Consider the following 57671-nt stretch of genomic DNA (forward strand, 5'->3'; position numbering starts at 1 on the left):
TCAAACAAATTGCCGAACATTCCAAAAATCGGAATGCAGATGGGTGTCAAAAGAAGTTTCGACCAGATTTCATGGTACGGAAAAGGCGAATTGGAAAATTACAGCGACAGAAGTTTTGGTTCGTTTGTTGGGAAATATTCGCTTCCAATAAATGATTTTATCGAACATTATCCAAAACCGCAAGAAAACGGAAACAGATGCGATGTAAGATGGATGGCATTAAGTACTCCACAAAAGAACAACGGATTTTTAGTAGTAAACGAAAATAAAGTTTTAAGTATGAGCGCATGGCCATATACGCAGGAAAACCTAAGTGCATCAGGACATACATACGATTTGAAAGATCCAGGATTTTTAACGCTGAATATCGATTTAATCCAAATGGGAGTAGGAGGAAACGACAGCTGGACCATTGTTGCACAGCCGTTAGAACAATATCAGATTAAATCTGGCAATTATGAATACAGTTTTTATTTGATGCCTTTCAGCGGTTCAAAGAATGAATTGGAAAATAGTTTGAAGAAGTTTAAATATTAGTTAATTGATAATTAAAAATTAATAATTAAAAATTAAAAGATACGGTTTGTCATTTCGAGGAACGAGAAATCACACGAGTATGTCGACAAAGATTGGAGAAATACATTGTAGAATTTCTAGTGTGATTTCTCCTTACGTCGAAATGACAAAAATGCATACAGATTAGCAAACATAGCCTGAGGTTTCAACCTCGGGAAACGCATAGAGAAATCACGTTGCGTCTCAATGGTTGAACCATTGGCTATGTTTTAATAGAAAAAAATATATTAAACCCGACAGGTTTCAAAAACCTGTCGGGTTTACGAACAGAAAATAATAACAATAATGTCTAACCGTAACCACATTTTTCTTTTCAAAAAAGACTTTCGACTTTGGACTTTCCAACTTTCGACTATTATCTTTTTTCTTCTCCTAGCAAGCATCGTCTCTGCACAGGAAGTTCATAAAAAAGAATCCTTTCAGCCAACATTAGAATCCTCAAGACCTTGGGTGTATTGGTATTGGATGAAATCGGCGTATTCTAAACCCGGAATTACGGCCGATTTAGAAGCTATGAAACAAGCTGGAATTGCAGGCGCTTATTTAATGACTATCAAAGGTCCGTCAAATCCGCCATTGATTGATCCACCAGTTTTACAGTTAAGTCCAGAGTTTTGGGATATGATTCATTGGGCTTTTAAAGAAGCAGATCGTTTAGGATTGAAACTGGCTTTTCACGGAGCTGACGGATTTGCCGTTGCTGGCGGGCCTTGGATTACACCAGAAATGTCAATGCAGAAAGTAGTCTGGTCAACAACTGAAATTTTAGGCGGTAAAAAAATCACTTCAAAACTGCCAGTTCCATCACATTACAAAGACTATTATAAAGACATTGCCACTTTTGCGATTCCGATAAAAGAATACGAAATCACTTCGCAGATGCAATTGCCAAAAGTGACGACATCCAACAATACAGATGCCTCGTTTTTGGCAGATCCTAAAAAAGACGAGAACTTTAAGTTTGCTGATGCAGGATGGATTCAGTACGAATTTGCACAGCCATTTACTTGTAAATCAATTGTCATTGAAACCAAAGGAAGAAACTTTCAGGCACAACGTCTGATTATAGAAGTGAGCGATGACGGAGCTAATTTTAGATTCCACGAAAGAATGATTGCGCCACGTCACGGCTGGCAGGACATGGATTTCCCGAATACACATACGATTACGCCCGTAACAGCAAAATATTTCCGATTCGTTTATGATCCAAAAGGAACAGAACCTGGAGCAGAAGATTTGGATTTTGCGAAGTGGAAACAGAATCTGAAAGTGAGTAAAATTACACTTTCGAACCAATCACTGATTAATAATTACGAAGGAAAATCGGGAGCAATCTGGCGTTTGACTCCACAGACTTCAGAAAAAGAAATATCAAATTCTGAAACATTCAAAAAATCTGAAATCATCAATATTTCGAATTTTGTTGATGCTGATGGAAACCTGAACTGGAAAGCGCCAAAAGGAAAATGGAAAATTATCCGAATGGGACACACTTCTACAGGACATGAAAATGCAACCGGAGGAGCAGGAAAAGGATTGGAAGTTGATAAATTTGATCCAGAATTAATTCGTTTTCAGTTGGATCATTGGTTTGGAGAAGCTGTTCGTTCGGCGGGCCCAGAACTGGCTTCAAAAGTGCTGGAAATCTTGCATTTTGACAGCTGGGAGTGCGGAAGCCAAAATTGGTCTTCGGTTTTTCAGGCTGAATTTAAAAAGAGACGTGGTTATGATATTGTAGAGTATCTGCCAGTTATGGCTGGAATTCCAGTAGAAAGTGCCGATTTCTCAGAGAAAGTTTTATACGATATTAGAAAAACAATTGCCGATTTAGTTGCCGATAGTTTTTACGGAACTGTCGCTCAGATTGCCAAAGAAAACAACATAAAATTAAGTGCCGAAAATGTGGCGCCAGTTGTAACCAGCGATGCATTGCTTCATTACAAATATGTCGATTATCCAAGTGGAGAATTTTGGCTGAAAAGCCCAACCCACGACAAACCTTTTGATATGGTCGATGCCATTTCGGGCGGACATATTTACGGAAAAGATATTATTCAGGCCGAATCTTTTACGGCTCTGCGTATGGATTGGGACGAACATCCCGGAAATCTAAAAACAACAGCTGACCGAAATTATGCTTTAGGGATTAATCGTTTATTCTATCACGTTTTTGTGCATAATCCGTGGACGGATAGAAAACCGGGAATGACTTTAGATGATATCGGGACTTTTTTCCAAAGAGACCAAACTTGGTGGAAACCCGGAAAAGCATGGTTTGATTATTGCCAAAGAGTGCAGTTTCAATTGCAAAAAGGAAAACCTGTGATTGATCTGGCGGTTTTTATTGGTGAAGATTTTCCTTCCCGTTCTTTTGTTCCAGATCGTTTGGTTCCTTTTATTCCGAATGTTTTCGGAAAAGAAAGATTGGAAAGCGAGAAAATCCGTTTAGAAAATGAAGGCCAACCAACGGCAAAAATGCCAAAAGAAGTGACCTATTCTAAAAATATCACTGATTTATCACAATGGATTAACCCGCTAAATGGTTACCAATATGATTCATTTAATGCCGATGTTTTAATTAATCGTGCGAAAGTGGTGAAGGGAAAAATTTCGTTTGATGGCGGAATTGAATATGGCGCTTTATTCTTTCCCGGAAGTCATAAAATGGCACCAAATAAGATGCTTTCTTTGGCTTCCGCCGAAAAAATCCTCCAATTACTAAAAGATGGAGCTACGATTTTTGTAGATGAAAAACCGAATCTTCAGCCAGGAATACATTCTGAAGCAGATCAAAAGAAGTGGCAGAATGTAATTGATCAAATCTGGAATAATGCCAATTCAGAAACATGGAAAATAGGAAAAGGAACGGTTGTCAAATTACCGTATTTAGGAAACGATTTTGCTTCAATCGGAATTACTCAGGATATTTATTTTCCAAACCTAAACCGTGCTGATGCCGAAACATTAGCTTGGGCGCATCGTAAATTGGATACCGAAGATATTTATTTCATTTCCAATCAAAAAGCAGAAAAACGTGTATTTGAGGCGTCTTTCAGAATTTCAGGAAAAGTACCGCAATGGTACAATCCCGTTACAAATCAAACTTCGGATTTAGCCAATTGGAAAATAGAAAACGGAAGAACAATTGTTTCGATAAGTTTGGATGCCAACGAATCTGGTTTTGTGATTTTTAAAGAAGAAACAAAAGAAATTTCTGTAAAAAGAAAATTAGCCGAATTTGAGAAAGTTCAGACTTTAGATGAAAATTGGGAATTGCAATTTGACCCCGCTTTTAAAGGGCCAAAAGAAGTGGTGAAAACAAAGAAACTTTTCGATTGGAGTACTTCTGAAAATGATCAAATTAAATATTATTCAGGAACTGTGATTTATAGAAAGGATTTTGTTTGGAAAGGAAAAAGCGCAGATAAAATCTGGCTAGATTTGGGTGAAATTGCCAATATCGGAGAAGTAGTTATTAATAATATTCACTGCGGAACACTTTGGACATTTCCTTATAAAGCGGATATTTCGAAAGTACTCAAAAAAGGTAAAAATGAAATTGTAATTATAATCACAAATACCTGGGCAAATAGATTAATTGGCGATCAAAAATTACCAAAAGAAGAAAGATTAACATGGACAACAGCGCCATTCCGATTAGAGGGAGAGCCGTTGTTGAAAGCGGGATTGTTAGGTCCAGTTACGATTTTACAAGAGAAATAAATGTTATCCACAGATTAAAAGGATTATTTGGATTGTCACCCTGAGCGAAGTCGAAGGGCGCTCCAATTGGAATCGGGCTTCGACTTCGCTCAGCCTGACATAACTAAAACTAATAAGCCTTTTTTAATCATTTAATCTGTGGCAAAAAATAAATAAAAAATGAAAAATTCAATTATTGCATTATTAACGATTTTAGCAAGCTTTCAAATCAATGCCAAAATCAAACTGCCGGCCTTGTTTACGGACAACATGATGTTGCAACAAAAATCAAGTGCACCAATTTGGGGCTGGGCAGAAAAGAATGCTAATGTCGTAATCAAAACTTCATGGGATTCTAAAACCTACAAGCTGAAAGCCGATGCGTCAGGAAAGTGGAAAACGGAATTACAAACTTCCACTTTCGGCGGACCATACACGATTGAAGTTTCAGAAGGAAATGAAAAAGTAACCATCAAAAATGTTTTGTTGGGCGAAGTATGGCTTTGTTCTGGACAGTCGAATATGGAAATGCCTTTGAAAGGATTTCAGGGACAGCCTGTTAAAAACGGAAACGAAATCATCGTAAGATCAACCAATAAGAATATCCGTTTGATTACAATTCCTCGTGCAACCGTTTTAGAACCATTGCAAGATTTCGAAGGGAAATGGGAAGAAGCTTCTCCAAAATCAACATCCAATTTTAGTGCTACGGCTTGGTATTTTGGGTCGCTTTTACAGGAAGTTTTAGATGTTCCTGTGGGATTGATTCATGTTGCATACGGAGGTTCAAGCATGGAAGCGTGGATGAATCAGGAAATGCTTAAAGATTTCACCAGCGCTAAGATTCCAACTACAAAAGAAGAATTAGCAAAAGATCCAAATCGTGTGCCGACGACTTTGTTTAACGGAATGCTTTCGCCTGTAATTGGTTACGGAATCAAAGGCTGTATCTGGTATCAAGGGGAATCGAATTACGAAAGAGCTTATGAATATACTGCTTTAATGAAGAAAATGGTCAGCAGTTGGAGAGCGTTATGGAAACAGGGAGATTTCCCGTTTTATTATGCGCAGATTGCACCGTTTAATTATGCTTCTTTTCATCCAAAAGATTATTTAGAAAAATACAATTCGGCTTATTTGAGAGAAGCGCAGTTTAAGGCTTCAAAGGAAATTCAGAATTCGGCAATGGCAGTTTTAATGGATGTTGGAGAAGAAAATAACATTCACCCAATGGACAAAGAAAAAGGCGGAAACCGATTGGCTTTTCAGGCTTTGGCCAGAACGTACGGAATTGAAGGTTTTGAATTCGAAAGTCCGAAATACAAATCGATGGAAATTAAAGATGGCACTGTAACCGTTTCTTTTGATGATGTTAATAACGGAATTACATCTTATGATAAAGAAGTTTTAGGTTTTGAAATCGCAGGAGAAGACAAAGTTTTTTATCCGGCAAAAACGGTAGTGAGAAGAAAATCAGTGGTTCTGACTTCTGATAAAGTAAAAAATCCAGTGGCAGTTCGTTATTTATGGAAAGATTTCGCTAAAGCGGAATTGTTTAGCGCGGGAGGTTTGCCGGTTTCTTCGTTTAGAACAGATGAGTGGTAATACGCACGCTCTAGTGTAAGGTTTTCAAAACCTTGTAGGTATGATTGAGTTATTAGTTTGAAGTCTGGTTTGTCATTTCGACTGAAAGGAGAAATCACACTCGTAAATAGACAAAGATTGAAGATGTTCTATGTGGAGTTTCTAGTGAAGATTTGCTTCGCCAGTTCGCTATCGCTCGGGTCTCCTTCGTCGAAATGACAAAAAATGAGAATAAATCTGCAGAATCTGCGAGAGAAAATTAAAAAAATAAATACCTACAAGGTTTTGAAAACCTTGCAGGAAAACGAAAAAATGAAATACATAAAATACATCCTTCTCTTCACAACGCTTTGCCTCAAAGCGCAAATTCCTACGCTTGAGAATTACAATCAGGTTTGGACAACGCAGAGTCAGAATTCATCAGAATCGATGCCTTTGGGAGGCGGGGATATTGGTATGAATGTCTGGGTTGAGAAAGGCGATTTGTATTTCTATTTTTCACGAAGCGGTACTTTCGACGAACATAATACTTTATTGAAATTAGGAAGAGTAAAAGTGACGTTAAGCCCGAATCCGTTTGAAGAGAAAGATGGTTTTCATCAGGAATTAAAACTGAAAGACGGTTATGTTTTGGTTGGACAAAACGATACTAAAATAAAACTTTGGGTAGATGTTTTTAAACCGATTATCCATGTTGATTTAGAAAGTAAAAATACGTTGAAAATGACAGCTTCTTATGAAAGTTGGCGTTATCAAAACCGTTATCCGAAAGGAAAAGAAAACAATGCCAATTCTTATAAATGGGCACCTCAAGGAGAACTTATTACGTATAAAGATTCTATTTTATTTGAAAATAACGGAATCAAATTTTACCACAGAAACAGAGAAAATACGGTTTTTGACGTTGCGGTAAAACAACAAAAAATGGAATCGGTTAAAGATCAAATGATGAATCCGATTTCGAATCTGACTTTCGGTGGATTCATGAAAGGTGATAACTTAAAACCAGACGGAACATATCTTGGAAAATACCAATCTACCGATTTTAAAGGATTTAATTTATCAAGTGTAAAACCTTCAAAAAAGCATTCACTAGAAATTTATTTGAATACGAATCAATCTGATTTTTCGACTTGGAATGCCGGATTAAAAAGCCTGATTTCGGCCAATAAAAATAATTTCAAACAAGCAGAAAAGAACACTCAAAAATGGTGGAATAATTTCTGGAATCGCAGTTTTATTTTCACTCAAAAAAATCAATCGATTGCCAAAGATTCAGTCTATCAAATTGGACAGAATTATCAATTGTTTCGATATATTCTCGGATGCAATGCGTACGGAAAATATCCAACGAAATTTAACGGCGGACTTTTTACGGTTGATCCCGTTTACACCAATAAAGACCTAGATTTTACACCCGATTTTAGAAATTGGGGAGGAGGAACAATGACAGCTCAAAATCAGCGATTGGTTTATTTCGGGATGGTAAAAAGCGGTGATTTTGATATGATGAAATCACAATTGGACTATTACCTGAGCCTTCAAAAAAATGCTGAATTAAGAAGCAAAGTTTACTGGAAACATAATGGTGCATCATTCACAGAGCAATTAGAAAACTTTGGACTTCCAAATCCAGCTGAATACGAATGGAAACGCCCAGCAGATTACGATCCGGGAATGGAATACAATGCGTGGTTAGAATATGAATGGGACACGGTTTTAGAGTTTTGCCAGATGATGTTACAGCAGAAAGAATATGCTGGAGAAGATATTCAGAAATACAATCAATTCATCATCAGCTGTCTTCGATTTTTTGATGAACATTATCAATATTTAGCCAAACAAAGAGGAAGAAAGGCTTTGGACGGAAATGGAAAATTGGTTTTATATCCTGGTTCAGGAGCAGAGACTTATAAAATGGCGAATAATGCTAATAGTACCATTTCGGCGTTGCAAGTTATTACAGAAAGTCTTTTAAACCTTTCAGGAAATCAATTGTCAAAAGAAGACTTGGAATATTTAAAAGGATTTCAAAACCGAATTCCGCCTTTAAATTTTGGACAGATTGAAAATCATAAAGTTTTACTTCCTGCTAAAACTTGGGAAAGAGTTAATAATTCGGAAGTTCCACAATTATATCCTGTTTATCCCTGGGGAATTTACGGTGTTGGAAAACAAGATTTGAAAACGGCATTAAATACTTGGAAATACGATCCTGATGCTTTAAAATTTAGAAGTCATGTAGGTTGGAAACAAGATAATATTTTTTCGGCTCGTTTGGGTTTAACCAAAGAGGCGATGAAATACAATACGCTTAAAATGGCTAATTCAGAAAGACGTTTTCCAGCATTTTGGGGACCTGGATTTGACTGGGTTCCAGATCATAATTGGGGCGGATCGGGAATGATTGGCATGCAGGAAATGCTTTTGCAGGAAGCAGACGGGAAAATTTACCTTTTTCCGGCATGGCCAAAAGAGTGGAACGTTCATTTTAAATTACATGCCAAACAAAATACTACAATTGAAGCCGAACTCCTAAATGGAGAATTGAAGGTTTTAAAAGTTATTCCAGAAGAACGAAAAAAAGACATTATAAATCTGCTCGGAAAATCTGAAGCAGAGAAAACGAAATTAAACTAACTATTACAATCAAAAATGATAAAGAAATTAATAAGTGGTGCTCTTTTGTCCATACTTTTAACCACAAACGGACAAGCACAATCAGCTCAAAATACTGATAAACAAATTGTAAAAGTTGACTTTGACTTTTTTCAAAGAAGACTAGAAGAAGTCCATGATCCTAGTTATGATTCTTGGGTGATTAATGAAGGAAAAGAAGCCGAAAAATCATTTAATAATGTGTCATTTAAGTTAAAAGGAAACTTTACTTCAAAGTGGTATAAAGTAGGAATGAGTGCTCCGTTTTACAACAAATTAGGAAGCGATGGTTTGGTTACTTCCGAAAATTTAGAATTGAAAATCAGCGGATTGAAAGCAGGAAAACATACGCTTTTGACGTTTCATAACGCTTTTGATGTCATTACAGGGAAAACTTTTTCTCCAATCAAAATCTATGTAAACGGAAAACTTCAGGAAACCGTAAATGCCAGCCAGAGAGCTAATGCTAAAATTGATGCTTCGATGGCATATATTGCTTTTAATGCTGAAAAAGGCAAAGATGTAATCGTTCGTTTTGAAATTGATCCGACTTCCAACCCTGATATTGTAAAACAAATTGTCATTAACGGTTTCGAAATTGATACGCCAAATTTGATGAATCAGGCACGTACTCCAGAACCAAAAAACAGAGAGGAACATGTTGAAGTAGGCAAAACTTTAACCCTAAAATGGGATGCTGTAAAAAACGTAGCATCGCATAAAATTTATTTTGGTGAAGATAAAAATGCTGTTGAAAATGCAACAGAAAGTTCAAAAGAATTTAAAGGAAAATTAACCGATAAATCTTTTACAGTTTCTGATTTATATAGTGGAACAACTTATTACTGGAGAGTCGATGAAGTAGATAATAATGGCGAAGTGACATTAGGAAATGTTTGGTCGTTTAAACCTGCTCAATTGGCGTTTCCTGGTGCAGAAGGATATGGAAGATATGCTGTTGGTGGACGTGGCGGAAAAGTAATTGAAGTAACGAATTTAAATGACGACGGACCCGGAAGTTTACGTGAAGCGATTAATCAGGAAATTGGGCCAAGAACCATTGTTTTCAATGTTTCGGGAAATATCAAGTTAGCTTCGAGATTAGTAGCAAATCAGCCATATATTACGATTGCAGGACAAACCGCTCCGGGAGAAGGAATTACAATTAGCAGAGCGCCAATTGGATTAACAGGAAATGATGGTGTAATCCGATTTTTAAAGGTAAGAATCGGTGGCGGAACGACTTTTGACGGAATGGGATTAACAGGTGCCGATTATAGTATTATTGATCATTGCTCAATTAGCTGGACGATCGATGAATCGTTTAGTTCGCGAGGAGCACATCATATTACATTACAAAGAACATTAATTTCAGAAGCTTTAAACGTGGCTGGCCATGATAAATACGAAGCAGGAAAAATGCATGGTTATGCTGCTACAATTGGCGGTGATATTGGTAGTTTTCATCATAATTTACTGGCTCATAATTATGGAAGAAACTGGAGTATTGGCGGCGGTTTAAGTGGTGACGGATTTTATACTGGTAGATTAGATATCACTAATAACGTAGTTTACAACTGGGGAAAAAGAACAACTGATGGTGGTGCAAACGAGGTAAATTTTGTCAATAATTACTATAAACCGGGTGCTTCAACTGGAATTTTTGTAGCGTTAAATGCACAGCATGAAGGCGTTGGAAAAGGAATGCAGCGTTATTATTTTGATGGGAATGTTATGCCGGGTTATTTTGACGAGAAATCTCAGGAGAAAGGAAGAAAATCTACTGTCACCAATAGAGAAAAAGTGGAATATGAGACTTTCGTAGACAAGCCATTTTTCCCTTCTTATGTAAATACACAATCTGCTAAAGGAGCTTATAAAAATGTACTTTCGGATGTAGGTGCCAATCAGCCGTTTTTTGATAAACACGATAACCGAATCATCGATGAAACTTTAAAAGGAACTTTCACTTATAAAGGCAGTAAAAGCGGTTTAGGCGGAATGATCGATAATGAACAAGATGCTGGAGGATGGCCAAATTTCGCTTCAGAAACTCGTCCAGCAGATTGGGATACCGATCATGATGGTTTGCCAAATTGGTGGGAAAAAGCTTTTGGTTTAAATGAAAATTCAGCTTCGGGAGATTTCTCAGATGCTAATCAAGATACCGATAAAGATGGATTTACGCAATTGGATAATTATTTAGATTGGTTGGCTCAGCCTCATTATTTTATCAGTTTAAAAGATAAAAAAGTGTTGAATGTAGCAGATTATTTTAAAGGATTCGAAAACAAACCAGTTTATACTTTTTCCGAAGTAAAAAATGGAAAAGCTGTTTTAAAAGGAAAAGAAATTCAGTTCACGGCTTCAGACAAAGGTTTCGCATCTTTCGTAGTAACGGTAAAAGATGCAGATGGAGATTCAATGAGTAGAACTATTAATTTCTTCGTAAAATAAAAAAAGTTTTCACGCAGATTTGGCTGATTTAGGCAGATCTGCGCAGATTTTAGTATTAAAAATAAAACATAAATATCTGCTAAAATCTGCAAAATCTGCGTGAAAAAAAATCAGATTAAGATATTATAATAGATTAAAAGAAAAAAAATAAATCAGCGCAATCTGCAAAATCTGCGAGAAAAACTTAAACTCTCGTAGATTTAGCAGATCTAGCAGATAAAATTAATATCAAAATGAAAAAGAATATCATTATCTCAAGTTTGTTTCTTTCAACCGTAATCTTTGCTCAAAACAAAGGTTTGGTTGCGAATTCAGAAAGTCCGTATTCGAAATTACAAAGCGTAGGTTTACAAGATGTAAGATGGACAAACGGTTTTTGGAAAGAACAATTTGATGTAGAAACCAAAAATACCTTGCCCTACATGTGGGATTTGTATCATAACGAAACTTCGCATGCGTATAAAAACTTCGAAATTGCAGCAGGTTTAAGTAAAGGAACTTTCAAAGGCCCTTCGTTTCATGATGGTGATTTTTATAAGATTTTTGAGGGAATGGCGGCAACATATGCTGTTACAAAAGATAAAAAGCTTGATGCCGAAATGGATAAAGCTATTGCGCTTTTCGCGAAAGTACAGCGCAAGGACGGTTATATCCATACTCCAGTTTTAATTGACGAACGCTGGGGAACTTTAGGACCAGAAGAAGTTAAAAAACAGTTAGGTTTCGAAAAATACAATATGGGACATTTAATGACTGCAGCTTGTATTCATTATCGTGCCACGGGAAAAACAAATTTCCTGAATATTGCAAAAGGAGTTGCTGATTTCTTGTATGATTTCTATAAAAAAGCATCACCAGAATTGGCTAGAAATGCGATTTGTCCGTCACATTATATGGGAATTGTCGAAATGTACAGAACCGTAAAAGACCCGAAATATTTAGAATTAGCTAATAATCTGATTGACATTCGTGGAACTACAAATGACGGAACTGATGATAATCAGGATAGAGTTCCGTTTAGACAGCAGACAACTGCAATGGGACATGCTGTAAGAGCGAATTATCTGTATGCAGGAGTTGCCGATTTGTACGCAGAAACGGGAGAAAAGAAATTACTAGATAATTTAGAATCGATTTGGGATGATGTAACGTATCGTAAAATGTACATTACAGGAGGTTGTGGTTCTTTATACGATGGAGTTTCTCCAGACGGAACTTCTTATGATCCATCTGTCGTTCAGAAAATTCACCAAGCTTACGGAAGACCTTTTCAATTACCAAATGCAACGGCTCATACCGAAACTTGCGCTAATATTGGAAACGTTTTATGGAACTGGAGAATGCTTCAAATTACTGGGGATGCCAAATATGCTGATATTGTAGAATTGGCACTTTACAACAGTGTACTTTCGGGAATGAATTTAGAAGGAGATAAATTCTTGTACAACAATCCGTTGAATGTTTCAAATGATTTGCCTTTTCATCAAAGATGGGGAAATGTGCGTGAAGGTTATATCGCTTTATCCAACTGTTGCGCGCCAAACGTAACCAGAACGGTTGCCGAGGTTGGAAATTACGCTTACAATCTTTCAAAAGAAGGCTTGTATGTAAATTTATACGGAAGCAATACTTTGAATACAAAAACATTAAACGGAGAATCTTTAGAAATTGAGCAGCAAACCAATTATCCGTGGAACGGAAAAATAACGTTGAAAATCATAAAAACTCCAAAAGATCTGCAGGCTTTCTTTTTGAGAATTCCAGGTTGGAGTCAAAATGCGGAAGTTTCGATAAATAATGTAAAGATTACCGATAAAATCGTTTCTGGAACTTATTTGCAATTAAATCAAAAATGGAAAAAGGGAGATGTAATTGAATTGAATCTTCCAATGCCAGTGGAATTAATGGAAGCCAATCCGTTGGTAGAAGAAGTTAAAAATCAGGTTGCTGTAAAAAGAGGACCTTTGGTGTATTGTTTAGAATCAGATCAGCTTCCTGCGAAAGTAAGTGTTAATGATGTGGCTTTAAATTTGAAATCGAATTTCGCAATAAACAATTTCATCTTAAATAATAGAAATTTAGTAAGTATTGATGCAGAAGCTGTTATAAATTCAAATAATTCATGGGAGAAGACATTGTACAAACCGCTTTCTGCTAAAAATGAAAATACCGTACAAGTAAAACTGATTCCGTATTTTGCTTGGGGAAATAAAGGAAAAGGAGAAATGACAGTTTGGATGTCGCATTAATTTGGAACGCTGATGAAACGGATTTACTTCGTAAAAACGCGGATTAAAAACGGATTTTTAATTTTTACTTAGATTTTATGGCTACAGTTTGTCATTTCGACCGAAGGGAGAAATCACACACGTGACTAGACAAAGATTGAAGATTTAGATTGCGGAGTTTCTAGTGTGATTTCTCCCTTCGGTCGAAATGACATAAAACAAAAAACATATGAAATATATTCTAACTCTATTTTTACTAACAACACTTTCATTATCTGCCCAAATGCTCGATAATAAATTCGCATTAACTGTTGCTCAAGACGGTTCGGGAGATTTCAAAACCATTCAAGAAGCGATAAATAATGTAAAAGATAATTCAGAGAAAAGAGTCGTAATTACAATAAAGTCAGGAAAGTATATCGAGAAATTGGAAATTCCTGCTTCAAAACCTTTCATTACTTTAAAAGGTATAGACAGAAATAAAACCATTATTTCATTTGATGATTATTCTGGGAAACCACTTCGTGAACCAGATCCGTCAGGAAAAAAGGAATTCGGAACATCAACTTCCTATTCTTTTTTAATAAAAGGAAATGATTGTACATTGGAAAATCTAACTGTCGAAAATACAGCAGGAAGAGTAGGACAGGCAGTAGCTCTTCATATTAAAAGTGATAAAGTTATTGTAAAGAACTGTAATCTTTTAGGGAATCAGGATACGCTTTATTTATCAGAAGGAAATACTCGCATCTATTTTGAAAACTGTTTTATCAACGGAACGACCGATTTCATTTTTGGCGCTGCTACGGCTTATTTTTATAAATGCACAATTGAAAGTTTAGTTAATTCTTATATTACTGCTGCTTCGACTCCGCAAGGGCAAGCTTATGGTTTTGTTTTTACAGATTGTAAACTTATAGCAAAAGAAAAATCGGTAGATAAAGTTTTCTTAGGAAGACCTTGGAGACCTTATGCGCAAACCGTTTTCATTAATACCGATATAGGTTCGCACATTATTCCCGAAGGTTGGAACGCGTGGATTGATACTCGATTTCCAGACAAAGATAAAACGGCTTATTACGCAGAATATGGGAGTAAAGGCGCAAGTGCAAAAAATATCTCACAAAGAGTATCATGGTCACATCAGTTAAAGAAAGAAGATATACTGAAATATAGTAGAGATTTAGTTTTAAACGGATGGAATCCTACTAAATAAGTCAGCAATTCCTAAAAAAATATATTTTATATACATTAAACCTGCTATATGAAGACAGATTGTCTTTGAATAGCAGTTTTTTTTTATCGTTTATTAAACATCAAACTACATAAAAAGTACGTTTAATTATCGTTAATCAGAAATTACGTTTAAAAATTTTTCTTTTTAATAAATTTATTTATAATTATTATGTAACTATCCTGATTCTGTTTTTGTAGGCTTTTTAGTGTAAAATGAATTTGTTTTGAGCAATTAACTCTATCGTTTTCGTAAAAAAGAGCCTTTTTGTAAGAACTTAGGAATCAGTTGTGATGTATTTAGTTTTGCAGAATAAATAGTAGATGTTTGTTTTTGATAAAAATCTTATTATTTTTTAGTCAAAATAGGATATTAAATTTTGTTTTAAGCAAACATTTGTTTCAAATATTCTATTCCGTTTATTTTTTCCACTCAATTTTTATTAATATTGTTTTTTTTGCGTCTTTTTTTTTGAGATTATATGATTAAAACAGGATAGAGCAGGACGGTTGTAATATAGTATCGTCATATTTTTGGAAGACAAAAAAATAAATGTGTTTTAAACATTTAATAAGGTTTTTAAGATTTCTTTAAGCTAAATTTTGTTAATGATTTCAAACATATTTAACATGACTAACTAACAATTAATAACCTAACCAAAAAAAACATTTATGAAACAAGCACTTATAAAAAGATGTAGTTTTCTTTTGTTTACACTGATAAGTGTGCTGAGTTATGCTCAAAACTCAAACGTAGTTACAGTAACAGGAACTATTACCGACAATTTAGGAGGACTGTTACCAGGAGTTAACGTAACTGAAAAATCTACTAAAAACTCAGTCACAACAGATTACAATGGAAAGTACCAGATTAAAGTAAAAAGTGGAGGAACTTTGGTTTTTTCTTTCATTGGAATGAAAAAACAAGAAATACCTCTTAACAATCGTTCTATCGTTAATGTAAAAATGGAAGACGATTTCAATCAATTAGAAAACATTGTTGTAGTTGGTTATGGTTCTCAGAAGAAAAAAGAGCTTACTGGAGCGATTGCTACTATCAAGGCAGACGATTTAATGGATTTGCCAGTAACTAACTTATCTGACGCCTTAAAAGGATTAGTTCCCAATCTTAATGTTAGTAGTGGATCTGGTCGTCCAGGAGAAGCGGGAAGTATTCAGATTCGTCAAACTTTTAGTTTGTCTAAAGATGGGGGGTTTGATATTCCATTGATTATTATTGATGATATGATTCAGATAGATCCATCTAATGGAAAGCCTACATTGGAACAGTTTAATAGATTAGATCCTTCAGAGATCGAAAGTATGACTGTTTTAAAAGATGGTTCTGCAGCAATTTATGGTTCTCGTGCTTCACAAGGAGCAATTGTGGTAAAAACTAAACGTGGTAAAGCAGGGAAAGCAAAATTCTCATACAATAGCCAGTTTGCAATTAATGACGCAGTTAGCCATAGTAAAGTATTGAACGCTTACGAGTTTGGTGTTTTTAGTAATAGATATTTTAAATCGAGGGTTGCAGCACCAGCAGTAATTGATCCAGCTACCATATATTCTGATGCCGAATTGGAACAAATGAAAGGTTTAAATTATAACTGGTTGGATGAAGCTTGGAAACCAGCGATTCAACAAAAACACTCTTTCAACGTGAGTGGTGGTAATGAAGATATTACTTATTTTGCCGGTGCAACTTATCTAACACAAGATGCTAATTTAGGATATCAAAAATATGAGAAGTGGAATTTCCGTACTGGTATTAATGCAAAAATTGCTAAAAATTTAGATTTTTCTGCTTCTGTTTCTGGAAATGTTGGATTTATCGATAAATCGTTTACTAAAGCATCATCAAATATTAGTGATGGTAGTTATGGTTCTGCAGCTGGCGGGGAACAAGCTGATTATGGATTCTTGTTACACATGCCGCAACATGTGCCTTGGCAGACAACTTTGAACGGAAAAAATTATTATGTATCTCCATTTCCTAATTCAAACAAAAACTTTGGTAGTGCAAATGCAAATAATAATATTGCAGGCTGGAACTATTTTGCAAATTTAAATAATGGTTCACATCAAACTACTGATGATAATACGTTTAATGTTAATGCTTCATTGAATTATAAGGTAGCAGCAGTAAAAGGATTGTCATTCAAAGTAACTTACTCAAGAAATCAAAGTTCAACTTATAATGAGCAAATTCAATTGCCATACGATTTAGTTAGAATTAGAGATTATCAGCTTCAGGATAAACACTTAGCAAGTGCAGCTAATCCTAGTTTTTATAATGCAACCACTAATCCGACAGGTAGCTATGTACTGGAGACTAACGTAAGAAACTCAAGAGTTTATTATAATAATACAGACGGAAAAAGTACTCAAGGAGATTTCTTGATTAACTATGACAGAACTTTTGGAGATCACCAGATTGGTGCTATGGTAGGTGGTGAAGCTTCAGAAGTCTATAATACATTTACACGTTTGGCATACGAACAAACTGGAAAAGACTATTTAGGAGATTATCGTACTGCTGGTACATTGAGTACTTCTAATAGTCAAGCTACAAAAGTAGAAGGAGGGACTCTGTCTTATTTTGGACGTTTGAATTATAGTTTCAAACAAAAGTATTTATTCCAGTTTATTCTTCGTAGTGATGCTTCGACAAAATTTGCTCCAGAACATTATTGGGGAACTTTCCCATCTGTTCAATTGGGTTGGGTAATGTCTAAAGAAAATTGGTTTGAAAAAAGTGTGCCATGGGTTGACTTCTTTAAAATTCGCTACTCAATCGGGAAAACGGGTAAAGATAATATTATGCCATGGAGATGGGAGCAGTATTATGATCTTATCGTAGATAAAGGTTTTCAATTCGGTCCTGGTACAGCAACTAGTGGTGGTGGATGGAACGGAAATGGTCTAACTCCTAGAGTAAATCCAAATAGAGATGTAACTTGGGATACTACTATCAAAAACAACGTAGGAGTTGATATTACTTTGTTGAAAAACAGATTAAGCTTAACTTATGATTTCTATTATGATAAAAATAAAGAAATGTTGACAGATATGAGTAGTGCTGTAGGTGTGCCAATTTCTGTAGGAGGCGCTTATGCTGAACAAAATTATGGTAGGATTGATGCATGGGGACATGAAATTAGCCTGAATTGGAGTGATAAGATAAAAAGTAATATGAGTTATAATGTTGGATTAAACTTTGCTTATAACAATAATGAAATCAAATTGTATCCTGATCAGGGAAATATGGTTCCATCTAATCAAACTAAAAGAGAGAGTTATTCAACATTTAATCCAGTATGGGGATTTGCAGTTTGGAAAGGAACATCTACAGGAGATGGTATTTTGCGTACAGATGAAGATATCGCAAATTACTGGGCATATTTAACAGAACGTGCTACTGCAGTTGGAGGAGTACCAAGATATTTTGACATCAATTCTGCTGCGGGAATGAGAAAAGGATCTTTGGCTTATCAGGATGTTGCAGGTCAACTTAATCCAGATGGATCAATGTCAGGGGCTGATGGGCAAATTATCAAAGAGAATGATTATGTAAAATTAGCAAACAGTAGTAGAACTTATAATGTTATAGCAAACTTAGGTTTCAAATATGACTCATTTTCTTTAAGAACTCAAATATCAACTTCTTGGGGAGGAGCAAATTTTGTTGACTTAGTAAATCAAGGTACGTCATCTGCACACAATATGTGGTCTCGTGAGAGTTTTTGGAGAGATATGTACAGTGAGGATAATCCAAATGGTAAATATCCTAACGTTGCACAGTGGACATACATGTCAAGTCCATCAGATTTTTGGCAGATAAGTACTTTCCGTTGCTTTGTTAGAAACTTAAGTCTTAATTATGATATTCCTAAGAAGGTTTTTGCAGACACAAAAATTGCTGCTATAACTCTAGGTATAACAGGTAATAATCTTTGGGATTTATATAATCCTTATCCAGATCATTATAGAAATATGTATGATAACTCTTCTGTGAATTATCCTACACTTAGAACTTGGTCGCTTAATTTTAACGTATCATTCTAATCAAATTAAAAAGAAATTATGAAAACACCATTTAAATATATAACACTATCAATATTACTTGCTGCAGGTGCTGCTTCTTGTAGTGATGATTTTCTAAAGGATAAGAAAGGTTATGGTTTTTACGATGATACATTCTACCAGACTCAGGAGCGTGCACAAGCGTATGTAGATAATCAATATTACGATTTTTATAATGCATACAAGTCACCAACTGCAACAATTATTGGTTCTTTTACAGATACGAATTCAAGATTGACAGAGGAATTAGGTGGAACACAGGATTTTATAAACCCTAATAAAACCATCATAAACTCGCAAGATGCAAGTGGTTATTATGGAGCAAAATTAGGAACAAGCATTAATAATCATCCTTACAATAGAATTAGAGAATGTAATGCTTTCTTGGAAGATATTGATGTAAAAGGTTCAAACCTTGATAAAACATTTCGTGATCAGGCGAAAGGACAAATGTATTACATGCGTGCCATGCAGTATTTTGATTTGATGCGAGTTTATGGAGGAGTTCCTATTGTTACAACTGTTCAGGCTGCGTCAGCTAATGATCCATCTATTCAGATTCCACGAGCTAAACCTTCTGAAGTTGTAGCGCAAATTGTAAAAGATTTGGACATGGCGGCAAGTTTATTGCCTGGAAATTGGGCTTCTGGTTCTTATGGTCGTTTTACAAGAGGTGCAGCTTTAGCACAAAAATCCAGAGTACTTCTAACATTTGCAAGTCCTTTGTTTAATAAAAACTGGGATGGTTCAAACGAGCGTTGGGAAGCGGCTTTAAAGGCTGGATTGGAAGCAGAAGCTCAATTGACTGCTGACGGATATGGATTATATGGAAGTACTGCAAAACAATGGGAACAAATGTTTTTAATTGATAATGCTTTTTGTTCAGAAGCTATTACAGTGCAACTTTGTGGAGTTGGTGTTACATCACAGGCTATAAATAATTCTTGGGAAAAAGGAATTCGTTTATTAAGCTTAGGTGGAACAGGAGGAGGAGTTGCTGCTCCTAAAGAAATGATTGATTTGTTCCCAATGGCGGATGGTAGCAGACCGACTGCAGCAAATGGTTACAACGATTTTACCTTCTTCCTTAACAGAGATCCTAGATTCTATAGAACTTTTGCTTTTTCTGGTGTTAAATGGGGAAGCAAAGAAACTCCTAATAGTGTCCTTTGGGCATACCGTTGGGTAGATGGTTCAAATAAAGCTGGTTTTTCAGATGGAAATACAGCAATATCTAGTCCAGCTTTCATTAGAAAAATGTCAAATACTGCTGCTAGTAAAGAAACTAATTTCCAATACTCAGGAACTGATATTTTTGAATATCGTTATGCTGAATTATTATTGAATATTGCTGAATGTTATGCAGCTTTAGGTCAAACGAGCAATACTTTAAATTATTTAGGAAGAATTAGAAATCGTGTTGGTATTCCTCAAGGTACTAATAATTATGGTATAGGTACATTATCAGATAAATACAAAGCTATAGAGGCTGTTTTATACGAACGTAGAGTAGAGTTGGCTTACGAAGGAAAACGTTTTTGGGATGTACAAAGATGGATGTTATATGATAATGAAGTTTTACCGGGAGTTGCTGGAGGTACTGTAAGTAAATTAGGTTTAACTCCAATTAATGGAACAAAACGTACTGGTAACTTCTTGCAATACAGAGTTGCAACAACATCTGCAACGACAGATCCTTTGGCAGCTGCACGTGCAAGTATAGTGGCAGATCCTGATGCAGCAAATTTCAATGCTCAGCTAGCAACTTTGGCAACGTTCTACAACACAAACTTTATTCGTACAAATTTAGTTACTCCTATGGATAATTTTAATGGAGCTGCTGTAAATATTAAGTTCAATCCAAACTATTACATTAATGGTTTGAATACTACTGCCTTGACATCAAATCCATGGTTGTTGCAGACAATAGGCTGGAATGATAATTTTGGCGGAGCTGGAACGTTCAATTACCAAGAATAAATTTAAATTTCAAAAAAAAGAATTATATAAAACTTTTCACCTGTACTTCTCAAAAGATACAGGTGATTTGTTTAAAAAGAATTACCGCAACTATAAATTAACATGAAAAATTCCGCATTATTTATCGCATCATCTCTGCTTTTTTTAGGAAGTGCAAAATGTTTTGCTCAATATCCGAAGATTAGTCCAGAAGTTCAGGCTCAGGAAAAAGCAATTAAAGAAGAAGCTCAAAGACTTTCTGATGAAGCTTGGGCAAAAGCTTTAGTAGTTATTGAAGAAGAAGCTAAACATGGAAAACCATACATTCCGTGGGCATCACGTCCAACTGATTTGCCTCAGGCTGAAATTCCAGCTTTCCCAGGTGCCGAAGGTGGCGGAATGTACACATTTGGTGGCCGTGGCGGAAAAGTATACACTGTTACAAGTTTAGAAGATCGTGGACCGGGAACTTTGCGTGAAGCCTGCGAACAAGGAGGAGCAAGAATAGTGGTATTTAATGTTGCTGGAATTATTAGACTTAAAAGTCCGTTGATTATTCGTGCGCCTTACATTACAATCGCAGGACAGACTGCTCCTGGTGATGGTGTTTGTATCGCGGGAGAATCAACTTGGATTGATACGCATGATGTAATTATCAGACACGTACGTTTCCGTCGTGGAGAAACTTTCGTAGGACGTCGTGACGATGCTATAGGAGGAAATCCTGTTGGAAATATCATGATTGATCACGTTTCTGCAACTTGGGGACTTGACGAAAATATGTCAATCTACAGACATATGTATAATCCAGGTCCAGGTTACCCAGACATTAAAGTGGGAACTGTAAATATTACTATCCAAAACAGTTTATTTGGAGAAGCTTTGGATACTTACAACCACGCTTTCGGAAGTACTTTGGGTGGTGAAAATTGCTCTTTTATGAGAAATATGTGGGCTAATAATGCTGGAAGAAATCCATCTATTGGATGGAATGGAATTTTCAATTTTGTGAATAACGTAGTTTTCAACTGGTACAACAGATCAACAGATGGAGGAGATTACACAGCAAACTACAATATAATCAACAACTTCTACAAACCAGGTCCTGTAACCGATTTAACACAGCCAATCAGCTACAGAATCTTAAAGCCAGAATCTGGAAGAAGTAAATTACCTTATATGGTTTTTGGTAGAGCTTATGTAAACGGAAATGTTATTAATGGAAATGAAAAAGTAACTAAAGACAACTGGGATGGCGGAATTCAGTTAGAGAATAAAAAAGGAGAATTAATGTCATATGATGAAGCAAAAGAATACTTCTCTAAAATGAAAGTAGATAAACCATTCCCAATGCCATGGTTCAACAAATTTATGACAGCTGAAGAATCTTATGAATTCGTTCTTAAAAATGTTGGGGCAACGCTTCCAATTAGAGATAAAGTAGATGAAAGAATCGTAAGAACGGTAAAAACTGGGGTTCCAGAATATGCAAAAGGTTTGGAGAAAAAGACTTTCTACCAATTTGAACACAGACGCTTGCCGATGGATTCTTATAAAAAAGGAATTATTACTGATATTTCTCAAGTTGGCGGATATCCTGAATACAAAGGAAAGCCTTATGTTGATACAGACAAAGACGGTATGCCGGATGCATGGGAGAAAAAATACGGTTTAAATCCGAATGATCCATCTGATGCACAAGGAGATTTAAATGGAGACGGATATACTAATATCGAAGATTATATCAACGGTGTAAATCCTGCGATAAAAGTAGATTGGAAAGATTTGGCTAATAACAAAGAAACTTTAGTTAGACCTTTATTAGATTTAAAATAAGGAACAGTTTTTGAAAGCATTCGTGTTTCTTAATAAACAGGAATGCTTTAAAAAAGAGCCTGAAAGGCTTAAAGCAACAACAAAGGACAACGTCCTCTTTATAATAGTGTGGAAGCGAAAAAGCCCTGAAAGGGCGAAAGCAATTAATGAAATATGGACAAAGGCTTGCGCCCTTTCAGGGCTTTGCTATATGATTTGTAATTCATAGGATTTTATACTATGGCGTTGCTTAAAGGCCGTTGGCCTTATGATTGAGTTAAAAAAAAACTAAAAAAGAAAGACAATGGCACTAAATAAATTAAAAGCTGGTTTATTATCGTTGGTTTTTGCATTTTCAACTTTAAATGCGCAACAGCATTTAGATCCTGAATATGTAAAAGTTACTAACGAAAGAGCCGCAAAAATCGTTACCAAATTAGATTTGAAAAACGAAGCAAAAGAAAAAGCAGTTTCAAATATCATCGCACAACAGTTCAGAGATCTAACTGAAATCCAAGACGGAAGAGATGCTGAAATCAAAAAAGTAAAAGAAGATAGTTCTTTGGCAAAAGAAAAGCAAAACGAGAAAATTGATAAACTGAAAGCAAAGGCAGACGAATCAATTGCAAAATTGCATAAATCTTACCTTAAAAAATTAGGTAAAGAATTATCAGAAGACAAAATCACTGAAGTTAAAGACGGAATGACGTATGGTGTGCTTCCTATCACAGTAGCTGGTTACAACGATATGCTTCCGAACTTAACCGCAGAACAGAAAGATTACATCTACAAAGCTTTGGTTGAAGCTAGAGAACATGCAATGGACGCTGGCTCATCTAAAGAAAAACATGGCTGGTTTGGTAAATACAAAGGAAGAATCAACAACTATTTATCAAAACAAGGTTACGATTTAAATAAAGAAAGTGCTGACTGGCACAAACGTATTGAAGAAAGAGAGAAAGCTAAAAAAGCAAATCAATAAATAGTCCTTAGTCCCTAGTGATCAGTCTTTAAAGATAAGTTATTTTAGACTTAAAGTGATTAAGTACTAATTACTAAGAACCAGGGACAAACACAAAAAAAAAGCTAAGGACTAGGCACTAACTACTAACGACTAAACTAATGCAAAATATTTTTCCCAACCGTACTTTTAAGAGAACATTAATGGCTTTCTCATTTTGTTCGCTTGTTTCGTCGGCGTATGCCCAATATCCTGTAATTCCAAAAGATGTTCAAGCAAAAGCTGATGCTATTTTAGCTGACGAAGAAAAAAGGCTGAGCGAAATTTGGAATGCTAATCTTCATATCATTAAAGAAGAAGCAAAACAAGGAAAACCTTATTTACCTTGGGCTTCGTATCCAAAAGATTTTGTTCAGGCAGATATTCCTGCTTTTCCGGGTGCTGAAGGTGGTGGAGCTTACACGCAAGGTGGGCGAGGCGGAAAAATATTTGTGGTAACAAGTTTAGAAGACAGCGGAAAAGGAACTTTCCGTGAAGCTTGTGAAGCTGTTGGAGCAAGAACGATTGTTTTTAATGTTTCGGGAATCATTCAGCTGAAAAAAAGAATCAGCATGCGTGCGCCTTACGTAACCATTGCTGGACAAACGGCTCCAGGTGATGGAATTTGCATTGCAGGAGAAACTTTAGAAATTGATACACATGACGTTATTATCAGACATATGCGTTTCCGTCGTGGCGCTACCGAAGTTACCAGAAGGGATGATGCACTTGGCGGAAATCCAATGGGAAATATTATCGTGGATCACTGTTCAGTTAGCTGGGGATTAGACGAAAATGTGTCTTTATACAGACATCAGTTTGCAGCTAATGCAAAATCAAAATTAGAAAAACTACCAGCTTGTAATATCACGATTCAAAACACTATTTCATCAGAAGGTTTAGATACATATAATCACGCCTTTGGAAGTACAATCGGCGGATTGAATAGTACTTTTATGCGCAACTTATGGGCAGACAATATTTCCAGAAACGCTTCTATCGGAATGTATGGTGACTTTAATTTTGTGAATAACGTAGTATTCAATTGGTGGAATCGTACCCTTGACGGAGGTGATTATCGTTCGATGTTGAACATCATCAACAATTATTTTAAACCTGGACCAATTACACCGCAAAATGAACCAATTGCTCATAGAATTGTAAAACCAGAATCGGGTTATATTGAACCAAAACAATACGGAAGAGCTTATGTTTCAGGAAACTTTATTGTAGGATCGCCGGAAGTTACAGCAGATAACTGGAATGGCGGAGTACAATTGGAAAATCTTCCAGAAGCTGAAACCAAAGAGTTTTTAGCAGCAATTAAACAGCCAAAACCTTTCTCAATGCCAGCGTTCAAAATTATGGGAGCTGAAGAAGCATACGAATTTGTTTTAGCGAATGTTGGAGCAACAATTCCGAAAAGAGACGCGGTTGATGAAAGAATCCTAAAACAAGTTCGTACAGGAAAAATCGAAGTAAAAGACGGTTTAGAAAATTCAATTGGAAAAGAATATATCAAAAGAAGATTACCAGCTGATTCTTATAAAAAAGGAATAATAACACATCCTGATCAGGTCGGAGGTTATCCAACTTACAAAGGAAAAGCGTATAAAGATTCAGATAATGACGGAATTCCAGATGCTTGGGAGAAAAAATACGGTTTAAATCCAAACGATGCTTCAGATGCCAATAAAGATTCAAACGGAGACGGATATACGAATATCGAAAAATATTTTAATGGAATCGATCCAAACAATAAAATTGATTGGACGAAAGCGGAAAACAATACAGATACATTGGCCAAGTTGAAATCATTATTGCAATAGTTAAGTATTCGCAACGCAAACCTGACAGGTTTTTAAAACCTGTCAGGTTTAAGTACACAAAGAATATCCATCTAGTTTGTCATTTCGACGAAGGAGAAATCACACGAGTAATTCGACAAAGATTGGCGATTTTCAGAGTGGAGTTTCTAGTGCGATTTCTCCTTCGTCGAAATGACAAGATTATGGAAAGAGACAAACCTAAAAATTATATGAGATTGTATTACTCATATGGTTTAATTTTAAAGTCTAAAAAAATAATAAGGTGAATTTTACCCATTTAAAAAATAGAATCTCCCCTCCAAAAGAGAAAATGATTTTGTCTGGTTTGATGTTGCTTTTAAGTTTAAACATCACAGCCCAAAACAGTTTCCCAGATATTGTTAAAACCAAAGAAGGCAAACTTTCTTTCACAACAGATGGTCAAGGAAATCAAATCCCTGATTTTTCTTTTGCAGGATACAGAAATTCTGAAGTCGCACTTCCGAATCTGGAGAATAAGATTTTTGTTTCGAAACAAGAAGAAGATGTTACTCAAAAAATTCAAAATGCGATTGATTATGTAAGCGCATTAAAACCAGATAAATCAGGATTTCGTGGAGCTGTTTTGTTGGACAAAGGAACTTTTAAAATCAGCGGAACATTATACATTAGAAAATCGGGAGTTGTTTTAAGAGGAAGCGGAAATTCTGAAAACGGAACCGTACTTTTAGGAACCGGATTAGAAAGAGAAGCTTTAATTAGAGTTTTAGGTGTAAACGATAAAGTTTATAAAGATTCATTTGAATTCGCAAACGCTTACACACCTCTTGGAACGCAGAAAATCCAATTAAATAACACTTCAAAATTAAAAGTTGGAGACGAAATCGAAATCAGCAAACCTTTAACGGATAATTTCATTAAAGAAGTAAACATGCAGGATTTCGGCGGAGAAACTTCTTGGATTGGATGGAAAAAAGGCGACTGGATTACCGCTTGGAATCGTGTCGTAACTAAAATCAACGGAAACGAAGTAACTGTAAACGCACCAATTACAATGTCTTTGGACGATGCTTTTGGAGCTTCAAAAGTAACTGTTTATTCATGGGCAGGAAGAATCGAACATATCGGAATTGAAAATATCTTAATAAAATCAACTTACAATCCATCAAATTTAAAAGACGAAGAACACCGTTGGCAGGCAATCAGTATTGAAAACACTAGAAATGCTTGGGTAAAACAGGTTAATTTCAAACACTTTGCTGGCGGAGCCGTTACGATTTTAAAAACAAGTCAGCAAGTTACGGTTGAAGATTGTATTGCAACTGAACCGATTTCAGAAATAGCATCCTTTAGAAGACATACTTTTTATACAGAAGGCCAGCAAACTCTTTTCCAACGCTGTTATTCAGAATTTGGATATCATGATTTCGCTGTAGGCGGATTTGGAACAACAGGTCCAAATGCTTTCGTACAATGCGAATCACATTTACCATTCGAAAACAGCGGAGCCATCGGAAGCTGGGCAACAGGTGTTTTATTTGACATTGCCAATATCGACGGAAAAGCATTAAGCTACAACAACAGAGAACAAGGTGGAAGAGGCGCTGGATGGACAGCAGCAAATTCTGTAATCTGGGAATCATCGGCATCAAAAGTAGAATGTTATAGTCCTCCAACAGCACAAAACTGGGCTTTTGGAGTTTGGGGACAATTTGGAGGAAACGGACATTGGAAAAACGTAAATGAACATATCAGTCCAAGAAGTTTATTCTACGCACAACTAGAAGCCAGGTTAGGAAAACTTCCAGTTCAGCCTTTTATTTATGACTTAGGTTCAGAAGCTTCTTCAAGTCCGAGTGTAGAAGTTGCTGCAGAATTGACTAAAAACTCTGCAACGACAGCAAAAAGTTTACAAGAATTGATTGTAGAAGCTTCAAAAGCAAATCCAATTAATACAGATAATAAAGGTTTAAAAAATGCAAACGATTTAAAAGTTGTTGCAAATAAAACTGAAAAATCAACTTCAAAAGTAACTACAAAAAATGGCTGGTTAACTTTTGAAGGAAAAGTAATTGCAGGAAAACAAACCAACGTAGCATGGTGGAGAGGTGATTTAAGTGATGATTTCGTAAACAAATCTACACCACATATTACTCGTTTTGTTCCTGGAAGAACAGGAAACGGATTGACAGACAAAGTACAGGAAACGGTAGATTATTTGACAAAAAACAATATCGTTGCCTTAGAACACAATTACGGTTTATGGTACGACAGAAGAATGGACGATCACGAACGTGTTCGTAGAGTTGATGACGACGTTTGGCCACCGTTTTACGAACAACCTTTTGCCAGAAGCGGAAAAGACTTCGCTTGGGATCATTTGAGTAAATATGATTTAACAAAATTCAATGATTGGTACTGGAGTCGTTTAGCACAGTTTGCAACATTGGCAGAACCAAACGGACAATTGTTAATCAATCAGCAATATTTTCAACACAATATTTTAGAAGCTGGAGCGCACTGGGCAAGTTCGCCTTGGCGTTCTGCAAACAATATCAACAGCACAGGATTTCCAGAACCACCGCCTTACGCAGGAGACAAACGTATTTTCATGGCAGAGCAGTTTTACGATATTACCAATGCTCAAAGAAGAAAATTGCACGAAGGTTTCATCCGAAAATCATTTGAGAACTTTCAGGAAAACAGCAATGTAATTCAGCTGACAAGTGCCGAATATACAGGGCCATTACACTTTATGGAATTTTGGTTGGACCAAGCCCAAAAATGGAAAGACGAAACAGGCAAAAAAGGCTTAATTGGTTTAAGCGCAACAAAAGACGTTCAGGATGCTATTTTAAATGATGCCAAAAGAGTAAAAACCGTTGATATAATTGACATTCGTTATTGGTATTACAAAGAAGACGGATCGGCTTATGCACCGCAAGGAGGCGTTAATTTAGCACCAAGACAACACGCCAGGAAACTGAAAACGGGAAAAGAAACCGACAATCAAGTATATCGTGCCGTTCGTGAATACAGAGAAAAGTATCCGGAAAAAGTGATTTTATATTCAACAGACGGTTCGTCAAGATTCGGATGGCCGGCTTTAATGGCGGGAGCTTCAATGCCAAATATTCCGAAAATCGAATTGCCTCAGTTTTATGCCGCTTTAAGCGAAATGAAATTAGTTGACGGAAATACGTTTTCAGACAATCTTTGGAAATTGGAAAACAAAGGAAAAATCTATCTTTTTTATTTGAAAAACGATCAGGATATCACAATAGATTTAGCAAACGAAAAAGGAACATTTGAAGTATTTGCAATTAATGCAACAACAGGAAATATAACGAAAAAAGCCAACATCAGCGGAGGAAAACAAGTGACAATTCCACAAGCTGAAATAAAAGAAAAAGTGCTTTTTGTAATAAGAAAGTAAAAGAAGGTTTGCCACGAATTACACGAATTTGCACGAATTTAATTTTAAATTAAATCTGCTCAATCTGCAAAATCTGCGTGAAACAATAAACACAAGCAGAATAAAATTCGAGCAAATTCGTGTAATTCGTGGCAAACAAACCCAAAAAACATAAATTCAAAAACAACCCAAAATGAATCTGAAAATTAAATCTTTATACGCTCTTTGTATAAGCTTTATGTTGACAGCACAAAGCGGATTTTCGCAATCTGCCAAAACAAAAGCATCTTTACCTGAAATCAAAGTATCTAAAAATCAGCATTATTTTGTTACCGAAAATGAAAAACCATTTTTCTGGCTAGGCGACACAGGCTGGCTGGCATTTGGAAAACTGGATAGAGCAGGAATTGAGAAATATTTCAAAGACAGAAAAGAAAAAGGATTCAATGTTGTTCAGGTGATGGTTTTGCATAACATAAATGCTGTAAACGTGTATGGCGCTTCGGCATTAATCAACGAAGATGTTTCGAAACCTTTGCTTACGGCAGGAAATGATTTCAAAGACGCAAAACAATACGATTATTGGGATCACATAGATTACACTTTAGATGTAGCTCAAAAAAACGGAATCTACGTAGCCATGGTCCCGATTTGGGGAACCAACGTATCAAAAGGAAATAAAGTAAGTAAAGAACAAGCAATAGTTTATGCTGATTTCTTGGCTAAAAGATATAAAAACAGAACCAACGTAATCTGGTTAAACGGTGGTGACACACACGGAAACGAATTTCAGGATATTTGGAATGCGATTGGAAATACTTTAAAAACGAACAATCCAAATCAGTTAGTGACTTTTCACCCGTTTGGAAGAACCGATTCTTCAGATGATTATCATAATGCAAAATGGTTGGATTTCAATATGTTCCAGTCAGGACACAGAAGATACGATCAGGATTCGGTAAAAACGAATTTCAAAGAAGATAATTACAAATTTGTTCTAAGAGATTTCGAATTAAAACCTACAAAACCTACACTTGACGGAGAGCCGTCTTATGAAGGAATTCCACACGGTTTACACGACACACTTCAGCCAAAGTGGACAGCAAATGATGTTCGCCGTTACGGATATTGGTCGGTTCTTTCAGGCGGAGCAGGTTATACGTACGGACACAATGCCGTAATGCAAATGTTCAGAAAAGGCGATAAACCGGCTTACGGAAACAAAGAATTATGGACATCAGCCATCAATTCACCAGGAGCAAAACAAATGATTTACATTAAGAAATTAATGGAAGAAGTACCATTTTTAGAAGGAGTCCCAGATGTTTCTTTAGTAGTAAACCAAGGCGAAAAATACGATTATATTCCAGCCATAAGAGGAGAAAAATATGCTTTGCTTTACACTTACAATGGAAGAATAATAGAAGTAAAACTAGGAAAAATTTCAGGAGATAAATTCGAAGCAACTTGGTACAATCCGAGAAATGGAAAGAAAACTAAAATCGGAGTATTTGATAACAAAGGAACTCAGAATTTTCAGCCAGAAGGCAAAAAAGAAGATGGTAATGACTGGGTTTTGATTTTGAGATCTATTTAAACGCAAAGTTTTGTCCTCCTGAGCGAAGTCGAAGGACCGCAAAGATTGGACATAAAGTTTGATATAGCATGCGCCCTTCGACTTCGCTCAGGGTGACAAAAAATGCGAATTATAAAACTCTCGCAGATTTTGCGGATAAAAAATCTTTTTAATCTGTAAAATCAGTGGCAAAAAAAATCTGCACAATCTGCCAAATCTGCGAAAGAAAAAACAACACAACTATGAAAAACATACTAATAATACTCTGCTTCATAACAGGATTAAACACCACTTTCGCAAACGACGGCTGGCTAAATATCCTAAAAGAAGGCGGAAACAACAAAGGAATAAAATGCACCCAAGCCATTCAGAATGCTATCGAAAAAGCATCTAAAAACGGCGGAGGAACCATCTTTTTTCCTGCTGGAGAATATTTGACAGGAGCCTTAACACTAAAAAGCAACATCACGATTCACTTAGATTCTGGAGCACTTTTAAAATTTTCAGAGAACTTCGATGATTTTCTTCCTTACGTTGAAATGCGTTACGAAGGAATTGTAATGAAAAGTTTCCAACCGTTATTTTATGCCAAAGACGTAGAAAACATCACCATTACAGGGAGAGGCGTAATCGACGGACAAGGAAAAGCGTGGTGGAATGAAGTGTACCGAATCGAAACGGCCAAAGAACCGCTTCCTCTAACCAAATACCAAACCATGTGGGAAGAGCAAAACAAAGGTCTTTACACTGAACCGTATTACAAAAGAACAGTCGACAAGAAATTCTTCAGACCTTCATTCTTTCAGGCTTACAACTGTAAAAACATTTTGATTGAAGGCGTTACGTTTCAAAATTCTCCTTTTTGGACCATCAACCCAGAATTTTGTGATAATGTGACGGTTACTGGAATTTCGATTTTCAATCCGCATTCGCCAAATACAGACGGAATCAATCCTTCTTCTTGTACCAATGTTCACATTTCAAATTGTCATATCAGCGTTGGAGATGATTGTATCACAATCAAATCAGGAAGAGACGGCGACGGACGTAAATACGGAAAAGCAACAGAAAATGTAACCATCACGAATTGCACGATGCTAAGCGGTCATGGCGGAGTAGTTATCGGTAGCGAAATGTCAGGTGGCATCAAAAAAATCACTATTTCAAATTGTGTTTTTGACGGAACCGATCGCGGAATCCGTATTAAATCGGCTCGCGGAAGAGGCGGTGTTGTAGAAGATATTCGTGTTGATAATATCGTCATGAAAAACATCAAAGAAGAAGCCATCGTTTTAAGCCTTTTCTACGATAAAGGAACTACAGTTGAACCTGTAACCGAGAAAACACCAATTTTCAGAAATATCCACATGAGCAACATCACGGCTTCAAACGTAAATAAAGCAGGGCAGATTTTAGGAATTACCGAAATGCCAATTCAAAACATCACTTTCTCTAACATCAATATGGATGGAAAAGAAGGATTTACGGTAAACACAGCGACAGATGTTGAATTTCACGATGTAAAAGTAAACGCAACAGTAGGTTCTTCATTCAAAATATCAGATTCAAAAAATGTTATTTTAGACAATGTTGGATCTTCAACACCAATAAAAGGAGTTCCGGTTATTAAATTAGATAATGTTTCAAATGTGTTAATCAACAATAATTTTCCATTCAATCCAACAGATATTTTTATCGAAGCTGATGGGAAAGACACTAAAAACATTTTCCTGAAAAACAATGTTTTAAATAACGTAACAAAGAAAATCAAAAAAGGAGCTTCTTTAGATAAAAAAGCAATTACAGAATAGATTATAATAACACAGATTTCACGAATTTATACCAATTTTTATTCGTGCTAATTAGTGAAATTGGTGTTCAATTTTAGATCATGAAAAAAATATTCATCATATTAACCCTTTCGCTTTTTGCTGTGAGTTATTCGCAGAAAAAGAAAGATTTATATCTTTTTACGTCATTTAGAGAACCCGCAACAGAAGGTTTATATTTGGCATACAGCGAAGACGGATACAACTGGAAAGGATTAGAAGGATCGTTTTTAAAGCCCGAAATCGGAGCCAGTAAAATCATGCGCGACCCTTCAATTACAAAAGGAGCAGACGGAACGTATCACATGGTTTGGACAACCGATTGGAAAGGTGGAAATGGTTTTGGTTACGCAAGTTCAAAAGACTTGATTCATTGGTCGGAGCAACAATATATTCCGGTCATGAAAAACGAACCCGAAGTCGTAAATGTTTGGGCACCAGAAATTTTTTATGATGATGTTAAAAAAGAATACATTATTATTTGGGCATCGACAATTCCGTTTAGATATCCAAAAGGAGTGGAAGAAGAGAAAAACAACCACAGAATGTATTATGTAACGACAAAGGATTTCAAAACGTTTTCGGATACAAAATTATATTACGATCCAGGTTTCAGCGTAATTGACTGTGTGATTGTCAAAAAAGGAAAGAAAGATTATGTTTTGGTTTTGAAAGACAACACAAGACCCATGCGAAACATAAAAGTAGCTTTCGGAAAATCGCCTTTAGGACCGTTTCAAAAACCTTCAAAGCCTTTAACCGAATATTTATCAGAAGGTCCAACAGTAGTAAAAGTAGGTAAGAACTGGTTGTTATATTATGATAATTACGGTTCAAAAAATTATAAAGCGTTAAGCACAACAGATTTTGTTCATTTTGAAGATGTATCCTCCAAAATAAGCCTTCCTGAAGGACACAAACATGGAACGATTACGACAATCTCTGCAGACGTTTTAAAAGGATTAATTGATAGAAAATAAATTATATATCCACAGAGTACATAGATTTCCAAAGATTAAATTTTGAATAATCTTTTTAATCCTTGTAATCTGTGGCAAAAGAAAAAAATAAGAATCAGCTAAATCTGCCAAATCTGCGAGAGTAAAATTTTTCCCGCAGATTTAGCAGATCAAGCAGATAAAAGAAATGGTTAGAAAAATTTCACGCAGATTTAAAATGATTTTAGCAGATCAAGCCGATTTTTTGATTTGTATAAAATCAAAAAGATTAAAATTAAATCTGCGCCAATCAGCCAAAATCTGCAAAATCTGCGTGAAATAAAAAAAATATAAAATGATTGCTTTCCAAAACATAAAAACCAACATCATCACAGCCACAATTATTTTGGCTTGCACCGCTGTAAATGCACAGAACGACACGGTCCGATATGTTGGCAAAACACTTTCAAACATCGATTACCATCATGGAATGTTAAGTCCGGCAGTTGGAGTTCACGCCACACAAATCATGCGTGCCAGCCGTGAGCACCCAGAAAAAGCAGATGGTTTTGGATGGACGTACAATCATCAGCCGATGATGGCGTATTGGAATAACACTTTTTATTTGCATTATTTAAGCGATCCTTCGGGCGAACATATTCCGCCAAGTCAGACATTATTAATGACTTCTAAAGACGGTGTAACGTGGACAAAACCCGAAGTGATTTTTCCTATTTATAGAATTCCAGACGGATGGAAAAAAGAAGGCGTAGAAGGCGTTGCCAAAAATCTCGATGCGATTATGCATCAAAGAATGGGCTTTTATACCTCAAAAGACAACCGACTTTTTGCTTTGGCGTATTACGGAATCGCAATGGATGAAAAAGACGATCCAAACGACGGAAAAGGAATTGGTCGTGTCATTCGTGAAATCAAAAAAGACGGAAGTTTTGGCGAAATTTATTTCATCAGATACAACAAAACCTGGGATAAATCGAAATCGAAATTCCCATTTTATACCGCATCAAAAGACAAAGGTTTGAAAAAAGCCTGCGAAGAAATTTTATCTGAACCATTAGTTTTACAACAATGGGTGGAAGAGGCCGATCGTGACGATGAATTGATTCCGTTACAGAAACCATATAAAGCGTTTAGTTATTACCATTTACCAAATGGAAATGTTGTTGGTTTATGGAAACATGCTTTAACATCTATCAGCAGAAATGGTGGAAAATCTTGGGATTATATGCCATTGCGTGCACCGGGATTTGTAAACAGCAATGCTAAGATTTGGGGACAAAAAACGTCAGACAACCGTTATGCAACGCTTTACAATCCTTCAGAATATCGTTGGCCTTTGGCAATTTCAACAAGCGATGATGGTTTAAATTACAAAGATTTATTACTGGTTCACGGAGAAATAAGTCCGATGCGTTATGGAGGAAACTATAAATCAGCAGGTCCGCAATACGTTCGCGGAATCACAGAAAAAAACGGAACTCCGCCAGATGGAAAAATCTGGGTGGGTTACAGCATGAACAAAGAAGATATTTGGGTGGCGTCGATTCCGGTTCCAGTAACTTCTGTTGTGACAGAAAATGTAAATGATGTTTTCAATAATCTTCCCGACGGACAGGAATTGAAATTATGGAATACCTACGATTTGTCATGGGCATCAACAAAAATTGAAAAGAAAGCCGATGGTAAAAAATGGCTGACGTTAAGAGATCAGGATTATTTTGATTATTCACGTGCTGAAAGAGTAATTCCTTTTGCATCAAAAATGGAAGCTGTTTTTACAGTAAAACCAGAACAAAATAATCATGGTTTATTGCAAGTTGAATTCCAAAATAAACAAGGTTTGCCATCGGTAAGATTGATTTTTGATTCGGATGGAGAATTAAAGGTAAAAAATGGTGCGCGTTTGAGTTCGGTTACAAAATACGAAGCAAACAAAGCATATACAATCACAGTTAAATTAGATGCTAAAAACCGTCAATACACTATAAAAGTAAACGATGGAAAAGAATCAACAAAGATATTTTATGCGCCAACAGACGGTTTTGAACGAATCATGTTCCGCACAGGAGAACAAAGATATACGCCAAATCCGGACACAGCGCCAGACACTGACGATTACGACGACCTGCCTCAAACGGGGAAATTAATTCCAGAAGCAGTTTTTAATATCGAATCGTTGATAACTAAGAAGTTGTAAAAATTATGGAACGCGGATGAAACGGATTTACTTCGTAAAAACGCGGATAAAAACGGATTTTTCTTTTTGTCATAAAGTAAAACAAATAAAAAAATCCGTGTAAATCAGCGTCTTCGCGATAGCGAATCCGTTTCATCAGCGTTCAAATTTAAAGTTAGAATGAAGAATTTCAAAAACATATTATTAGGACTTAGTTTTTTAATCACATTCATTTCAAATGGACAAGTCTTGCCTGTACGTTTAACAACAGAAATGGCAGAAAATCCATTGGCAGTGGTTGAGAATCAACCGAGATTGGGTTGGCAATTGATTTCAAAAGAACCTGATGCATCGCAATTAGCTTATCTTATTTTAGTTGCTTCATCAGAAGAAAAACTAAATAATGACGATGGAGATGTTTGGAATACAGGAAGAGTGAATTCAAATAAAAACCTGCATATTGTTTATGGCGGAAAACCATTAAAAAACGAAACTAAATATTTCTGGAAAGTTAAAGTTTGGAATCAATCAGGAAAAGTTTCAAAATGGAGTAAAAATGCTTCTTTTAGAACGGCGCCGTTAGAATCAGATCTAAATCCAATTTGGATTGGTGCAATTACCAAAGCCGACAGTCATTTGCCGGAAGGCAGAAACTACCACACAGCCACTTTCAACCGAGAAAAGAAGAATTCTTTTATCAATGCTTCCGATTCTTTAGCACGAAGAAGTATTATGTTGCGTAAGCCTTTCGAAGTAGAGAAAGTAGTCAAAGAAGCCGTTGTTTATATTTCAGGTTTAGGACATTATGAGTTAACCATCAACGGAAAAAAAGTGGGTAACAGCCAATTTGCGCCTTTGTGGACCGATTACGATAAAACGGTTAACTACAATGTGTATGAATTAGGCGCAAAAGATATTCAAAAAGGCGATAACGTAATTGGCGTTCTTCTAGGAAACGGAATGTACAATACGCTTGCTGAAAGATATACCAAATTCTTTGTGAGTTTTGGACCGCCGACTTTATTCTTTAAAATGAAAATCAAGTATAATGATGGTTCAGAAGAAATTATAAAGTCTGATAGAACTTGGAAATACAGTAAAAGTCCGATTACGTATAACAGTATTTTTGGAGGAGAAAATTACAATGCCAATTTAGAACAGAAAGACTGGAATCGTAAAGGTTTCAAAGATAGAGATTGGAAAAAAGTAGTTATTCAGGAAGCACCAAAAGGAGTATTAAAACCTCAGACAGCACCGCCAGTTACGATTCAGAAACAATATGAGGTGAAAACCGTAAAAGAGCTGAAACCGAATTTCTATGTTTTTGATATGGGACAGAATCTTTCGGGATTTCCAACCATAAAAGTAAAAGGAAAAAGAGGGCAAACGATTCGTGTTTGGGTTGCCGAAGGTTTAAATGAAGAAGGAACAATTGCGCAAGGAAGATCTGGAAAACCATATTATTACGATTATATTTTAAAAGGTGATGGAGTGGAAGAATGGACACCAAAATTCAGTTATTACGGTTATCAGTATGTTCAAATTGAAAACATTAATTATAAAGAAGATAAAAATAAAGAACTTCCCACTTTGGTCGATTTGAAGTCGAATTTCATTTACAATTCGGCTGGAGAAGCAGGAAGTTTTGCTTGTTCGAATGAGATTTTTAATAAAACACACGAACTGATCAATAATTCGATAAAAAGTAATTTCCAAAGCGTTTTTACCGATTGCCCGCAACGTGAAAAGTTAGGATGGCTCGAAGAAATTCAATTGAATGGCCCAGGTTTAATGTTCAATTATAATCTTCAGACTTTCCTTCCTGCAACGATGCAGAACATTTCTGATTCCCAACGTGATAGTGGTTTAATTCCGACAATTGTTCCAGAATATGTCATTTTTGGAGGCGATTTTACCGATTCTCCGGAATGGGGTGTAACAGGCGTAATCTTGCCTTGGATGTATTACGAATATTACGGTGACGCTTCATTATTAGAGAAATATTATCCTGTAATGAAAAAGTACGTCGATTATTTAGGAACCAAAGCCACAAACAACATAGTTTCTCACGGATTAGGCGATTGGTACGATTACGGAACACATCCTGCAGGATATTCTAAAAATAGTCCGATTGCGCTTTCTGCTACTTCGCACTATTATTATGGAGCTTATTTAGTAGCAAAAGCATCAAAATTATTAGGTAAAACTGAAGATTTTGAGAAGTATAATACGTTGGCTTCTGAGATTAAAACGGCTTTCAATGCGGCATTTTTTAATGAAGAAACCAAACAATACGGAACAAACAGTCAGTTTAGCAATGCCGTTCCGATTTTTATGGATATCGTAGAACCGCAATATAAAGAAGCAGTAATGCAGAATTTACTAGCTGATATCAAAGAAAAAGGAGATCGTTTGACAACGGGAGATGTTGGAAATCGTTATTTATTCCAAACTCTGGCACAAAACGGCGAAAACGAAACCATGTTTAGAATGCACAATCATTACGATGCACCGGGTTATGGTTTTCAGATTAAATTTGGCTTGACCACTTTAACAGAACAATGGGATCCGAGAAAAGGAAATTCATGGAATCACTTTATGTTAGGTCAGATTGAAGAATGGTTTTATCAAAGTTTGGCTGGAATTATGTCTGATCCTGACAAACCAGGTTTCAAACATTTCTTTATTCAGCCGGAAGTAGTTGGCGATATGACTTTCGTAAAAGCCGATTATCAGTCGGTTTATGGAAAAATCGCTTCTTCTTGGGAAAAGAAAGACGGCAAGTTTATTTTGACCGTTCAGATTCCAGTGAATACAACAGCCACAATAAAATTGCCGGTTGCTAAAAATTCAGAAATAAAAATCGATAATAAAAGAGTTAGAGCAGGTTTTGATGAAAAAGCACAAAAGCCTGTTTTAGAATTAGGATCAGGAATTTATACAATAGAATGCACAATATAATGGAACACAGATGAAACGGATTTACTTCGTAAAGACGCGGATAAAAACGGATTTTTCTTTTTTTTAAATAAATAAAAAATCCGTGTAAATCAGCGTTTTCGCGATAGCGAATCCGTGTCATCAGCGTGCCAATACACAACAATATCAAAATGAAAAAAATAAAATACATCTTCTTAGTTTCCATTTTTGCTTTGACATTTACCAATGCGCAAAGTACTTCTGATACGAATTTTAGAAAGCCAGTATCAGAAACACTGAAAAAAATAGAAACTATTTTTAACGTAACCATCAACGATGACAGAGGCTTATTAAAAGGAAAAGAACTGTACTATGCCGACTGGAGAATTGAACCCGGAAATCTGCCACTTTCGCTGACTAATATTTTAGCGCCGTTTGAATTGATGTATTTTAAACAACCCGATGGAACCTACATCATACGAAAGTATGAAAACCATAAAGTTTCGGTAGATAAAGGAAAAGAACGCTTGTTTTACTTAGAAAGCCTTTATTCGACCAAAGAAGAATGGGAGAAACGCAAAACGGAGTTAAAAGCTTGTATGATTGCATCATTTGGATTAGAAAAGGCACCCCCAATGCCCAAGTCTAAACCACTTTTAACTCCAAAGAGAATTTACAAAGACTACAGTGTAGAAAATATTGCTTTGGAAATTCTTCCGGGAGTTTATGCCACGGGATCGATTTACAAACCGTATCCGTTCAATAAAAAGTCGGCTGTAATTATTACGCCTGACGGGCATTTCGGCGACGGAAGATACAGAAAAGACGAGCAATACCGTTGTGCCATGATGGCGAAAATGGGTGCCATTGTAGTCGGTTACGATTTATTTGCTTGGGGAGAATCGTTATTGCAGTTTCCAGAAGAAACGCACAGAAACAGCATTGCATCGACAGTTCAGTTGTTAACAGGAATTCGTTTGTTGGATTATTTGTCAACCGTAAAAAATGCTGATATGTCGAGAGTTGGCGTTACGGGTGGTTCTGGTGGAGGATCGCATACGATGTTTTTATCGGCGATTGATGATCGTGTAAAAGTTTCGGCTCCGGTTGTAATGGTTTCATCGCATTTTTCAGGCGGTTGCCCATGCGAAAGCGGACGCGGAATTCACTTATGCGGAAACGGAACAAACAATGCCGAAATCTCAGCTATGATGGCGCCAAAACCACAATTGATTGTTTCTGACGGAAAAGACTGGACTTTAGCAGTTCCAGAATTGGAATTCCCTTTTATCCAAAGAACATACGAATTGTACGGAAAGAAAGATTTGGTCGAAAACGCTCATTTTGCCAAAGAAGGACATGATTTCGGAATCTCGAAACGTATGGCTTTGTATCCGTTTATGGCGAAATATTTAAGTTTAGATTTGAATAAAGTCAAAAACGATAAAGGCGAAATTGACGAATCGACGTGTGTGATTGAGCCAAAAGAAAAGTTGCTGGTTTTTGGAGATAAAGGCGAAAAACTACCAAAAAATGCCCTGAAAGACATCAACAAATTATATGAAATGTTCGGAGAAAAAAATCTGAAAGTTTACGAGGTTAAAAAATAGATTTATAGCCACGAATTTCACGAATTTATACGAATTATTTTTTTTGCCACAGATTAAAGGATTTCCACTGATTAGAAAATCCGCTAAATCTGCTAAATCTGCGGGAAAAATTACTATCGCAGATTTAACAGATTATGGAGACAAAATAATCCAAATAATCCATTTAATCTGAGGCAAAACAAATTAGAGAAATTGAAATAAAAATTAAAAAAGAAATTAGTGCAATTCGTGTAATTCGTGGCGAAAAAAAAATATAAGTATGAGATTGAAAATTAAAATAACGGCAATTTGTCTTGGGATTTTTTCCTTAACAGCGACAGCGCAAAGCGATCTAAAATTATGGTACGATAAACCTGCGTCTATTTGGAACGAAGCTTTGCCTTTGGGCAACGGACGTTTAGGCGCAATGGTTTTTGGCGATCCTTCAGTAGAACGTTTGCAGTTGAACGAAGAAACCATTTGGGCAGGATCTCCAAACAGCAATGCACATAATAAATCGATAAAAGCACTTCCAATTGTTCGTCAGTTAATTTTTGATGGAAAGTTTGATGAAGCGCAAGATTTAGCAACACAGGATATTATGTCGCAAACCAATGATGGAATGCCGTATCAAACTTTTGGAAGCGTTTATATTTCATTCAACGGACATCAAAAATATACCGATTATTACCGTGATTTAGACATCAGCAATGCTACGGCGAAAGTAAAATACAAAGTAAATGGTGTTGAATTTAGAAGAGAAATTCTAACTGCATTTTCAGATCAGGTTATTGTGGTAAAACTTTCTGCAAGTCAGCCTGGACAGATTACGTGTAATGTTTTTATGAACAGTCCGATTGATAAAACAGTCGCTTCGACAGAAGGAAATCAGATCATACTTTCTGGAGTTGGAACTAACTTTGAAGGCGTAAAAGGAAAAGTAATATTCCAAGGCCGATTAACAGCTAAAAACAAAGGTGGCCAAATCGATGCCAGCAACGGCGTTTTAAGCATCAATAAAGCTGACGAAGTGACTTTGTACATTTCGATTGCAACCAATTTCAAAAACTATCAAGATATTTCGGGAGATGAAATTGCAAAAAGCAAAGACTATTTAGCGAAAGCGGAAACAAAAGATTTTGAAACCATAAAGAAGGCTCACGTTGATTATTACCAAAAATTCTTCAACAGAGTTGCTTTAGATTTAGGTTCTAATGAATTGACAAAGAAACCAACAAACGAAAGAATCAGAGATTTTTCGAAACAATTCGATCCGCAGTTGGCTTCGCTCTATTTCCAATTCGGACGTTATCTTTTAATTTCGAGTTCACAGCCGGGAGGACAGCCAGCCAATTTACAAGGAATTTGGAACGATATGGTGACGCCGCCTTGGGACAGTAAATACACAACCAACATCAATGCCGAAATGAATTACTGGCCGGCACAAGTAACCAATCTGCAGGAAATGCACGAACCTTTTGTGCAAATGGCAAAAGAGTTGGCAGTAACTGGTGCAGAAACGGCGAAAACAATGTATAATGCCAGCGGTTGGGTTTTACACCACAATACTGATATTTGGCGTGTAACCGCTCCCGTAGATTCAGCTGCTTCGGGAATGTGGCCGACGGGTGGCGCTTGGGTTTGTCAGGATTTATGGGAAAGATATTTATATACAGGTGATAAAAAATATTTAGCAGAAATTTATCCAATCATGAAAGGTGCAGCCGATTTCTTTTTGGATTTTATGGTAATTGATCCTAATACAAAATATTTAGTTGTCGTTCCATCAAGTTCTCCAGAAAATACACATGCTGGCGGAACAGGAAAAGCAACCATTGCATCAGGAACGACAATGGACAACCAGCTGATTTTTGATTTGTTTACGCATGTAATTGAGGCTTCGGCTTTGGTTTCGCCAGATGCTATTTATGTGAAAAAAGTAAGCGAGGCTTTGGCAAAAATGCCTCCAATGAAAGTGGGAAAACATAATCAGCTGCAAGAATGGCAAGACGATTGGGACAATCCGAAAGATAATCACAGACACGTTTCGCATTTGTACGGATTGTATCCAAGTAATCAGATTTCGGCAATTAAAACGCCTGAATTATTTGAAGCAGCCAAACAATCTTTAATTTATAGAACAGACGAATCTACAGGCTGGTCAATGGGATGGAAAGTAAATTTATGGGCGAGATTATTAGACGGAAATCATGCTTATAAATTGATTCAGGATCAATTGCATTTGGTGACAGCAGACCAAAGAAAAGGTGGAGGAACGTACCCGAATATGTTAGATGCGCATCAGCCATTTCAGATTGATGGGAATTTTGGATGTACAGCCGGTTTTGCTGAAATGCTGATGCAGAGTCAGGAAGATGCGATTCAGTTATTGCCGGCTTTACCAACCGTTTGGAAAGACGGAAGCATAAAAGGTTTAGTAGCAAGAGGCGGTTTTGTAATTGATATGACTTGGAAAAATAATAAAGTTTCGACTTTAAAAATCTATTCGAAAATTGGAGGAAACTGCCGATTGAAAGTAGAAAATACGCTGAAAGGTTCTTCAATCAAAAAAGCAAAAGGGAAAAATTCAAATCCTTTGTTTTACGATGTTGAAGTAAAGAAACCGATTATTTCTAATGAAGCAAAATTGCCTAAAGTACAATTGCCGAATTACAATATTTACGATGTAAATATGAAAGCGGGACAGACTTATACTTTTACGGGGAATTAAAATATTTTGAAACCATATAAGTGATATAAGGAAATATAAAGCAAAACTTAATTGAACTTATATCACTTATATGGTTTAACTTTAAAAAGATTGAATTTTAAATGTTGACAAATTTCAAACATAAAATAATAACACTTTCAATAGTAATTGCATGTATAAATAGCAGTTGCAAATCTGGTGCGAATCATTCTCAAAAAGGAAAATCGGTTGTTTTAAAAGAAAAAAACTTCAAACATTATGTGGATTATTTCAATACGATGGAAGATGAAAATTTGAAGTTTGCGATTCCAAATGACAGTGCCTGGGCATGGATGGAAAAGAATATTCCGTTGTTTGAATGTCCACAGCAGAATTTTGAGGAGATTTATTATTTCAGATGGTGGAGCGTGCGTAAACATATAAAAAATACGCCACAGGGATTTGCGATCACAGAGTTTTTGGTAGACCGTTCGTATGCTGATAAATACAATATGATCAGTTGTGCTTTGGGACATCATATCAATGAATTCAGATGGGTTCATGATCCGAAATATATTGAGCAGGATGTGAAAATCTGGTATCGAGGAAATGATGGAAAACCAATGAATAAATTGTATAAATTCAGCAGTTGGACAGCCGATGCTTTATACAATCGTTATTTGGTGAATAAAGATGAAAAATTCTTATTGGATTTGTATCCAGACATGGTTACCGATTATGCTGTTTGGGAAAAAGACCGTCAGCGTAAAGATGGATTGTTTTGGCAACATGATGTAAAAGACGGGATGGAAGAATCCTTAAGTGGCGGGCGAAAAGTGCAAAATGCAAGACCAACGATTAATAGTTATATGTACGGAAATGCTGTGGCGATTTCTAAAATGGCAGAAATGAAAGGCGATAAAGATGTTGAAGCAAAATTCAAAGCTAAAGCTGATGTTCTGCAAAAATTAGTGGAAACGAAATTATGGAATCAGAAAAGCGAATTTTTTGAGACTTTAACAGAAAAAGATACTTTAGCACAGGTTCGCGAGGCGATCGGATTTATTCCGTGGTATTTTAATCTGCCGGAGCAAAATAAAGGTTTTGAAAAAGCGTGGGAACAAATTAAAGATGAAAAAGGATTCTCTGCTCCGTTTGGTTTAACAACAGCAGAAAGAAGAAGTCCGAGATTTAGAACCCACGGAACAGGAACCTGCGAATGGGACGGAGCTATCTGGCCATTTGCAAGTTCGCAAACGTTAACAGCTTTAGCCAATGTTTTGAATAATTACAATCAGAATTATGTGGGTAAACCTGATTACTTCAAACAAATGGAATTGTACGTTCAGTCGCAATATTACAGGGGTAAACCTTATCTTGGAGAATATTTAGATGAGACTACAGGGTATTGGTTAATGGGCGATAGAGAAAGAAGCCGTTATTATAATCATTCGACTTTTAATGATTTAATGATTACAGGATTGGTTGGCTTGCGTCCAAGAGCAGATGAAAAGATTGAAGTAAATCCGTTGATTCCGCAAGAAAAATGGGATTGGTTTTGTCTGGATAATGTTTTATATCACGGCAATATTATTACCATTCTTTGGGATAAGACAGGGGAAAAATACAATAAAGGAAAAGGGTTTAGAATCTTTAAAAATGGGAAGGAAATTGCGGTTTCTGAGAAATTGGAGAAGTTAGTTTCTGAATGATTTTAAACCAATAAAGTTGATTTAGTTAAGAATAAAATTTGGAAAAAACAGTATTAAATTATTCGATCAAAGGCGGTGTATTTCATATTGCATGGAATATGGTATTTGTGGTTTTAGGGATTTACTTTTTATCAATCATAAATATTGAAAAGATTAGATTTAAATTTGGTGATTTGGTTTTACCGATTGTGGCTGTGTTGTTTATTATCGTTTATGGAAAAAAAGCAGTGATGACTCTTTTTAATTTTCATAAAAAAATAATATTCTCGCAAGAGGGATTAGAACTTAATGAGGTTTTTTATGAATGGAAAGATATTGTATTTCCAAGAGTTATTGTCAAAACAGAACACACGGCAAAGTACAATTTGTCCTATAAGGAGTTTTACCTCACTTTTGTTTATAAGCAGAAAACGATCGAAATAAAAATAGATGATTATAATGTTTCTGAAAATGAAATTAAGGAGCTTCTCAAAAAATATACTCCAAAGTTTACACCAAGCACTATAAGCGAAGAGAAAACAATTTACGAACCAATACTTGATTTTGACCAGATTATCACCTTAGATCACTATTACGATCTTGAACATGAGGATTCAGAAGAAGCGATAAAAGATGTTCAAAAATTAGCTGTTAAAGATCTTGATGCAGTAAAGCGTTTTTGTGAAAATCAACTCTTTGTGCAACCTGATAAAGTCAGTTTTATTTATTATTCGCTGAGTGAAGATGAAGATATTGATAAATGGGCGGATTTTCTTTCTGATGAATTTAGCAGAGTTTTTCAGATTGCGTTAAATCAGAATAAAATGAAAGAACTAACTCCAGTTTTATATGAGATTTTAGTCGAAGATATAAGTTCATATAATGCGGGACGAGTTAGAGAAACATTACTAAAAGGATTAGATCATAAAGATTTAGAAACTCGTTTAAAGGCTTTAGAATTTCTTCAAGATTGGATTGATGAAGAAGTTTTAAAGAGTAATTCAATTGTAGTATCTAAGCTGAGACAAAAGCTGAAAGATCCAGAATGGAAAATGCGCTGGAAAGCAGGTAAATTGTTAGAACAATATAAAATTGCTTTTGAAAGCTTAAGTATGCTGGATAAATTACGAAGGTTTATTAATTCATAATTACTAAGTTTTAGTTTATCATAAACGACAAAAAGAAGCATAATTTCTTCTCGCAGATTTGGCAGATTTAGGAGATTTTAAATAGAGAAAAATAATCTGCTCAATCTGCCAAATCTGCGAGAAACAAAAAAATAAAGCCAAAAGCTTAAAATAAAATCATGAAAAAGTTTTTTTTACATCTTACCTTAATCATTTCACTTTTTACCATTTCGGCGAAAGCCCAAACCAAAATCAGTATAAGTGATTTAAAATGCGAAATGCTGACCAATCCGGAAGGAATTGATGTTTTACAGCCAAGACTGAGCTGGAAAATAAAAGCAACCATAAACGATGTAAAACAAACTTCATATCAGATTATTGCTTCTTCAAGTTTAGAGAAACTAAATGAAGGAAATGGAGATTTATGGGATAGCGGAAAAGTAGAAAGCGACGCTTCTGTCAATGTAATTTATAACGGAAAAAAACTAAAAGATCGACAAGATGTTTATTGGAATGTAACGGTTTTTACGAATAAAGGTGAAGCTCAATCAAAAGAAACAGCACATTTTAGCATCGGAATTTCAACATATGCCGACTGGAAATCGACTCGTTGGATTGGTTATGAAAAAATGTCGAAGGGAGATAGTATTTCACAATATTCCAGATTATCAGCGAGATATTTAAGAAAAGAAATCGACTTAAAAAAGAAAGTCAAAAGTGCCAAGGTTTATATCATGGGAATGGGCTTGTATGAGCTGTACATTAACGGAAATAAAATTGGCGATCAGGTTTTGGCACCAGTTCCTACGGATTATACCAAAAATATAAAATACAATGTTTTTGATGTGACTTCGCAATTAAAAGAAGGCAAAAATGCGTTGGGAACGATTCTAGGAAACGGACGTTTTTTTACGATGCGTCAAGATTATAAACCTTATAAAATCAAAACTTTTGGTTATCCGAAAATGGCTTTGCAGTTATTTGTAGAATATACAGACGGAAGTAAAGATGTTATTCGTACCGATGATACATGGAAAATTACAACTGATGGACCAATCCTATCCAACAACGAATACGACGGAGAAGAATATGACGCTCGTAAAGAAATGAAAGGCTGGAATACGATTAATTTTGATGATAAAAAATGGCTTTCGGCAGAATACGTTCAGGAACCAGGCGGATTCTATGAAGGACAGATGTCGGCAAATATGAAAATTAAAGGTGAAGTAAAACCTATTTCACTCACACAAACGCCAAAAGGAACTTGTATCCTGGATATGGGACAAAATATGGTGGGCTGGCTACAATTGAAAGTAAAAGGAAATGCGGGAGATAAAATCACCATGAAGTTTGCTGAGTCCTTACAGCCAGATGGTTCGTTGTATATTGCCAATCTGCGTGATGCTAAAACGACTGATATTTATACTTTAAAAGGAGAAGGTGAAGAAGTTTGGGAACCTCGTTTTATTTTTCACGGATTCAGATTTGTAGAGATTTCAGGATTTAAAAGCAAACCCGCTTTAGAAAATTTTGTTGGAAAAGTGGTTTATGATGATATTCAGACCACGGGAACTTTCGATTCTTCTAATCCGATAATGAACCAGATTTTTAAGAATGCATGGTGGGGAATCAGCGGGAATTATAAAGGAATGCCGATTGATTGTCCGCAAAGAAATGAGCGTCAGCCTTGGTTGGGAGACAGAACAACAGGAGCTTACGGAGAAAGTTTCTTATTTGATAATCAGACTTTATATGCAAAATGGTTAGACGATATTAAAAACTCGCAAACCATAGATGGCGGAATTCCAGATGTAGCTCCAGCTTTTTGGCGTTATTACGGCGACAATGTGACTTGGCCAGGAACTTACATAACGGTTGCAGATATGCTGTATCAGCAGTTTGGCGATGCAAAAGTGGTCGAAAAACAATATCCATACATGAAAAAATGGATGGATTATATGGAAGAAAATTATTTGGTCGATGATATTATGACCAAAGACAAATACGGAGATTGGTGCGTTCCGCCAGAATTGTTGGAATTAATCCGTTCGAAAGATCCTTCTCGTTTAACAGATGGCGAATTGATCTCGAGTGCTTTTTATTATCAGCTTCTAAATATCATGAAAAAGTTTGCTATCATTGCCAATACACAAAATGATATTAAACATTATGATGAATTAGCTTCAAGAATCAAAAAAGCATTCAACGCTAAATATTTCAACAAAGACAAAAACAATTACGCCAATAATACCGTAACAGCCAATTTACTGCCTTTGACTTTCGGAATGGTTCCAGAAGAATTAAAGCAAAAAGTTTTTGAAAGTCTAGTTCATGAAGTAGAAGTAACCAAAAACGGTCATGTCAGCACAGGCGTTATCGGAACACAGTTTTTAATGCGAACCTTAACCAATTTCGGTCGTGGGGATTTAGCTTTTAAATTAGCATCAAACAAAACGTATCCAAGTTGGGGTTATATGGTCGAAAACGGCGCTACGACAATCTGGGAACTTTGGAACGGAAACACGGCGGATCCTGCAATGAATTCGCAAAACCACGTCATGCTTTTAGGCGATTTATTGATTTGGTATTACGAAAATATGGCAGGTATCAAGAGCAATCCTGAAACTCCAGGCTTCAAACAAATCGTTATGAAACCAGATTTTAATGCTGGATTGACTTATGTAAATGCTTCTTACGAATCCATTTACGGAACAATCAAAAGCGATTGGAAAAAAGATAAAAAAGGTTTGGTTTGGAATATTACGATTCCGGCGAATACATCGGCTATAGTATATTTGCCAACAACGAATGTTTCATCAATAACAGTGAATAAGCAAAAGTTAACTCAGTTTTCTGCTTCTATTAAAACAGATAGTAATAATACTGCCGTTACATTACCGTCAGGATCCTATGTTTTGAATGTAAAATAAGAAAGTTTTTTCGTACTATTGTAGATTGTTGTAAAAAGTGATTTATGGATGCTATTAAAGTTTTTGAAGATAAAAAAGTACGAAGCCATTACGATAAGGATAATGAAATTTGGTATTTTTCGGTTATTGATATTGTTGAAATTCTTACAGGGAGCAGTGTTCCAAAAAGATATTGGAGTGATTTAAAAAACAAGTTAATCAAAGAAGGAAGTGAAACGTACGAGAAAATCGTACGGTTGAAAATGCTTGCGGAAGATGGTAAAAATAGATTGACGGATGTTGCAGATGCTGAAACTCTGTTGAGAATAATTCAGTCCATACCATCACCCAAAGCAGAACCTTTTAAATTATGGCTTGCAAAAGTTGGTTATGAACGTATTCAGGAAATTCAGGATCCGGTGCAAAGTATTGACCGAGCTAGAGAAAACTGGAAACAGCATGGAAGAAGCGAAAAGTGGATTCAGCAACGCATGATGGGACAGGAAACCCGAAATAAACTAACTGATTATTGGAAAGAAGCAGGTATTGAAGAGAAAAATGAATTTGCAATTCTAACTAATATTATTCATCAAGAATGGACCGGACTTTCAGTTAAAGAACATAAAGAAGCAAAAGGCTTAAAGACGCAAAATCTGAGAGACCACATGAGTGAGGCCGAGCTCATTTTTACAGCACTTGCCGAACTTTCTACAAGGCAAATAGCTGAAAACGATGAAGCAAAAGGATTAATCGAAAATGCAGTTGCAAGCAAAAAGGGTGGAACAGTGGCTAAAAATGCGCGAGTTGAACTGGAACAACAAACAGGTAAAAATGTAGTAACACACGAGAATTTTTTACCTCCTTCAGAAAGAAAAAAAACTTTCCCTAAGAAGAAATAATATTTTTTTCAAAAAGTTGAACTGTAAAAAAACTACTTTAGTATATAAAATGACTTAGCTATTACGTTTTCGTCAGGAAATTTTGCGATTAACGTTAAATAAGTTGCATTTTAAATAATTCGGGACAGTACAGGATGCATTGTTAATTTTTCGGTGTTATTTTTACACTTATTAAATATTTTTACCTAAAAAAATGCTAGGTATATATTTATAGTCAGAAAAAATAATTCATAATTTAAATTAAGAATGAAGATAACAAAATTAGTATTTGTCTTGTTTGGACTTTTCCTTTTAGGGAGTTGTAAATCGGCTTTAGAGAAAAAGACTTGGAAAGAAGGAATTTTAGTAGATCAGTTTATTTATGATAAAGCGCCTTATCCTTCTTGCCACGCTGTTACAATTGTCGAAGCTACAAATGGTGATTTAGTTGCCTCATGGTTTGGTGGAACTCACGAAAGGCATCCTGACGTTTGCATTTATGTAGCCATCAAACCCAAAGGGAGCGACACTTGGAATGAAGGCGTAAAAGTGGCTGACGGTGTTATGAAAGAAGGGCCACGATTACCAACTTGGAATCCAGTTTTATATCAAATTCCAGGTGGTGATTTAATGCTTTTCTACAAAATCGGACCAAAACCATCAGAATGGTGGGGTGTAATCAGAACTTCATCTGATGGCGGAAAAACTTGGTCTGAGGCTCAAAAAATGCCTGACGGTTTCTTAGGGCCAATCAAAAACAAACCTGTTTTATTAAGCAACGGAACTTTATTGTGTCCGTCAAGTATTGAAGGCGATGGCTGGAGATTACGTATGGAATCTACTCCAGATTTCGGAAAAACTTGGGTAATGGGCGATACACTTCCAAGAGGGAAACAAAAAATCAATGCCATTCAGCCAAGTATTTTATTTCATAAAGACGGAAGTATTCAAGCTATCGGAAGAACGAGAAACAGAGCGATTTTCAGTACATTCTCAAAAGATAACGGAAAAACTTGGTCGGATGTAGAGTTAATCGGATTGCCAAACAACAACTCTGGAACTGATGCTGTAACACTTAAAGACGGCAGACATTTATTGGTTTACAATCACGTTTTACCTCCTGGAACAGAAGCGAAAGGGCCAAGAACGCCTTTAAACGTTTCAGTTTCAAAAGACGGAATCAATTGGAATGCTGCTTTGGTGTTAGAAGATTCAAAAATCAGCCAATATTCTTACCCATCTATGATCCAAAGTTCAGACGGAATGGTGCATATCGTGTACACTTGGAGAAGAGAAAAACTGAAATACGTAAAAATCGATCCAAGTAAATTAGTGGCGCTTCCAATTAAAAAGGGAATCTGGCCGGGTGAAGAAGGAAAAGTAGTTACAGCAGTAAAAGCGGAAGAAGAGTAAAATAAAGTTCGCCACGAATTTCACTAATTTCCACAAATTTTTTAAAATAATAATTCGTGAAAATTTGTGCAATTAGTGGCAAAAAAATATAAAGCCACAGATTAAAAGGATTAAAATGATTTTTTATTCTAGTTAATCTCTAAAATCTGCTCAATTTGCGAGAGTAAAATTTTTCCCGCAGATTCAGCAGATCTGGCAGATTTATTTTAATCCTTTTAATCTTTACAATCTGTGGCAAAAAATATATAAGTATGAAATCTAAAAGAAATTTATTTATTGCAATGCTAGTAGTTATGTCAACGACATTCAATAGCTGTGCAACGGCTCAGTCTTCCAAAAAACAAAAATACAAAGTGGCAGTTTGCGATTGGATGATTTTGAAAAGACAAAAATTAGGTTCTTTTGGTTTAGCAGCTGAAATAAAAGCTGACGGAATCGAACTCGATATGGGAGGCTTAGGAAACCGCCCGACTTTTGACAGTAAACTGGGAGATCCTGTAGAAAGACAAAAATTCCTAGACAAATCAAAAGAAACAGGAGTTGGAATTAGTTCGATTGCCATGTCTGGTTTTTACGCACAGTCTTTTGCGACAAGAGAAATCACACCAATGATTACGGATTGTATTGAGGTGATGAAAAACATGAAAGTAAAAGTGGCGTATCTTCCGTTAGGAACGCAAACGGATTTAGTTAAAAATCCTGAATTACGTCCAGAAGTGATTAAAAGACTGCAATGGGCAGGAAAGGAAGTTGGTAAAATTGGTGGAGTTATCGCAATTGAAACTTCTTTGAGTGCCACAGAAGAGAAAAAACTTTTAGATGAAGTCGGTTCAAAATACATTAAAAGCTCTTTCAATTTTGCGAATGCTTTAGACAATAAAAGAGATATTTCTTCAGAATTAAAGATTTTAGGAAAGAAATATGTAGCTCAAATTCACGCTTCCAATACTGATCAGTTTTGGTTAGAAAATGACAAAGCGATTGATATGCCAAAAATTAAAGCAACACTAGATGAAATGAAATGGAGTGGATGGCTGATTGTAGAGCGTTCTCGCGACGTAACACAAGTGCATAATGTAAAAGCCAATTATGGAGCAAATGTGGCTTACTTAAAAAAGATTTTTCAGAATTAATTTATAGCCACAGATTAAGAGATTAGAATGATTTTTTTAATCTGTGATAATCCTTTTAATCTGTGGCAAAAGAATAAAATCTCATTTTTGTCATTTCGACGAAGGAGAAATCACACTAGAATTTCCGCTAAGTATATCGCCAATGTTTGTCGATTCCCGAGTGTGATTTCTCCTTCGTCGAAATGACAAACTAGATGGGAGTTTTAATGAATAAAACCAGCATACCATGAAATATTTACAATTACTTTTTTTATGTCTTTACATCTCTTTCGCGACAGCGCAGAACATTACAGTAGTTAGTGATCCGAGTTCGCCGAGAGCAAAATTTGGAGCAGAGAAATTATCTGAAACACTTACAGCAAAAGGTTTCAGCGTGACGTCTTCTGCTAAATTCAAAAAATCAAAAGATAAAGTAATTGTAATTGGAGAAAAAGGATCCGATTTTTGGAAACAGAATGCTAAAAGTGCTAAAATCGACGACAGCAAATTATCGAAAAAAGAAGGCTTCCAGATTCGTACTCAAAATAATGTCATTTACATTCAAGGGACAGATGCTTCAGGAACTTTATATGGAGCTTTGGAGTTGACAGATCGTATTAAAAGTTCAGGTCAGCTTCCTTCAGAAATTAATATTGAAGACAGTCCAGAAATGGTTTTACGTGGAGCCTGTATTGGAATGCAGAAACCAGTTTATCTTCCCGGACGTGACGTTTACGAATATCCGTACACGCCAGAAACTTTTCCATGGTTTTATGATAAAGCGCTTTGGATAAAATACTTGGATATGCTGGTAGAAAACCGTATGAATTCTTTGTATTTATGGAATGGACATCCTTTCGCATCTTTAGTAAAATTAAAAGACTATCCGTTTGCAGTTGAAGTGAGCGATGAGGATTTCAAAAAGAACGAAGAAATCTATAAATTCCTAACAGTTGAGGCAAACAAACGCGGAATCTGGGTAATTCAGATGTTCTATAATATTCTTGTTTCTAAGCCTTTTGCAGAGCATTATAACATTAAAACTCAGGATCGTTCAAGACCGATTACGCCATTATTGTCAGATTACACGAGAAAATCTATTGCCGCTTTTATCGAAAAATATCCAAATGTGGGTTTAATGGTTTGTTTGGGGGAAGCAATCAACACGGTTGATGACGACGTAGAATGGTTTACCAAAACTATTATTCCGGGTGTTCGCGATGGTTTACAAGCACTAGGAAAAACAGAAGAACCGCCAATTATCCTTCGTTCTCACGATACAGATGGACCTTTGGTTATGGAAAAATCACTTCCGTTATATAAAAATCTTTATACGGAAAGTAAATATACAGGAGAATCTTTAACGACTTACACTCCGGGCGGACCTTGGGGTGAAACGCACAAACAGCTAAGCGCTTTAAAATCTATTCATATTGAGAATGTTCACATTTTGGCCAATTTAGAACCTTTCAGATACGGTTCACCAGATTTCATTCAGAAAACTGTAAAAGCGATGCACAGCGTTCACGGAGCAAATGCTTTACACTTATATCCGCAGGCATCGTATTGGGATTGGCCGTATTCTGCAGATAAAACAAAATCAGGAGAACGTTTATTAGAAATGGATCGTGACTGGATTTGGTACAAAGCTTGGGCTAGATATGCTTGGGACTGCAAAAGAGACCGTAACGAAGAAGTGAAATTTTGGGATAAAGATTTGGCTTCGAAATTTGGAACAACTCAAGAAGCTGCAAATAACATTTTGAAAGCTTACGAAGAAACGGGAGAAATTGCTCCAAAAACTTTAAGACGTTTCGGAATTACCGAAGGAAACCGTCAGACTTTATTGTTGGGAATGTTCGAAAGTCAATTGGTAAATCCATCAAAATGGCGTGTTTACCCAGGTTTCCACGAATCTTGTGGGCCAGCGGGAGAATTGCTTTTGGAATATGCTAAAAAAGAATGGAACAAAGAACCGCATTCTGGTGAATTGCCAACTCAGATTATTGCTGAAATTACGGAACATGGTAGATTGGCTGTTGAAGCAATCGATAAAGCCGAAGCAAACGTAACCAAAGACAAAGAAGAATTTGCACGTCTTAAAAATGATATCCATGCTTATAAGGCTTTCGCCGATTTCTTCTCAGAAAAAGTAAAAGCCGCTTTATTGGTTTTAAGATACAGTTATTCCAATGACATTGCCGATTTAGACAAAGCAATGCCTCATTTGGAGAAAAGTATAGAGTATTACGAATTATTGGTAAACTTGACAAAAGATACGTATTACTATGCCAACAGTATGCAGACTGCTCAACGCCGAATCCCAATTGGTGGTGACGACGGAAACAACAAAACTTGGGCAGAATTGTTGCCACATTATGAGCGTGAATTGGCTAATTTCAAAAGAAATTTAGAAAAGCTAAAAGCATCAAAAGACGGTAAAATTGAAACCAAAGAAGGAAAACCTTGGAAAACTGCTGATGTAACTTTTATCGATGAAAAACCTGGGACTTATTTAGTTAAAACTGGAACAAAAGTGTACGGAACAGATATTTCTGAATTAACGAAAATTGCTCCAGAGCTTCAAAACTTAAGAGGATATTCGTTTATAGAAAATGAGCAAAACGAAAAAGGAACGCATTTGAAGTTTAGAAATACAAAAGCCGTTAAATTAGTGGTGGGCTATTTCAATTCAGATCAGAAGCGATTTTTATTACCTCCAAGTTTGGAAACAGATGCTGCAGGAAATGCACACGGTCAGGCCGAAGTGATTTTAGCAAGTGCCATGAATTTAAAAGATTTACCTCGTGTAAACATTCATACGTATACTTTCCAGCCGGGTGAGAATAAATTGGATTTAGGAAAAGGAAAGGTATTGATTTTAGGTTTTATCGACGCAGATCAAACCATAACACCGCGCGATGTAGGATATATCGATGCAGGAGAAAAAGCAGCTATCGACTGGTTGTTTTATTAATCTACGTTCCTGCAAGGTTTTCAAAACCTTGTAGGTATCTATAAGGATTAAAATTAAAAGAATAATTTGGGCGTGTCCCTCCGGGTCGGGCTTTCGGCTATATCTTTTATTCCGCTCCGCTTCATAAAAGGATACCGCCTCAATCCCTCACGCGAATATAAGCAATTAAACCTGACGGGTTTTCAAAACCCGTCAGGTTTGCTAAAAGTATAAACACAATCTTGTCATTTCGACCGAAGGGAGAAATCACACTAGAAATTCCGTTCAGAAATTCGCCAATCTTTGTCGAGTTCCGCGTGTGATTTCTCCCTTCGGTCGAAATGACAAAGCTTACGATTTTCTACAAGGTTTTCAAAACCTTGTAGGTATCTAAAATGAACGTTAAAAAGTTAAACCTACAAGGTTTTGGAAACCTTGCAGGAAATAGAAAATATGAATAAAATAGTTTTTTTTATTTTTTGTTTTTTTTCAAGTCTTTGCTTTGTTTGGAGTCAGAGCAAAGATTCAGGGAAGTTTCGTAAAGAAATTTCGCTGAATTCGTCTTGGGAAACCGTAATCATGGAAAATCTTCCCGCACAGGAAGAGAGGTTTGTAGACCATCCAGAAACTGATTCCAATTGGCAGAAGGTTAGTGTGCCTCACAATTGGGATCAGTATTATGGTTTTAGAAGAACAAAACATGGAAATTTACATGGTACCGCCTGGTACAAAAAAACACTAAAACTCGATAAGGAAGACAGTTCAAAACAGCATTTTCTTTATTTTGAAGGCGTTAGTTCTTATGCGACAGTTTGGGTAAATGGTAAAAAAGTAGGAGAACACAAAGGCGGTAGAACCACTTTTACTTTAGACATTTCCAAAGCGGTTTCTTTCGATGCAGCAAATATCATTTTAGTAAAAGCTTCACATCCTTCTTTTATAGCCGATTTACCTTGGGTTTGCGGAGGCTGTTCAGGAGAGTGGGGATTTTCGGAAGGTTCTCAGCCAATGGGAATTTTCCGACCTGTTACTTTAGTTGTTACGAACGATGTCAGAATTCAGCCATTTGGTGTCCATATTTGGAATGATAAATCGGTTTCTAAACAAAAGGCGATTCTTCATACAACTACAGAAATCAAGAATTACGGCACTTCACAAAGAAATTTAACTATTGAAAATATTCTTCTGGATGCTTCAGGAAAGAAAGTTGTTATTATAAAAAACGACAGCAAAATCAATTCGGGAGAAACAAAAGAAATAACACAGACACTTCCAGAAGTTATTAATCCAAAATTATGGTCGCCATCTAGTCCGTATTTGTATAAATTGGTTACTTCAGTATATGAAAACGGAAAGAAAATTGATCAGTTGACAACGCCATACGGAATTCGTTGGGTAAGCTGGCCGGTCAGCCGTGACGGAAAAGACAATCGTTTTTTTATCAATGATGAACCTGTTTTTATCAATGGAGTTTGCGAATACGAACATTTGATTGGAAAAAGCCATTCGTTTTCAGACGAAATGATTCATTCCCGAATCGAACAAATCAAAGCAGGCGGATTTAATGCTTTTAGAGAAGCACATCAGCCTCATAATTTATTATATCAAAAAGAACTGGACGAAAACGGAATCCTGTTTTGGAGTCAGTTTTCAGCGCATATTTGGTACGATACTCCTGAGTTCAAAGAAAACTTCAAAACCTTATTACGAGAATGGATTAAGGAACGCAGAAACAGTCCGTCTGTAGTAATGTGGGGATTACAGAATGAAAGCACAATTCCAAAAGAATTTGCTGAAGAGTGCACACAGATAATCCGTGAAATGGATCCGTTATCAGCTTCACAACGCATTGTAACCACTTGTAACGGTGGAGAAGGAACCGATTGGAACGTAGTTCAAAACTGGTCGGGTACTTACGGCGGTGATCCTTTAAAGTATCATTTAGAAATGACCACTCAGTTATTAAATGGCGAATATGGCGCTTGGCGTTCAGCTGATTTACATACCGAAGGCGAGTTTGACCAAAAAGGAACTTTAAGTGAAAACCGTTTTTCTCAACTAATGGAAATTAAAGTTAGAGAAGCTGAATCGGTAAAAGATAAAATTGCGGGACAATTCAACTGGCTTTTTGCTTCGCACGAAAATCCGGGACGTGTACAAAATGGAGAAGGTTTTAGAGATATTGACAAAGTTGGTCCAGTAAATTACAAAGGACTTTTTACGATTTGGGGCGAACCTTTGGATGCATTTTATATGTATCGAGCGAATTATGTTTCAAACAAAATCAATCCGATGGTTTATATCGTTTCGCATACTTGGCCAAGCCGTTGGGAAAAACCGGGAATCAAAAACGGAATTGATATTTATTCGAATTGTGATGAAGTAGAATTGTTTAATGATGTAAATAAATCTTCTTTAGGAAAACTAAAAAATCCAGGAATTGGACAGCATTTTCAATTCAATAATGTCAATATTCAATACAATGTTTTGTATGCGGTTGGTTATGTAAACGGAAAAGCGGTTGCTAAAGATTATATTGTTTTAAATAATTTTCCAAAAGCACCAAGTTTTGATGCTTTAACAAATAATAAAGTTGATATTACAAAAGCCAAAAATGGTTATAATTATATTTACAGAGTAAATTGCGGAGGTTCAGAATTGACAGATTCTGCTGGAAATACTTGGTTTACCGATACACATAAAAACGGACAAAATACTTGGGGTTCGTTATCGTGGACAGATAATTTTGAAAAACTACCTGACTTTTTTGCCAGCCAAAGAAAAACTTTCGACCCAATAAACGGAACAAAAGATTCAGCGTTATTTCAAAGTTTCAGATATGGAGTTGATAAACTTCGTTACGAATTTCCTGCTCCAGACGGAGAATATTTAGTAGAGCTTTATTTCACAGAACCTTGGTACGGAACTGGTGGAGGAATGAACTGCAAAGGCTGGCGTTTGTTTGATGTTGCCATCAATAATAATATTGTTTTAAAAGATTTCGATATTTGGGCAGAAGCAGGACACGATAATGCTTTGAAGAAAACATTTGTCGTAAAAAGCGTAAACGGAAAAATTGTGATTTCGTTCCCAAATGTAAAAGCTTCGCAAGCGATTATTTCTGCAATTGCAATTGCAACAAAAAATAAAAATGTAAAGCCAGCTGATGAATCTCCAAAAAATATTCTGAATGTAAGTTTAGATTCTAAAGACTTTAAAATAGCTTCATGGTTAGATATTAATTCGAAACAGTATTTAAATTCAGAAGTAAGTTTTACCGAATTGCCTTCAGAAGTTTTTGGCGCAGATTATTTACAGTTTTCAGTT

Annotated in this window: 28 protein-coding genes (2 of these 28 running past the window's edge); all 28 read left to right on the forward strand. The window is 36.0% G+C overall.

Annotated features, from left to right (window positions below; genetic code table 11):
- A protein-coding gene (locus BM289_RS16735; protein ID WP_091495807.1) for a glycoside hydrolase family 2 TIM barrel-domain containing protein crosses the window boundary here: on the forward strand, positions 1–537 show its 3' end. It extends 2793 nt beyond the left edge of the window; only the last 537 of its 3330 coding nucleotides appear in the window; its start codon lies off the left edge, out of view; it ends in the stop codon at positions 535–537.
- 324 nt (positions 538–861) lie between these two features.
- Positions 862–4299: a glycosyl hydrolase gene (locus BM289_RS16740; protein ID WP_244165396.1), complete on the forward strand. Its 3438-nt coding sequence runs from the start codon at positions 862–864 to the stop codon at positions 4297–4299.
- A 159-nt stretch (positions 4300–4458) separates the two neighbouring features.
- The gene (locus BM289_RS16745; protein ID WP_091495634.1) at positions 4459–5883 is read left to right on the forward strand and encodes a sialate O-acetylesterase; all 1425 of its coding nucleotides are present in this window, start codon (positions 4459–4461) and stop codon (positions 5881–5883) included.
- A gap of 204 nt (positions 5884–6087) precedes the next feature.
- Positions 6088–8502 carry a DUF5703 domain-containing protein gene (locus BM289_RS16750; protein WP_244165397.1) on the forward strand — a complete coding sequence of 805 codons (2415 nt, stop codon included), beginning with the start codon at positions 6088–6090 and terminating at the stop codon, positions 8500–8502.
- Positions 8503–8517: 15 nt separating this feature from the next.
- The gene (locus BM289_RS16755; RefSeq protein ID WP_091495636.1) at positions 8518–10977 is read left to right on the forward strand and encodes a pectate lyase family protein; all 2460 of its coding nucleotides are present in this window, start codon (positions 8518–8520) and stop codon (positions 10975–10977) included.
- A 233-nt stretch (positions 10978–11210) separates the two neighbouring features.
- The gene (locus tag BM289_RS16760) at positions 11211–13226 is read left to right on the forward strand and encodes an aceric acid hydrolase (protein WP_091495638.1); all 2016 of its coding nucleotides are present in this window, start codon (positions 11211–11213) and stop codon (positions 13224–13226) included.
- Between the two features lie 208 nt (positions 13227–13434).
- The gene (locus BM289_RS16765) at positions 13435–14421 is read left to right on the forward strand and encodes a pectinesterase family protein (protein ID WP_091495640.1); all 987 of its coding nucleotides are present in this window, start codon (positions 13435–13437) and stop codon (positions 14419–14421) included.
- 689 nt (positions 14422–15110) lie between these two features.
- Positions 15111–18506 (forward strand): SusC/RagA family TonB-linked outer membrane protein, encoded by a 3396-nt coding sequence (locus BM289_RS16770; RefSeq protein WP_091495643.1) that lies wholly within the window; start codon positions 15111–15113, stop codon positions 18504–18506.
- 18 nt (positions 18507–18524) lie between these two features.
- On the forward strand, positions 18525–20504 hold the full coding sequence (locus tag BM289_RS16775; protein WP_091495645.1) for a RagB/SusD family nutrient uptake outer membrane protein: 1980 nt from the start codon (positions 18525–18527) through the stop codon (positions 20502–20504).
- Positions 20505–20606: 102 nt separating this feature from the next.
- On the forward strand, positions 20607–22319 hold the full coding sequence (locus tag BM289_RS16780; protein ID WP_091495647.1) for a polysaccharide lyase: 1713 nt from the start codon (positions 20607–20609) through the stop codon (positions 22317–22319).
- A gap of 283 nt (positions 22320–22602) precedes the next feature.
- The gene (locus BM289_RS16790; RefSeq protein ID WP_091495651.1) at positions 22603–23280 is read left to right on the forward strand and encodes a DUF3826 domain-containing protein; all 678 of its coding nucleotides are present in this window, start codon (positions 22603–22605) and stop codon (positions 23278–23280) included.
- Between the two features lie 140 nt (positions 23281–23420).
- Positions 23421–25127 (forward strand): polysaccharide lyase, encoded by a 1707-nt coding sequence (locus BM289_RS16795; RefSeq protein WP_091495653.1) that lies wholly within the window; start codon positions 23421–23423, stop codon positions 25125–25127.
- 262 nt (positions 25128–25389) lie between these two features.
- Positions 25390–28542 (forward strand): DUF6298 domain-containing protein, encoded by a 3153-nt coding sequence (locus BM289_RS16800; protein ID WP_244165398.1) that lies wholly within the window; start codon positions 25390–25392, stop codon positions 28540–28542.
- A 172-nt stretch (positions 28543–28714) separates the two neighbouring features.
- Entirely contained in the window at positions 28715–30118 is a 1404-nt protein-coding gene (locus BM289_RS16805; protein ID WP_091495657.1) for a glycoside hydrolase family 140 protein, read from the forward strand.
- Between the two features lie 221 nt (positions 30119–30339).
- Positions 30340–31908, forward strand: coding sequence for a glycoside hydrolase family 28 protein (locus tag BM289_RS16810; protein ID WP_091495813.1), 1569 nt, complete (start codon positions 30340–30342; stop codon positions 31906–31908).
- Positions 31909–31988: 80 nt separating this feature from the next.
- Positions 31989–32906, forward strand: a complete 918-nt coding sequence (locus BM289_RS16815) for a glycoside hydrolase family 43 protein (RefSeq protein ID WP_091495659.1) — start codon at positions 31989–31991, stop codon at positions 32904–32906.
- Between the two features lie 313 nt (positions 32907–33219).
- The gene (locus BM289_RS16820; protein ID WP_091495661.1) at positions 33220–35082 is read left to right on the forward strand and encodes a sialidase/neuraminidase family protein; all 1863 of its coding nucleotides are present in this window, start codon (positions 33220–33222) and stop codon (positions 35080–35082) included.
- Between the two features lie 159 nt (positions 35083–35241).
- Positions 35242–38022, forward strand: a complete 2781-nt coding sequence (locus BM289_RS16825) for a family 78 glycoside hydrolase catalytic domain (protein WP_091495663.1) — start codon at positions 35242–35244, stop codon at positions 38020–38022.
- A gap of 149 nt (positions 38023–38171) precedes the next feature.
- Positions 38172–39590 carry an acetylxylan esterase gene (locus BM289_RS16830; protein WP_091495815.1) on the forward strand — a complete coding sequence of 473 codons (1419 nt, stop codon included), beginning with the start codon at positions 38172–38174 and terminating at the stop codon, positions 39588–39590.
- Positions 39591–39849: 259 nt separating this feature from the next.
- Positions 39850–42300, forward strand: a complete 2451-nt coding sequence (locus tag BM289_RS16835) for a glycoside hydrolase family 95 protein (protein ID WP_091495665.1) — start codon at positions 39850–39852, stop codon at positions 42298–42300.
- 101 nt (positions 42301–42401) lie between these two features.
- Entirely contained in the window at positions 42402–43970 is a 1569-nt protein-coding gene (locus BM289_RS16840; RefSeq protein ID WP_091495667.1) for an MGH1-like glycoside hydrolase domain-containing protein, read from the forward strand.
- 38 nt (positions 43971–44008) lie between these two features.
- Complete coding sequence (locus tag BM289_RS16845; protein ID WP_091495669.1) at positions 44009–45097, forward strand: HEAT repeat domain-containing protein; 1089 nt, start codon at positions 44009–44011, stop codon at positions 45095–45097.
- Positions 45098–45255: 158 nt separating this feature from the next.
- On the forward strand, positions 45256–48006 hold the full coding sequence (locus BM289_RS16850) for a glycoside hydrolase family 78 protein (protein WP_091495670.1): 2751 nt from the start codon (positions 45256–45258) through the stop codon (positions 48004–48006).
- A 44-nt stretch (positions 48007–48050) separates the two neighbouring features.
- Positions 48051–48884, forward strand: a complete 834-nt coding sequence (locus tag BM289_RS16855; RefSeq protein ID WP_091495672.1) for a BRO family protein — start codon at positions 48051–48053, stop codon at positions 48882–48884.
- 246 nt (positions 48885–49130) lie between these two features.
- Positions 49131–50276: a sialidase family protein gene (locus BM289_RS16860; RefSeq protein ID WP_091495674.1), complete on the forward strand. Its 1146-nt coding sequence runs from the start codon at positions 49131–49133 to the stop codon at positions 50274–50276.
- A gap of 251 nt (positions 50277–50527) precedes the next feature.
- A complete protein-coding gene (locus BM289_RS16865) occupies positions 50528–51409 on the forward strand; it encodes a sugar phosphate isomerase/epimerase family protein (protein WP_091495676.1) in 882 nt (293 codons plus the stop codon).
- Between the two features lie 226 nt (positions 51410–51635).
- Positions 51636–54365 carry an alpha-d-galacturonidase gene (locus BM289_RS16870; RefSeq protein WP_091495678.1) on the forward strand — a complete coding sequence of 910 codons (2730 nt, stop codon included), beginning with the start codon at positions 51636–51638 and terminating at the stop codon, positions 54363–54365.
- 558 nt (positions 54366–54923) lie between these two features.
- Positions 54924–57671: the 5' portion of a malectin domain-containing carbohydrate-binding protein gene (locus BM289_RS16875; RefSeq protein WP_244165399.1), read on the forward strand. It continues 648 nt past the right edge of the window; 2748 of the gene's 3396 nt are visible here — the first part of the coding sequence; it begins with the start codon at positions 54924–54926; the stop codon falls past the right edge of the window.

Source organism: Flavobacterium phragmitis (assembly GCF_900112575.1).
Taxonomy (GTDB): Bacteria; Bacteroidota; Bacteroidia; order Flavobacteriales; family Flavobacteriaceae; genus Flavobacterium; species Flavobacterium phragmitis.

Excerpts from the sequence above, each read along its gene's own strand:
- BM289_RS16825 (WP_091495663.1), top strand. The coding sequence starts at position 35,242 with ATGAAGAATTTCAAAAACATATTATTAGGACTTAGTTTTTTAATCACA.
- BM289_RS16780 (WP_091495647.1), top strand. The coding sequence starts at position 20,607 with ATGAAAAATTCCGCATTATTTATCGCATCATCTCTGCTTTTTTTAGGA.
- BM289_RS16805 (WP_091495657.1), top strand. The coding sequence starts at position 28,715 with ATGAATCTGAAAATTAAATCTTTATACGCTCTTTGTATAAGCTTTATG.
- BM289_RS16745 (WP_091495634.1), top strand. The coding sequence starts at position 4,459 with ATGAAAAATTCAATTATTGCATTATTAACGATTTTAGCAAGCTTTCAA.
- BM289_RS16830 (WP_091495815.1), top strand. The coding sequence starts at position 38,172 with ATGAAAAAAATAAAATACATCTTCTTAGTTTCCATTTTTGCTTTGACA.
- BM289_RS16860 (WP_091495674.1), top strand. The coding sequence starts at position 49,131 with ATGAAGATAACAAAATTAGTATTTGTCTTGTTTGGACTTTTCCTTTTA.
- BM289_RS16740 (WP_244165396.1), top strand. The coding sequence starts at position 862 with ATGTCTAACCGTAACCACATTTTTCTTTTCAAAAAAGACTTTCGACTT.
- BM289_RS16835 (WP_091495665.1), top strand. The coding sequence starts at position 39,850 with ATGAGATTGAAAATTAAAATAACGGCAATTTGTCTTGGGATTTTTTCC.
- BM289_RS16820 (WP_091495661.1), top strand. The coding sequence starts at position 33,220 with ATGATTGCTTTCCAAAACATAAAAACCAACATCATCACAGCCACAATT.
- BM289_RS16855 (WP_091495672.1), top strand. The coding sequence starts at position 48,051 with ATGGATGCTATTAAAGTTTTTGAAGATAAAAAAGTACGAAGCCATTAC.
- BM289_RS16770 (WP_091495643.1), top strand. The coding sequence starts at position 15,111 with ATGAAACAAGCACTTATAAAAAGATGTAGTTTTCTTTTGTTTACACTG.
- BM289_RS16840 (WP_091495667.1), top strand. The coding sequence starts at position 42,402 with ATGTTGACAAATTTCAAACATAAAATAATAACACTTTCAATAGTAATT.
- BM289_RS16795 (WP_091495653.1), top strand. The coding sequence starts at position 23,421 with ATGCAAAATATTTTTCCCAACCGTACTTTTAAGAGAACATTAATGGCT.
- BM289_RS16865 (WP_091495676.1), top strand. The coding sequence starts at position 50,528 with ATGAAATCTAAAAGAAATTTATTTATTGCAATGCTAGTAGTTATGTCA.
- BM289_RS16810 (WP_091495813.1), top strand. The coding sequence starts at position 30,340 with ATGAAAAACATACTAATAATACTCTGCTTCATAACAGGATTAAACACC.
- BM289_RS16765 (WP_091495640.1), top strand. The coding sequence starts at position 13,435 with ATGAAATATATTCTAACTCTATTTTTACTAACAACACTTTCATTATCT.
- BM289_RS16760 (WP_091495638.1), top strand. The coding sequence starts at position 11,211 with ATGAAAAAGAATATCATTATCTCAAGTTTGTTTCTTTCAACCGTAATC.
- BM289_RS16815 (WP_091495659.1), top strand. The coding sequence starts at position 31,989 with ATGAAAAAAATATTCATCATATTAACCCTTTCGCTTTTTGCTGTGAGT.
- BM289_RS16790 (WP_091495651.1), top strand. The coding sequence starts at position 22,603 with ATGGCACTAAATAAATTAAAAGCTGGTTTATTATCGTTGGTTTTTGCA.
- BM289_RS16750 (WP_244165397.1), top strand. The coding sequence starts at position 6,088 with ATGAGAATAAATCTGCAGAATCTGCGAGAGAAAATTAAAAAAATAAAT.
- BM289_RS16755 (WP_091495636.1), top strand. The coding sequence starts at position 8,518 with ATGATAAAGAAATTAATAAGTGGTGCTCTTTTGTCCATACTTTTAACC.
- BM289_RS16775 (WP_091495645.1), top strand. The coding sequence starts at position 18,525 with ATGAAAACACCATTTAAATATATAACACTATCAATATTACTTGCTGCA.
- BM289_RS16870 (WP_091495678.1), top strand. The coding sequence starts at position 51,636 with ATGAAATATTTACAATTACTTTTTTTATGTCTTTACATCTCTTTCGCG.
- BM289_RS16850 (WP_091495670.1), top strand. The coding sequence starts at position 45,256 with ATGAAAAAGTTTTTTTTACATCTTACCTTAATCATTTCACTTTTTACC.